Consider the following 56,975-nt stretch of genomic DNA (forward strand, 5'->3'; position numbering starts at 1 on the left):
ATGATCGAAGACGCTCATTTAAATACCGAAAATCGCACGCACTCCAAATTGCGCCATCCGTAGCACAAATAAAGCGACGATTGGGGAGATGTCGAGCATCCCGCCGATTGGTGGGATGATGCGACGAAACGGATTCAAAAACGGTTCGCAAAGATACGACAAGATTTGACCAAACTTTGATTCACGCGCATTTGGGAACCACGATAATAAAATATAGGCAATCAAGACCCAACTATAATATCCAAGTAATGTAACGATCGTGTTGCCTAACGCAGGTATAGCATTTTCCATTCAGTTACCACCCTTTACTATTGAGTTCGTCCTCCGAAATCAAGTTCGAGATCGACCCCGTCAACTCGATGTTGTTCGGAGTACATAGAATCGTGTTATGTCCAATCGACGTCATCGTCCCTTCTAACGCATAGACGACACCTGACAAGAAGTTGACGACTTGACGAGACTGCTCTTTCGACATCCGTTGAAGGTTGACGATGACGGCCCGGTTTTCTTTCAACTGGTCGCTGATGTCTTGGGCTTCGGCGAATACACGCGGCTCGGCCAAGACGACTTTTGAACGTTCTTTCTTCTTCGTGTTCAACGCGACGATATTGTTCGATGTTTTCGGACGGTCCTCAGTTTTGACGATTGCCTCCGTCATCGGTTGTGTCTTCGTTTCGGCGACAGCATACTCGTCTCCTTCGAACTGGTTGTTCGGATCTTCCTCGAGTCCAAAGAAGTCCTTCATTTTGTTTTTGATTGACATAACGGATTCCTCCTTAAAATATATTATTGCACAAGTACGGTTCCAATACGAACAAACGATGCGCCTTCTTCAATCGCCAACGTGTAGTCATTCGACATACCCATTGACAGTTCGGTACACGGTGCATGCGGATAAGCATGACGCGCGACGTCATCGCGCAATTGTCTCAAGTTTCGGAACGTCTCCCGAATCACCGTCTCGTCCTCTGTGAACGGGGCCATCGTCATCAAACCGATGATCCGCACGTGAGGATACTGTTTACAGTTCTCGATGAACGGGATGACTTCCTCTTTTTCGAGACCATGTTTTGACGCTTCGCCCGATACGTTCACTTGCACGAAACAATCGATCACGCCTTGGGCGCGTTTATCGATCTCTTCGGCGAGCGAGAGACGGTCGAGCGAATGAATCGCTGCCACATGGTCGATAATTTGTCTCACTTTACGTGTCTGCAGGCTGCCGATGAAATGAAACTTGGCATCAGGCGGCAACTGCTCGACTTTTTCAAGCAATCCTTCAGGACGATTTTCGCCGAAGTCGCGGATGCCTTCTGCATAGAGGGCGTTCGCCACGTCGGGACCGACCGATTTCGTGACCGCGATGAGCGTCACCGCTTGATCGGTCCGATGCGCGTCGATCGTCTGTCTGACTTGATTCACATTGTTGGCTATACTCACGATTTCTTCTCCTTGACGAGGACGGCCGCAAAGCGACGCTTGGCGTCTCCGTTCCGATACGAGAAAAAGGTTTGATCAGAAACGGTCGACAAGTTCGATTGGGTGACCTCGATATTTCGTTCCACAGCGAGCGTCTCATTCACTCGTTGCAGGGATAGACGGGCGTGGCCTGCTCGTTCGTCCATGACCGATGACGTATATGCAGCCGGTGAGACCGCTTCGACCGCATCCAGGACGCGGCGGTCGACCTCATAATGCTCGGCTGTGATGGCTGGCCCGACGAACATGTCAATCGCTTCGGCCGGAACACCGAGCGTGGCGAACGCATCCGTCATCGCGGCGACAATGTTCCCGACCGTCCCTTTCCAACCGGCATGCGCCACACCGATGACGCCGTGGTCCTCGGCACAGAAGAACAGCGGGACGCAGTCGGCAAAGACGAGGGCGAGTGGCAACGCGTCGGCCGTCGTGATGAGACCGTCTGTCGCCGGAATCGTCTCGTCATAGCGATATGCGCCTCTGCCGCGGTCGGCGTCGCCGACGACTTCAACGTTCGTCTGATGAACTTGGTCAGCCCAGACCGAATCCGCGAGGGCGAGACCCGCCGCGTCAAAGAAGTACTCCCGATTGGCGACGACCTGTTCTGCGTCATCGCCAACGTGGAGTCCGACGTTGCCTTCATTATGTCCGTCCGTCCGGGTCGTCACATAAGCCTGATAGCGATACGTCTCGGTTTCCCATGTATGTAACAGTCGCATATGATTCTCCTTTTTTAGAAAAAGGGGATGCCGAGAACCGGCACCCCCTGTTGTTTAGTTACGGCGTTGTCTTACGAACGCTGGGATGTTGATCGTCTCGTCTGGGACGTCCCCACCATAGACCGGTCTATGGAAGTTCCCTTCATCTTGTGGCGCAGCTTCTTGCGCTTTCGGTTGAGCCTCACGGTTCACTTCAGCTTCCGGTTGTTTCTTCGGTTGCTGAAGGAACGGGTTCGTCCCTTGCGCTTCTTCTGCGAATTCAGTTGCAATCACGGTAACGATAATCTCGTCGTTCAAGTTTTCATTGATGACCGAACCGAAAATCAAGTTCACTTCTTCATCAGCGGCACTTTGAACGATTTGGGCAGCTTCCGTGACTTCGTACAAGCTGAGGCTAAGTCCGCCTGTGATGTTCATCAAGACACCTTTCGCGCCTTCGATTGAAGACTCGAGAAGTGGAGATGAGATGGCTTTCTTCGCTGCTTCAACGGCACGGTTCTCGCCAGTGGCGACACCGACACCCATGAGCGCCGAACCTTTTTCAGTCATGATCGTCTTGACGTCAGCGAAGTCAAGGTTGATGAGACCAGGAATGGCGATCAAGTCCGTGATTCCTTGGACACCTTGGCGAAGGACGTTATCCGCTTCGCGGAATGCTTCGATCATCGGCGTGTTGCGCTCGACGATTTCAAGCAACTTGTCGTTTGGAATGACGATGAGTGTATCGACTTTTTCTTTGAACGCTTGAATCCCGTGTTGGGCGTGTTGCATGCGTTTGCGTCCTTCGAACATGAACGGTTTCGTGACGACACCGACCGTAAGCGCTCCGATTTCTTTTGAAATCTCGGCGATGACAGGTGCTGCCCCCGTTCCAGTTCCTCCGCCCATACCTGCTGTGACGAAGACCATATCCGCGCCATCGAGCGCTTCAATCAACTGCTCGCGGCTCTCTTCTGCCGCTTTTTTACCGATATCCGGATTCGCGCCGGCACCGAGGCCACGCGTCAATTTCGCGCCGAGTTGAAGCTTCACGTCTGCTTTCGACATGTTGAGTGCTTGCGCGTCCGTGTTGACGGCGATGAACTCGACACCTTGTACTCCGTGCTCGATCATGCGGTTGACAGCGTTTGAACCGCCGCCCCCGACTCCAATTACTTTAATTTTTGCTACGGCGTCAATCGCCTCATCAAAGTACATCATTTCAGGTATCCCCCTACGTAATTTCCAATTGTTAACACAACGTCAAATTTACACGCCAAATAATTTTTCCATTAATCGACCGAAACCGTTTTTCGTCTCGCGGTCATCCCTTACCACATCATCGTCGTGGTCTTGGACGTTCCCGGTTTGAGACGTGCCGTCTGGATTTGCGACGGCCACACGGTCATCCGGCTTTTCAAGTCGTGACTTCGAGACGTGGTGATCGCTCATAAGTACGTACTTGAGGACGCCGACCGCGGTCGCGTATTTCGGATGTCTGACGCCAATCGACGATGGCTGATACAGTCTCGTCTTTTGACCCATGACACGAGTCGCTAGTTCTTGGATGCCAGGTAAAGCAGCGGCCCCACCACAGAGGAGATAACCTCCGCTGAGCGTTGGAACGCCTACCTTTTGCACTCTATTCAACACAAGCGTGAACATTTCCTCTATTCTTGCCTCTAAAACGTAACTAATTTCTGATTGCGGTTCGAACGTGACTTCCCCGTTGATGTTCGTGAACGAGAACCCTTCTGAGGCGTCCGCCATCTCTTCGAGGGCAAGTCCGTATTCTTCTTTCGCCACTTTGGCGTCTTGGTATTTACAATTGAGCTTGTACACCAAGTCGCGCGTCATATGATCGCCTCCGACCGGAAGGATATATGAGTAGACGAGGTCGCCTCGATAAAAGACCGAGACGGTCGTTTTTTCATGACCGATATCGACCAAGCCGATACCTAAATCGATTTCATCGACCGAAGCCGCACTCATGCCGAGCGCCAAGTTGCCGAGGACGAAACCTTCTAGTTTCAATCCTGCCCGTTCGATGGAACGACGAATGCTATGTAAAATCGTCTTCGAACCGGTCACCATCTTACCGTGCATCTCTAAACGGTAACCGAGCATTCCGCGGGGATCGACGACACCTGTCTGTTGATCGACCGTGAAAGAAGAAGGAATCACATCGATGACGCTCATTTCATCCGGCAAGCGCATAACTTGCGCCGAATTGATGACTTCGATGACGTCTGTGTCCGTAATTTCTTGGTCTTCTCGTTTGACTGATGCAATTCCATGACATGGGGCGATTTGGATATGTTCCCCTTCGATGGCAACGTATACCGACCGAATTTGATCACCGAGCGCCGCTTCGGCATGTTCGACGGCTTGCTTGATGGCTTGAACCGTCTTATCGATGTCGACGACGGCGCCACGTTTTACTCCTGCAGACGGGGCACACCCCTCCGCCAAAATGTTAAGCGTTCCCCCGAGTAATTCACCCACGACGAGCTTAATTTCTGACGTTCCTATATCCAATGCGGCCACATAACCATTCGCTTCCAAAAGGGAAACACCTCCGCGCTTTAATTTCTGTGCTTGAATTCCGTTACATTGTTACAGATATCCAAAAATATTGTTAGGTCCGGCAAGATATCTCACGTCTAAGTTTACAACAAATAAGATAGTGAGAAAAGGTAGAATCCTACAAATTACGCGGTTTTGGGGTGTCAATTCGATTACAATCGATAAAAAAACAGCCCTTATGTGTCTAAGGGCTGTAAAAATTCAGATTATTCTTTCGGTTTTTCGTACGGAACGAAATAATATCCGCCATCCATGACGACGGTTCCCCGCTGTCCTTTTGGAATATTCTCATAGATTTCGCCGTACTTGGATACCGTTTGACTGAGCTTGAACGTCGGCGTCTGAATCGTGTTGCCGTCGTTCATATAAATCTCATATCGTGTCGGTTCGCCTTTCTGTTTCGAGAAGACAATCTCTGACATCCTGGCCCGCATCGCGTCGTCGACTTGCTCGAGTTCAGTCGCGATTTTCTCGAGTTCCGCCGCATCGGTGAATTCACGCAACAACGGACCGTCTTTTAGCTTCTCTGGATCCGTAATCGATCCAGTCGGGTGCAAAGAACCGTCAGCGAGGACGACGACTTCCTCTTCGTCCGTTCGTGAATAGGCGATCATTTTCTCTTCTTCGACGTCAATCGTCACGACGTTATACCAGGAGCGATCGACCGAGACGTCTTTCACGCCAGGCACTTTACGAAGTTCCCGTTCAATCCCGTTCGGCGACACTTGAACGATTTTCGTGGACGTGTCGATATCCGTTTCGGCGAGCACATACGCTTCTGTCAACCAGGACAGGCCGTTCACGTTCACCGCTTTCACGTCAGACACCGATGTCTGCATATATACGACGAGCGCAATCAACACCGCGAACAACAACAGGATCGTCGACAAACGTCGGTTCGCTTTCTTACGACGTTGATCTTTCATATACGGGATTCGGTCTTCCAAACTACGAACGGTATTCTGACGTGTCTCCATGGCTACTCTCCTTTCAAGCGCGGACTTCTTCGACGAGGTCGGCGAGCGACTCCGCGGCGTGCGGGAATCCTAACCGTTTCGAGGCTGCGGCCATCTCATCATGATGGGCCAATACGTGTCGGATCGAGCGAACGAGCGTCTCGCCCGACAAATCCCCTTCTTTAATCAGTTCGGCCGCGCCGCTTTCGACGAGCGCCGAGGCGTTTTTCGTCTGATGGTCGGCCGTCACGTACGGACTCGGAATCAAGATGCTCGGCAAACCGAGCGCCGTCAATTCCGAGATGGTCGAGGCACCGGCCCGCGACACGACGAGACTCGCACACGCGAGCAGTTCAGGCATGTCGTAAACGTATGGCAACACATGGACGTTATCGGCTTTTGGCGCCTTCGCCACGACGTTGTCATAATGGACGTTCCCTGTCACGTAGAGCACGTTCACCGGTTCGGTCGCAAGTTCCGGGATGGCCTCGATGACGGCCCGGTTGATGGCCTCGGCTCCGCGGCTGCCGCCGTAAATCAAGACGATTGGACGTTCATCGATACCATATTCGGCCCGGACGGACGTTTCGTTCACCGTCGTCTTCAACACTTCGCTCCCGCGCGGGTTACCGATGACGCGGACGTTCGCATCAGGGAACTGTGATTCCGAACCGGCGAACGACAAGGCGACCCGGTCGGCTTTCTTCGACAAGAACTTGTTCGTCAAGCCTGGGATGCTGTTCTGTTCATGCAGAATCGTCGGGATGCCGAGTTGTTGTGCGGTGAAGACGACCGGACCTGAGACGAATCCGCCCGTGCCGATGACGACGTCCGGACGGAACGTCTTCATCTCTTTACGCAACGTCAGGACAGATTGGACAAACCAATAGGCCGTCTTGACGTTATCTAGCGACAACGACCGTTTGAGCCCGGCGATTCGAATCGATTTGAACGGCACACCAGCGCGTGGGACGAGATCGGCCTCGAGACCGTTCTCAGTGCCGATGTAGAGCACCTCGAGGTTCGGATGGCGCTGTTTGAGCGTATCAAGGAGAGCGAGTGCCGGGTAGATATGACCACCCGTTCCTCCACCAGAAATCATGATTTTCATCGATTGGCCTCCTCATATGCATGGACGAGGCGGACGAAATGTTCGCCGCGCTCTTCAAACGTCTTATATTGGTCCCAGCTCGCACAGGCCGGTGACAATAAAATCACGTCGTCTGGGGCTGACTGTTCAAATGCGAGCGGGACGGCTGCGTCGAGCGTATCGACCGCGAACGATGGAATCTGCTCGGCTTCACCGAGTGCTTGGAAACGCCCTGCCGTCTCACCGTACGAGACGATGGCTTTGACGCGTCCGAGCGCCGGAATGAGTGAATCCAATTCGGCTCCACGTTCAAGTCCCCCGCACACCCAAACGATCGGAGCATCGAATCCGCTCAATGCCGCTTCGGCCGCCACGTTGTTCGTCGCTTTCGAGTCGTTATAAACCCGGCGTCCGAGCACTTGGCCAAGACTTTCCGTTCGGTGGGCCACGCCACCGAACGTGCGCAACACACGATCGATATGTTCGGCCGCGATATCGAACGGTTCAACGAGCAACAAGGCTGCCAACACGTTCTCCACGTTATGGGCCCCGCCGAGGGCGAGATCCTCGACCCGGATGACCCGCTTGCCGTGCAACGTAATCCAGCCGTCGGTGACATGCGCATCCCCGCTGTCGTAACCGAACGTCGAAGCATCGAGATCGGCCGGGACGCGTTTCATCACTTCGGTGTCACTGCCCTTGACGACGACACGGTCTGATGCCGTCATGTTCCGGAACAAGTTCCCTTTGGCGTCGGCATACGACTCGAAGTCACCATGATAATCCAAATGCGCCGGTGACAAGTTCAACAGTGCCGCCGCTTGCGGATGGAACTGTTCGACGCCCATCAGTTGGAAGCTCGATAGTTCGATGACGATGATGTCGCCCTGCTTCGCTTTCGATGCGACTTCGATTGCCGGGAAACCGATATTCCCTGCCACATGGACAGGACGACTTCCCCCTTTGAGCAATTCATGAACGAGCGTGGTCGTCGTCGTTTTTCCGTTCGAGCCGGTGATGGCGACGAACGTGGCATCGGTCGCCAAGTAGGCGAGTTCCACTTCTGTATAAATCGGGATGTTCCGCTCAAGCGCTGCTTGAAGGAGCGGGATGTGATACGGGATTCCCGGGTTTTTGACAATCATGTCCGTCGTGTCGAGCAATTCGAGCGGATGGGCACCGAAAACGCCGTTGATGCCGAGCGCTTCGATCTTCATCCGTTCTTCCGTTGACGGTTCGCTCCCGGTATTGAGGGTCACGTCCGCGCCGACATTTCTTAAGTAAGCGGCTGCGGCGATGCCGCTCCGTGCCGCGCCGAGTACGAGGACTCGTTTATCGTTCCACTGTTGTTGCATGTCTTCCACCATCCATTACATGAGTAGTAACGACAAGACTGCCGTGATCAAACTAATTCCACCGAACGTCAAGACGATGCGCCATTCTGACCAACCGACCATTTCGAAATGGTGATGGATCGGGCTCATCTTAAAGATTCGTTTGCCCGTCGTCTTGAACGAGAGCACTTGCAAGATGACGCTAAGCGTCTCGATGACAAAGATGATTCCGACGAAGACGAGCAACAGCTCGAGCTTGAGCATGAGAGCGAGGCCGGCGACCGCACCACCGAGGGCGAGCGATCCCGTGTCACCCATAAAGATTTTCGCCGGGTATTTATTGAAGACGAGGAAGCCGAGCAAGGCGCCGACCGCACTGAAGGCGAACCAAGCGATGCCCGCTTCGTCTTGTCCGAGCGCATAGATGCCGAAGAAGGCGAACGTCGGGATGGCCGAGAACGAGACGAGACCGTCGAGGCCGTCTGTCAAGTTGACCGCGTTCGAGAAGCCGACGAGCCAGAAGATGACGATGGCGACATACAACCAGCCCGTATCAAACGCAATCGAAGTGAACGGGATTTGAATCGTCGTATCGAGCGCCCCACCGAGTGAGAGGAACCAAACGAACAAGACTGAGACGACGATTTGACCAATCAATTTCTGAAGCGACGTCAAACCGAGGTTGCGTTTATTGACGACTTTAATGTAGTCGTCGAGGAAGCCGATTACTCCGAAGGCGAGGGTCACGAACAAGAGCGTGCCAAACCCAGCGACGGCTTCACCGAAGACGACTGAGACAAGGAATCCGATGATGAGGGCGAGCAAGATGACGATTCCGCCCATCGTCGGGGTTCCTGATTTCTTTTGGTGCCAACCTGGACCTTCGTCACGGATTTCTTGGCCAAACTTTAAGTTACGCAGTGCCGGGATGGCCCGCGGCATGACGACCAATACGGTCAATAATGAACTGATTAAGACGATTAAACTGATTAACATGTTCGTACCTCACTACTCTGTTTATTGAACTAGACGCTCGAGCGCCAGTCCTCGCGATGCTTTTAACAATATCACAGTCTGGGGGCGTTGATAACTGCCGAGGAGGACTTTCGCTTCCTCGACCGTCGGCACCATTGTCACGTTCACACGCGGGTCAGTGATGCCTGCCGCAATCCATTTTGCTTTCTCTCCGATGAGCACGCAATCGGTGACCGGGGCCGTGATGGCGTGACCGACTTGTTCGTGCTGGGCGATCTCGTCCGTCCCGAGTTCATACATGTCCCCTAGGACGAGGACGCGGCGTGAGAACCCTTCTAGCGTTTTAATCGTCTCGACGGCGGCAACCATCGAGGTCGGGCTCGCGTTATAGGCGTCATTGACCAAGTGGGCATCGCCGAACATCCGTTTCTCCATCCGCATCGACGTCAGCTGGACGCGGTCGAGGCCGCGTTGAATCGTATCATGCCCCAATCCGAACTTGAGACCGCAGGCAATCGCATAGGCGGCGTTACGGATTTGATGGGCCCCAAGCACTTTCAACTCATACAGTTCATTATTGTAGCGGAAAATCGAGGCGTCAAACGTCGCCTCTACGACTTCGAGCTTTCCGTCCGCGGTCGAATCGTATCCGACGCGGTACCCGCCTGCCTCACGGAGGAGCGGCTCGTCGGCATCGACGATTAAGACGCCATCCGGTTTCAACCCGGCTTTAATCTCGAGCTTCGCCTTGGCGATCCCCTCGCGCCCCCCGACTTGTTCGCCATGTGATTCGCCGATATTCGTGACGAAAGCGATGTCCGGTTTGGCGAGCTTCGAAAGCAACTCGATTTGCCCGAACCCGTTCATGCCCATCTCGAGGACAGCGACTTCGGTGTCGCGTGGCATCCGGAGCACGGTGAGCGGCAACCCGACGTCCGAGTTAAAGTTTCCGGCCGTCTTATGTGTCTTGAACGTCTCGCCGAGCACGACGGCAATCATGTCTTTCGTTGACGTCTTCCCGTTCGACCCGGTGATGGCGACGACTTTCGGATTGATTTCCGCCAAATAGCGGGCAGCCGCTTCTTGAAGTGCTGTTAACGGTGAGGCGACCGGGATGGCGATAATCCCTTCCGGCAACGGACGGTCTTGTTCCCAAAACGTCACGATCGCCCCTTGCTTGATGGCAGCCTCGATGTAATCATGGCCATCGACACGCGCCCCGATAATCGGGACGAACAAGCCGTCGACATTGTCGTCTCGCGAGTCGGTCGCGACGTGGCGGACCTCGCGCGAATCATTTATTTCCATCCCAAACCAAGATGCGAGTGTTTGAATCGTCAACTGTTCCATAACCATTTCCTCCTGTGACAAAGGAAAAGAGAGCCGAGGCCCTCTTCATCCCTTTGCGTTAGTTCGACGGTGACGCGAGCTTCACTTTCAGCGTCGCCCCCGTCTTGACGGGCTTGTCTTTCCCAATCGATTGGGACGTGACGAAGCCGGTGCCGTCTATTTCTAAATTCAATTGATAAAGCGTAGCCAACCGCTTCACGTCACGAAGTGACCAGCCCTTGAGCGTCGGCATCGCGAACGACTCCGCCGTCTTTAACAGCAACCGCTCACCGACGACGTACGGTTGGCCTTCGACCGGACTTTGCGCCGTGACCGTCTCACCGTTACCGAGTGCCACCGGTGTGAACGCGGCCGCTTTGGCTTCCTTCACAGCGTCGTCACGACCTTGGTCGACGAACGATGCCGTCGTTTTCGTCGAGGCGTCAATCGATTTCGCTTGCTTGTCTGGCTCGACGCTCCGATAGCGGAGCGCGACGTCCATCACATCTTTGAACAGCGGTGCCATGATGCGTGGTCCCGTCGTCGATGAGTCACCGTTCGGACGGTCGACGGCGATATACATGACAAGTTCCGGGTCGTCTTCCGGCGCCATGCCGACGAACGAATGGATGTATTGTCCACTCAAGTACTTCCCGTTCTCAGCGATTTGCGCCGTTCCGGTCTTACCGACGACGCGATAGTTGTCGAGAGCGTACAATTGCCCCGTCCCGACATCGCTGTTGACGACGCCATCGAGCGCTTCCCGCGTCTGTTTGGCCGCCTCGGCCGTGATCGGTTGACCGACGATTTTTGGGTTCGTCGTCCGAATCGTTTCACCGGTCTCACGGTTGACGACTTTCTTGATGACATGGGGTTGCTTCATCGTCCCATCGGTCGCGATGGCCGACGTCGCTTGTAATATCTGCATCGGCGTGACGGCCGTCGATTGGCCCCATGCCGTAATCAAGACGTTCAACGGGCTCTCGAAATCGAATTGGCTGTTGACCTCACCCGGTAAATCGACGCCCGTGCGTTGATCGAACTTGAAGGCGTTGAAATAATCCTCGTAGCGGCTCAAGCCGAGACGCTCGTTCGCGAGAATCGAGAACGCGACGTTCGACGAGTGCCAGACGCCTTCTACCATAGGAATCGTACCCCATCCGGTAATGTTGTAATCATTGAATACGGTCTTGCCATACTTGTACGATCCCGATTTATACAGTTCATTCGGATTATAAACGCCTTCGTTGATGGCGGCGGCCAACGTGAAGATTTTCATCGTCGATCCCGGCTCGAAGCGGGATGACACCGAGAAGTTGCTATACGAGCTGATTTCGCGTGTGTTCGGGTCGAACGAAGGGCGGTCCGACAAGGCGATGATTTCGCCGGTCTTCGGGTCCATGATAATCGCCGTCGCATTCTTCGGCTTGTATTCTTGATACAGCTCTTCCATTTTCGTATCGAGCAGCTGTTGAATCCGGTGGTCGAGCGTGAGTTGCACGTCGGCCCCGTCTTCTGGGTCGATCTTCAATTGCTCGTCGCTCGAGACGATTTGGCGTCCAGCCAAGTCTTTCTCGAACCGATACAACCCGTACGACTCACTTAAGACGTCGTTGAGTGATTTTTCGATGCCGAGCTCACCGACGAGTTCGATCCGTCCGTTCTGGTCGATTTTCTGGGCGTAGCCGACGACGCTTGAAGCGAATACTTTGTTCGGATAGTAGCGCTTCGGTTCTTCCACGAACGTGACCCCTGGAATCTCGAACGCTTCAATCTCTTCTTTTTGATCGACCGTCAAATCGCGCCCTGGAACACCGAACTCGATTTGACCGCGATCTTTGTTCTGCTCGAGCCGCTTTAAAATGTCGGCCTCGGCCATCGGTATGACGGTCGCGAGCTGCTTCGCAGCCTCGGCGAACTCATCGGGCATGAGCGTCTTGTCCTCGACCCGCTCGCCGCCGAGTTTCAACACGGCCACGATTCGGTACGAAGGGATATTGATGGCGATCGGTTGTCCGAACCGGTCATAAATCTCGCCCCGCTCCGCTTTTAGCGTACTGACCGCTTTCCAACGCTCTTCCTCGGCGAACGCGAGCATGTTCTCTCCTTTGTACGTCTGGAAGACGGACAAATAGAAGAACCAACCGACAAAAAATAAAAAGAGTGGTGTGAAGCAAACAATCGCCACCCACGCCACTCTTTTTTTACTCTGTTGTAGAGAATTCATCAGTCAATCACCTTGACGTTGTTCTCATTGAATTGCATTCCGAGCTTTTCAGCAATCGCATAGATTCTCTCAGGTGAGCTTAGTTGGGCGATCTCATACTTCAATTCTTCATTCTCTTTGGCGATCGTGTTCGTCTCTTGTGTGATCAGAGCCGTATCGCGCATGATGTTGTACGCTTCATTATGTTTCGATACCGTGATGCCACCGAACAGGACAACTGAACCAATCATGGTCGGGTACAGGATGGATTCGAACAAGGTCAACGTACGTCGTTTTGGAGCTGGTATTGGTCGTTCTTGCGGAATCGGATTTCGATTCGGCGTAACTTGAGGCTGCAGAGCCTTGCGAGCAGCTTCTGGCATCAGGTATCCCTCCTACGTACAGTCTATTTTTGTTTTTCTGCGACCCGGAGTTTGGCAGAACGGGCCCGGCGGTTGCCTTCGAGCTCGTCGTCCCCGGCTGTGATCGGCTTGCGTGTGATCAATTTCAGTTCGGGTTCAAACTCTTTCGGGATGACCGGCAATCCGGGTGGTAACGGCGGATGCTGGCTTTTCTCTTTAAATACTTGCTTACAAATTCGATCTTCTAACGAGTGGAACGTGATGACGCAAATGCGTCCGTTGATGGCGAGCATGTCGATCGCGTCTTGGACGGCACGGTCGAACACGTTCAACTCATCGTTGACGGCGATGCGAATGGCTTGGAACGTCCGCTTCGCAGGATGACCGCCTTTTCGTCGGGCCGGTGCCGGAATCGCGTCTTTAATCAATTCGACGAGTTCGAACGTCGTCTCAATCGGTTTGACGGCACGGGCCTGCTCAATCTTGCGCGCAATCTGTTTGGAGAATTTTTCTTCCCCGTATGTAAAGAAGATGCGGGCAAGATCTCCGAACGGCCATTCGTTGACGACGTGATACGCGGACAGCTCGCGGGAACGGTCCATCCGCATATCGAGCGGTGCATCGTAATTGTAGCTAAAGCCACGTTCGGCCTCATCGAGCTGCGGCGACGACACGCCAAGGTCGAACAATACCCCATCGACCTGAGTGATTCCCCGCGCCAACAGTTCGTCTTTCAAATGGACGAAGTTGCTTTTAATGAACGTAACCCGGTCCTCATATGGAGCCAGCCGCTCACTCGCGTGCTTGAGCGCGACGTCGTCTTGGTCGAAGGCGTATAGATGGCCTGTCGTCAAACGCTTGACGATTTCTTCGCTGTGACCGGCTCCTCCTAACGTACAATCGACATAAATCCCGTCTGGCTTAATATTTAATCCCTCAATGGACTCCATTTTTAATACCGTTTCATGCTCAAACATACAAAAACCCTCTCAACCTACATTTTTCAACTATTTTATTACGTTTACTTTATCATAAAAATGTCAAGCGCCGCATAGCTTTTTAGCGAAAAGAGGAAACAAAAAGGTAACAAACAAAAAATGGTTCCCACAAATTTCTGGGAACCATCTCCATCGAACTCATTTCGGTTACAATTTGACCAAACATCGCTCGAAATCAGCTTGTTCATAAGACCGGCGCAAGCGCTCGAATAAATCGAGACCGTGACGGTTCAACAACGGGACCATCGACCAAATCCGTTCTTGCGGGGCGTCCATCGGCAAGAGCCGTGTCGATAGATGAATCCGTCGACTGTTCAAGCGGTATTGGTCGCGTTTCGCTTCGGCTCGCATCTCGTCGCCGAGACGTTCAAGCACGTGACGTGCCTTCGCATCAAACCGGTGCCCGTGCTTGCCTGCCTCGCGTCCGATCGCTTCCGTGAGCGTCCGATACGCGTACAGGTTTTGGTCGAACGCTTCGTCGTCGAACGTATGGTCCGGTAACGGGTCCGCCAAATAGTCGACGAGCGTCACGCCTTCTTGGGCGAGCTTCTTCTCATCGTTCGTCGAGACGAGCACGGCCCCGAGCCGCGGAATCAACAGCGGCATCTTCCAATCGAGGACGTGGAACAAAGGCCGAAGTTGAAGCCAATAGGCGATTTCACCGGGGCCCGCAATATAGGCGAGTGTCGGGAACAAGTGGTCCTGCATGAGCGGGCGGGACACGACGTTGTTCGAGAACCGCTCCGGGTGCGTTTCCACTTGTTGGATTAGCTCGGCCTCCGTGAAGCGGTGTCCCCGCTTCGTCGTAAAGAGCCCGTCCTGCTTCGTCAACAGTTCGCGTGTCCCATCGTGATAGAACAAATGGGCCGCTTCGCGATTCAACTCGACGGTCGGCATCCCGTCCTCGAACGAATCGTGCAACGCCGCATGCAAGCGGTCGTGTTCCGTGATCAAGCGTTTGAACGCGTCGCGCTCGAGGGCCCGGACTTCCGGTTGGTGCGGGTCGAACAGGATGAAGTCTTTACCGACAAACCGTCGCATCATCTGACCGAAGAATTGGGCGAACGAGTGGCTCGCTTGAATCACATCGACGAGCTCATGATAGAGCGTCGTCGTGTAACGCGTCTCCGTCTCAGATAACAAGAGGCGTTGCAACATTTGCACGAGTTCGATTTTAAGGCGATCGAACTCCAATTCCCCGACCGACGCCTTTCCGGCGAGCGGGACGGTCGACAACGCTTCTTTGCGCAATTGACGCGACAGCGGCTGGCTCACGAAGACGTGGTTGATTTCTGCATAGTCGTGATCCTCCGTCGCCATCCAAAAAATCGGGAGGACCGGTTTATTCAATTTCGCTTCCGCCTGTTTGGCCTTCTTCAGCACGGTCAACAGTTTATACACCGCGAACAACGGACCGCCGAACACCCCGACTTGTTGCCCGGTCACCATCGTGAACGCCTCACCGGCGGCCAACGCTTCGAGTTTTGATTCGAGCTCGGGAGAAATCGGACCGTGGACTGTTTGTTGGTCTCGCAAAATGTCGACGAGCGCGGGCAAATGCGTGAAGGAACGGTTCATCAGTTCATCCGCCCTCACCTCGAGCTCATCCATCCCTGTATAGTCCAACCATTTCGAATAGCCCGTCTCCACTTGCATCATCGGAGACGACGGGGCGTACATGGCGTCTAGCGACTCTATCCTCACGTATAACGACTTCCTTTCAAACGATTAATACATCATCTCTCGTGCGATGCCGATCGTAAACAAGACGATGTGGGCCGGGACGAGCACTAAAAACAACAAACGCCACCCGTGCACGAACATCTTCGAATAGACGACATCCTCATGGCGAATCCGTTGCCAAATCGCGTTGGCCGGGAAGATGGCGGCACAGACCGCAAGCAACAGCCAGATCAAATCGATCCCGACAATCGCTTCGAGCAGAACCGCACATGCATAAAACCAAAGGATCACGCCGGCGTCACAGGCGAGTTTGAACGTATTAACCGATTTCGGCATAATTTTTCTAAGTATCATATACACCATAAACCAAATGACGAGTGGAAATGAAACGATATACACTAGCACGATACGCTCGCTCCTAAAATTAATTTTTGCATGACCGGAATGACGGTCAATGTGACGCCTCGTTCGTCGGCCCGTTTCAAGAGCGGCGTCAAGATGGCGTCGACCTCGGTCTGGCGCCCCGCCTCGATGTCACGTAGCATCGAAGAACGATTGTGTGCCGTCTTGTCGATAATCGTGTCGATATATGTATACGGGACGTGACGGTCGAACAACATCGTCAGTTCTTCGTAAATCGCCGTCGCGATATCGCGGCAAGGCGGTATGGCGACCGCACCGTTCTCGACACGGCAGAGCGCCGTAATCGGATTGATGATTGCGTTGGCGAATAGTTTCTCGGTGACGACTTGTTCGATATCCGTCTCCCAGACGACATCGAGTGGAGATGCGTTGAACGACATCTCTTCGAGCGAGCCGAGGCTGCCGATGCGGATGCGCCCGAGCCCGGTATGCTGGAGCCGATCGCCATCGCGGCTCACACCATGTTCGACCACACCGAGGTGGAATCCTTTCGTACGTGCATAGTCGAGATGCGCGATTCCGTTCGAACAGATGAATACGGGCACGTCGCCGGACAATCGTTCCGTCGCCGCCTCGACCTGATGCGCTTTCGTCGTCACAAAGAACACGTCCTGCTCCGTCTCAATGATTTTCGTCACCGGACAGAGGCGAACCTGAACCGTTCCCTGCGTGACGCCGGTACGTTCGATCGTCACAGTCGATGCCTCGTCGACACGGCCATAGAGCGTCACCGTATAGTCCGGTTCGAACAGCGAAGCCATCAACATGCCGACGGCGCCGTTCCCGATAATCCCAATTCGTTTAATCGGCTTCATTGGCCATCCCTCCACGTCTAGTCTGCACTGAAAAGTTTACCACAATCTGTTTCCACGACCCAAAAATAAAAAAAGAAGCGGCCTCCGAGGAGACCGCTTCTTTTCGCATTATTTGCTTGTTACTTCTTTACCGTTGTAGTGTCCGCAAGATTTGCATACACGGTGAGAAAGCTTCATTTCGCCACAGTTCGGGCACTCGTTCATACCAGGTACGTTGAGTTTGAAGTGAGTACGACGAAGACGTTTGCGAGTTTTCGACGTTCTACGGAATGGTACTGCCATCGTTGTCCACCTCCTTGAAAAGTTAGCCGTTCTCGTCCTCTTTTTTAGAGAACAAGTCAGCGAGCCCCGCGAGGCGCGGGTCAATTTTTGGTTGGTCGTCCGGCTGCTCGTCAATGACGGACCAGCCTTCCCCTTCAACCTGAGTTTTGTCTGTTTCGTTCCCAAAGATTTGCATTGGGACGTCTAACATGATGAGCTCTTTTACGATCGGTCGCAGATCAATCGTATTTCCTTCTGGCAAATTGACATCATCGAATTGCTCCGTATAACGCCCATTCTCCAAAAAGAAAGGCTCGAGCGATTCAATATCGAATTCACAAATGACATCATCCAACGTACGCGCATCTGGCAACGTCAGGTCACCTTGAATCTTCAGATTGAATGTAACTTGATTAGATGTGAACGACGCATTCCCGTGCACATGCACCGGACGAATCGAACGGATATCCGGATGGAGCTGAGTAAGCTCTGGTAGTTCGACCATCTCATCGATGGTAAAACTGTCACCCTGGTTTCGTAGCTTAAGTAGCTGTGCAATAGACCACTTCATCCGAATCACCTCAATTGCAACAATATGAATTATAGATAGGCCAACTTGTTTTGTCAATGTTTTTTCTTTACACTAAAATCAGTTGACGACGGCGCTTTGCCAAAGCGTACTTATCCATCTTACACCAATCCAATCGACAATGCAAAGGAGTAATTTTATGCGAAAAACGGCCATCATTGCCGAGTACAATCCGTTCCATAACGGGCACCTCCATCAGGCGGAACGAGCCCGGATCGAAACCGACGCTGACGCCGTCATCGCCGTCATGAGTGCCCAGTTCACCCAGCGCGGCGAGCCGGCAGCTTTCGACAAATGGAGCCGGGCCCGCGCCGCCGTCCAAACGGGCGCGATCGACCTCGTCATCGAACTCCCGACGCGTTTCGGCGTGCACCGGGCCGACCGGTTCGCGAGCGCCGCGGTCGCCATCGCCGAGCGCGTACGTTGTCAAACGCTGTCCTTCGGTAGCGAGAGCGGCGACATCAGCGCCGTGACCCAGGCCGCGGCGGCCAACATCGAAGCGACTCCAGCCTATCAGACGGCGTTCAAAGAAGCGTTGGACAATGGACGTTCTTCCGCCAAGGCGTCGAGCGAGGCGTTCGGGTCACTCTATCCCGACTTTGATTTGACGCTCCCGAACAACATCCTCGCCTATCACTACGCGAAAGCGGCGACGTCCATCGAACTGCACACGATTCGCCGTCTCGGGGCCGGATACCATGACCCGAGCGTCTCAGACGTCATGTCGGCCACGGGCGTGCGCGCCCACTACTTAGAGTCAGGTATGGTCCGGGCCGTCCCTGACGCCACGAGAACGCTGTTTCAGGACAATCCGATGGCGCATTGGTCACTTTATTGGCCCGTCCTTCAATATAAGCTGCGGACGACCCCGAAAGACGTACTTGAGCAACTCGTCGGTATCGACAGCTCGCTGTCGCCCCGCTTGATTCAAGCCGGGCTCGAGCCGACATTCGAACAGGCGCTCGCCCGCTTATTGACGAGACGTTATACCCGGACGTCCATCCAACGCGCGCTCGTCGCCATCCTCATCCATTGGCGACAGGACGAGTTGCCGGAACGGTTCGACGACGTACCGTATATCCGACCGCTCGCGTTCAACACAATCGGGCGCACTGTGTTAAAGGACATAAAAAAAGACGTACCGCTCCTCAGCAAGTACCATCCCGATCTTGCGTTCGAGGCTCGAGTGACCGAGGCGTATCGCCTTCCGCTCGGAAATCGGTCACTCGTCGAACATATGCAAACTCCTCAATTCATCGACTCTAAATAATCGATGGCTTCCTCGACCGTCTTGACGGGAACGACTTCAATGTCGCTCTCGAGTCGGTCGAGCGACTCCATCGCCTCGTCGTAGTTCGACCCGGCCGGCACGAAGAACACGGATGCCCCAGCCTCGTCCGCAGCTACGATTTTTTGCCATGCCCCGCCAATCGGCCCGACGTTCCCTAACTCATCGACCGTTCCCGTTCCGGCAATGACGGCACCGCCCGTCAAATCGCCCGGCGTCAACTGATCAAAAATCTCGAGCGTGAACATGAGGCCGGCCGACGGTCCGCCGACGTTCGTCAGTTCGAACGAGACGTCCGGGTCCGTGCGCACGTCCTGGACGGGCAGCGGCTCATAAATCCCAAGCCCGACCCGGTCCCCGCTCCGGTCAATCGGTTGAATCAGCGTATCGACCTCACGTTCGCGACCGTCACGTTCAAGCGTGACAGAGACTTCATCGCCGGCTTCAAATGAGGCGACGCGTTCGATAAAGTCAAGGCGCGATGCGAACGATTGGCCATCGAGCGCCGTGATGATGTCACCCGGCTTCAAGACGTTCGCGGCGAGCGACCCCGTGATTGGGGCCGAGACGTACATGCCGTCAAACGTCACCGTCACATCGGCGTCCGCCAACTCATAGGCGTATTGAATCGCCGCTTGTTGCGACGACGACATCAACAACTCTTGTCTGAGTTCGTAGTCCGCCTCGCTTTCCCCGTCATACAGATAGCGGCTGGCCGGGCTGGCCTCCGTGAACGGGGTGAACCAGCTGCCGACGAGCCAGAGCGGTGTCGCCCGGCGTTGCGAGATGGTCACCATCTTCAGTTCGCCCGGTTCTTTGTCCCCGCCCTCGACCGTCATGAACTCTTCGATCGTCGTCGCCTCGCCCGGATACGTGATGTAATACGGGAGTGGCACGAACAAGAAAATCAGGACGGCCACGAGCAGACCGAAACCGATTTTGAGCGACTTCATTGTCCGTGACTCACTTCATATTTTTGCCGCAACGCGAGTTCGACTTGCTCCGGGACGAGCTCGGCGACGGACGCCCCGTATTTGGCAACTTCTTTCACGATCGAGGAGCTGAGGAACGAGTACTGGCTGTTCGTCATCATGAACAACGTCTCCACGTTCTCATTCAACTTTTTATTGATCGATGCGATTTGAAGCTCATACTCGAAGTCCGAGACGGCACGCAGGCCACGGACGATGGTCGCTGCCTCACGCTTGGCAGCATATTCGACGAGCAAACCCCCAAACGCGTCGGCGGTGACGTTCGGTAAATGTGTCGTCACCTCACGAATGAGCGACAGACGCTCTTCCACGTTAAAGAGAGGTGCCTTACTCGAGTTTTCAAGCACGGCGACGATGACTTCGTCGAAGATGGCCGCCGCCCGCTCGATGATATCTAAATGGCCGTTCGTAATCGGGTCAAAGCTCCCCGGGCAAATCGCGATACGTTTTGACATGTTCTCACTCCTCGGTCGCTGCATACTCGTAAAAGCTGATCGTAATCACGTCCGAGTAGCGTTGCACCTTGATTTTTTCCAACTGGCCGACTCGGTCCGGCAACGTCACGTCGCTGCCATGCTCGCAGACGACGACGCCGTTGTCCGTCAACAGCCGGTTCGTTTCAATGATCTGTAAAAACGGCACATGTTCTTCCGCATGATACGGAGGGTCCATGAAAATCAGTTTGAACGGCTGACCTTTGAGGACGAGTTGGTCGAGAACCGAGCGGGCGTCTTGTTGGAGCACCGTCGCTTTCGACTCGTAACGTGTCGTCTGCAAATTGTCTGTGACCGTCTGGACCGCCTTCCGTTGCTTGTCGACGAACACGGCATGGTCACACCCCCGTGACAACGCCTCGATTCCTAGACCGCCGCTCCCGGCGTATAGGTCAAGCGCATCGCCCCCGGCGAAATAAGGACCGATGATGTTGAATAACGATTCTTTTACTTTATCTGTCGTTGGTCGTGTGGCCGACCCCGGGACCGCCTTGAGTCGGGTCCCTTTTCGTTCTCCTGAAATCACTCGCATATCCGTTCTCCTTCACCACAAAAGATGAAGGCGGTGCCGCCTTCATCTCTGTGTTATTTCTGCTTCGATTCATACGTCTCCGCGACGAACGGCCGCTCACTGCGGACGACCGCTTCGACGAACGGCAACGCGCTCACTTGTTCGAGAATCGCCTCATGTCCATCAAGGTCGGTATACAAGAAGGCGTACTTCTCCCGCTTTGACACGTAATACAGGTTCGCATAGCGACGCAACGCCTTCACTTGTTTCAACGATTGGACGTAGACGACGAACCCGATTCGACCATTCAACTCAAACGTCTCAGATGGCACATCCACAGCTTCCGCCTCCACAACTTCCTCCGCCTGAACATCCGCCTTCGTCGAAGAACGGGTTTCCGGTCGGGACTTTGATTTTTGGAGAAACCGAGAAGGCCAACAGCTCACTCACTTCCCCGAGCAGTTTATCTAAACTGCGTTCCGCTTTTTTAAATGCGGCCACTTCTGGCTGGACATCGAGACGCCGTTTGACGAGATGCATCTCTTTTTTAATGCGATCGTGGTCCGGGTGATGTTTCCCGAACCGTTGTACGTACTCGTAATCTTCTTTCATCCGCAAGAACTCACGTTCCACGATGCGCGCTTCCTCTGATTGGGCTCGCGCTTGTTTCGTGGCGATATATGTCTGGAACGACTCGCTCGCTTCAATCAAATCGGCTAACGATTCCGTTTGATCGAGCAGGGCGATCGTCTGTTCAGTAATAATCATGGCTTTCACCCTTTCTGCCATGATTTTAACACATTTGATTCCCTCTGTAAGCAATCGGCTTTATAATTGAACGTGACTGTCAAGCGTCCAACCAGAAAGGAAGTGAACAGGTGCGCACCTGCACCTCGCTATGAAAAAAGTCTCATTCAATATGATTCGCTCGGCCGGCATTAAAACCGACTATGCGAAACCTGAATATTATTACGACCAGCTCGATAAAGTAAGAGCAGCCGACCTCGTCTTGTTCCCTGAATATTGGATGGTCAACTCAATCATCTATGGACTCAACAAACCGATTTTCCCGTCCCCGGCCACGTATCATCTCGGACACGATAAGATCGAGATGACGCGCGCCTTCAAGGCGACGTTCCCGCACCGAATCCCGAAGACGCTCATCTACGGGAAAAACCCTTATACGATCGAGCGTGTTTTGGAAGAGTTCGAGTATCCGTTCGTCGCCAAGACGGCCAAGTCGTCGATGGGACAAGGCGTCTGGCTCATCAAGCATGAACAGGATTGGCTCGAGTACGTCGACAAGCACGAGACGTTCTACGTCCAGCAATACATCCCGAACGACCGCGACCTGCGGATCATCGTCATCGGTGAAGAAGTCGTCGGTTCGTATTGGCGTGTCAGCGAGGCGTTCTTGAACAACGTCGCCCAAGGCGCCCAGTTCTCGTATGACGATATCCCGGAAGACGTCGTCGCGGAAGTGCTCGACATCGCCAAGACGCTCCACATCAATCACGCGGCCTTCGACGTCATCGTCGCCGACGGTGAATTTTACATTTTAGAGTTCAACGTCTTCTTCGGCTCAGAGGGACTCATGCCGCTCGGGGTGAGGCTTTCGGACAAGATCGCCCAATACCTCGATCCCCGCGCTTGAGGCGTTCATCTTTTTTTCACAATTTGAACACACGTTATTCCAAGAACGTTTTCGAATATGATATGATGACATATGAGGTTTATTAGGGAAAAGGGGGATTATGATGAAATTTGAGCAGTTCCACATCGAGGGAAAAGAGATCCGCTTCGGTTTGCTCGAGACGATCATGGATCATCATCATTTCATCCGTGAAGGCGCTTGGGACTATGAGCGTGCAACGTATGACATGAAGTACGAGAAACAATCGACAGGCGAGACGTTCTACCTTCGCTTACCGGTATATGCAATCGAAGGCCAAATCGAGGACCGTCATGCGGTCGTCAAAATGTTGACACCGATTCTCGGAAAACATTACTACCCGCACGGCGTCGAGTACGACGAAGAGTTCCCAGAAGAAATCGTCCGTGATTGCGAGCGTCGTCTAGCCGCACTCGCTGAGACACTCGAAGTAAAACCCCTTGCATAAGCGAAGGGGTTTTTCTTATGGACACATATAACGAACCGAGGTAAGCATCGGCAGAGCAGATTACGCCGACAAGTCCTCTGATTGGATGATGGTGCAGCCCTTACCCTCGTAATACGCGATCATGTCGTCGATTTTCTTCAAGTCATAGCTCGTGATGCAATCCGACAGGACGCTGACCGTATAGTCGGATTTCCGTAGATTGTAACACGTTGACTTCACACAGGCGGTCGCATCGGCACCGGTGATATAGAACGTGTCGATGCCATGCTGTTCAATGAACGCCGCGAACGCCTCGCTCGTCAAGGCGTTGCCCTTGTATTTGGTGAATACGTGATCGGACACAATCTTCAAATCTGGCGCTAATTCTGCCCCGCGCGTCCCGGTTTTGAACGTTCTTGTCCCCGCGGATAAGTTCTCATGTCGGATATAGACGACGGGAATCCCCTTGTCGACCGCCCAATCAATCGATGTGTTGATGTTGTCGATGACCGCTTTGTAATTTTTCGTGATGTCATTCTGAATGTCGATGACGACCAATGCTTGCTGTTGCATCTGATTTCCCCCTCGATGAGTCGCGTATCGTGACTACTGCCTTCATCATACCAGAGTTCACCACTGGAAAATATAGACAACAATCATCATCAACAAACAAAAAAGGGAGGACCCGCCGAGGGCCTCCCTTTTGTCATGTCGCGATGACGTTGAGCGTCACATCGACTTGTCCGAGCAACAAGTCGAACTGGTCGCGCACGTACCGATATAAGCGTTCAGCCTCAACGAGTGAGACGGGTGCAACGATTTGATAATCGTATCGCTCTTTCGAGACGGACACGACCTTCACTTCACGCAATCCGAATTCGATTGCACTACAAGCAATCAAATCCTCAATCGCCCGCTCAGCGATCGTCACATCTCCATAGGAATAATCATTTCCGATGACAGCCATCGTATCATTCATCTTCTTCACTCCTTTTCTGCCGCGAGTACTAACACGTCCTCCATAATGGTTTCGATATCGACGGGTTTTTCTCCTGCCGTGGCCATTTGGGCGACCGCACGGACATCGTGCTGACGGTCGATGATATACATCGTCGTCGCATGCGTGACGAGTCCGCTGTTCGCTTTCGAATAATAGAATTGAAGCTGACGCGTGATGCGGTCGATATCGGCCTGGTCACCGGTCAACATCTTCCAGCCCGTTGGTTCGGCTTGAAACGCCTCCCCGTAATTCTCTAGGACCGGCACCGTATCGACTTCAGGGTCGACAGTGATGGCGACGAGCTCGACGTCCGTCCCGTACAAGTCGTTCGCTTTCAACTCTTGCTCGAGCTTCATGAAGTCACGCAACGTGAGCGGGCAGATGTCCGGACAGTTCGTATAGAAGAACGTGACGATTTTGACTTTGCCATTGTCCGAATTATACGACTGACCGTCGAGCGCATTCGTCAACGTGAACGGGGTCGGCTCTTGGATGACGGGCAGGTCCTCTTCTTTAAAGAATAAGAAGTACGAGGCCACACCGATCGCCACCAGAATGGCGACCGTCAAGCCGACCGTCATATAGCTGTTCCGTTTCATGCTCATCCCCCTCTCTCGATTCACCCACCGATAATGGCACGGAAGACGTTCGTCGTCTCACCCGGGTCATAGGCGACATAAAGGAGGACGTATACCGTCACGCCTGTAATCGCTGTGAAAAACCAGACGACTGAGGCTTTCGGTCCGATTTTACGGTGTTTCTCGACTTTATTTTTATAGCCGAGGTAAAGCGTGATCAATCCGAGGACCCCACCTGTCGTCGCGAGCAGGATATGGAAAATCATGAACGCCAAATAATAAGGCTTCACTGAATCCGGTCCCCCGAAGGCGGTATTGCCGACGAAAATCGTCCGTGAGACGTAGAGAATGAAGAATGTCGTCGCGGCGATCGCGGCGGCTGTCATGACTTTCTTATGTTTGTCGACGTTGCGGCGATCGCGCGCAATGATCGTCCATCCGATTGCGACTAAAATAGCACTGATGACAATGAATGTCACACTGATCAAGGCAAGATAGTTCATCGTAGTTTCCCCTTTGATTTAGTTCATTTTTTCTCTTTTGGTTCTTGCGGTGTGAACGACATGCCTTCGTCAAGCGCAAGCGATTTCGTCCGGCGCACCCAACCGAAGAACGTCCAGCCGAAGAAGAAACCGTATACGACTTCTTGACCGAGCTTCATCAATACCCCGCCGAAGCGTTGGTCTTCAAGAGCGCTGTTCGTCGCTCCCATGAGCGCATTCAAATCGAGACCCGACACATCGCCGTTCGGCATACAGTAGCCGAGCACCGTTGCGAACGTCTCCGCGTCCGTATAGGCGTCATACAAGATGCCTTGGCTGAAGATGATGAACGCACAGGCAGGTGTCAAGAGCACACCGTTCGCGATGATGTACACCATCCGCTTCAAATCTGACATCCCTTCCTCTTCTTCTGAGAGGAACGGTGCGATGACCGGATACCACATCGTCAAACTGAAGACGACGAGGGCGCCGTGGAAGATACGATGCACACCATAGTTTGTCAAGACGTAGTCAAAGATGAATGGCATGTGGTAAAACGTGAACAATGCATTAAACAAAACGAGTGCGATCAAAGGTTTTGTCATAAACTTGAGCGTCGGCCCAATCACCTTATAGCTAAATAATTTCTCGAACACCCAATACGGCATCCCGTACACGACGAGCGCCGGTGCGAGCACATAGACGAGCACCATCTGCAACATGTGCACCGAGAAGATGATGTGTGCAAGGACATCGACCGGACTTCCGAAGCCGATATAATACAATAAAATGGCGGATAACATGCTGAACTTTTGTAGTAACGTGGTCGACTCGTACCCTCGCTTCGCCATTTTCTCTGTGACGACCGCATAGAGGACGTACAACCCTACCATCAACAATCCGAACCATGGACTCCAAAGTGTCATCCAATCGAACTGTTTGAGTAGCTCTGATGTATTCCAGAGCATCCCTTCACCCCTTTTCTTTCTCTCCCAAACCGATGAAACCGTTCACTTCAAGATTACTATTCCTTTATTTTTGAAGTAAAGCAAAAAGGACTGAATCATCTGTGTTTCCACAGATGTTCAATCCTTTGTCACATTTACCAAATGAGCAAGCGAAGTGCAGCGACTGTAATGATGGCGACAAAGATGCCAAGCCACATCATTCCGACGATCCACGTGTTGCCACGGTTGTTCATATGCATGAAGATATACAGCTGCAAGAACACTTGGATGATGGCGAGGATGATTAAGAAACCACCTGCTGCCCACACCGGCATGAGTTCAGCGTATACGGCGCCGAACGCGACGAATGTGAGCAAGATCATCATCGCGAAGCTGATCAACTGGAGTTGATATTCGCGGCGTGACTCGGCTTTTACTTCGAGCTCTAACTGTTTGTGCGATTCGTTGATTGGTTGTTTTTCCATGTTAGCTCACCATCCCTAAGAGGTAGACGATTGAGAAGATGAAAACCCAGACGACGTCGATAAAGTGCCAGTATAGGCTCGACACGTAAAACTTCGGTGCGTTGTACACATCGATCGGACGGTTCCAGTTGCGAATTAACAACGTCGTGATCCAAAGTAGACCGAACGTGACGTGCGCGCCGTGGAAACCGACGAGCGTGTAGAACGCAGATCCGAACGCGCTCGACGTGAACGTGTGACCGATATGGTAGTAGTGGATGAACTCGTAAATCTCAGCTCCAAGGAAACCTGCCCCGAGGAGAAGCGTGATCACCAACCAAAACTTCATGCGGCCTGGATTGTTCGCTTTCATGTTCATCATGGCGAGAACACTTGTGAGCGAACTTGTGAGGAGGAGCATCGTCATTAAGAAGACGAGCCCCATCTCAAAGATATTGTACGAACGAAGTTCCTCTGGCGCACCAGAGTTGAGTAGACCGACATACGTTCCGAAGAGCGAGGCGAAGAGAACGGTCTCTCCACCGAGGAAGAACCAGAAGGCTACATATTTATTTTTCCCTTCCAGCGTGGCTTTCTCTGGATTGGCCGGAATTCCGGTCACCGGGTGTTTTTCGACTGCATGTGCCATTTATTGGTCTCCTTTCTCACGAATCGCTTTCAAATCCGCTTCGATCTTCGATTTTGGAATGTAGAAGCCATGATCGTCAATCCATGAACGGAGGAACATCGACACGAATGTGATGAGCAATCCGATCACGATGAGCGACCAACCGACAACCGCGTTATCCATTTGGAAAATCGCTCCGAGTCCGGCGATGAACAAGCCGAGTGACATGAAGAACGGGATAATCGAGTTGTTCGGCATATGGATGTCTGCTACTGGTTCAGCGACAGATACCCGTTTGTTGCCCGCCATCTTCTCGAGCCAGAACGTATCGAGACCTTTGACAAGCGGTGTTTGTGCAAAGTTGTACTCTGGAGTCGGTACAGGAAGCGTCCACTCCAATGTACGTCCATCTTCCCAATGGTCCGGCTTGACGCGTTGTTTCGACAAGAATGCTTTCACAACAGCGACGAGCAAGACGATCGTCGACACACCCATGAAGAAGGCTCCGATTGTCGACAGCAAGTTCATCGTCTCAAACCCTTGGTTCGGAAGGTATGTGAAGACGCGGCGTGGCATCCCGAACAATCCGAGGAAATGTTGCGGGAAGAACGTCAAGTGGAACCCGATGAAGAACAACCAGAACTGCCAGTAGCCAAGCTTCTCAGAGAGCGCTTTGCCGAACATGAGCGGGAACCAGTAGTAAAGTCCTGCAAATAGACCGTAGACAACTCCACCTACGATAACGTAGTGGAAGTGAGCGACAACGAAGTAACTATCGTGGTACTGATAGTCGGCCGGTGCGACCGAAAGCATGACCCCTGTCATTCCCCCGACGAGGAATGATGGAATGAATGCGACCGAGTAGAGCATCGCGACGTTGAACTTGATTTGTCCGCCCCATAGTGTGAACAACCAGTTGAAGATTTTGACCCCTGTCGGAACGGCGATGGCCATTGTTGCGACAGCGAAGATCGAGTTGGCGACCGGTCCAAGACCGACCGTGAACATGTGGTGGACCCAAACCATGAATCCGAGGAAACCGATGAGCATCGTTGCGAAGACCATCGTTGTATAACCGAATAGGCGTTTACGAGCGAATGTCGGAATAATTTCCGAGAAAATACCGAACGCCGGTAAAATCAAGATGTATACTTCCGGGTGTCCGAAGATCCAGAAGAGGTGTTCCCAGATGACTACGTTACCGCCGGCTGCCGGGTCGAAGTAAACGGCCCCGAACAAGCGTTCGAACATCAACATGAACAATCCGACTGTGAGCGGTGGGAACGCGAAGACGATCAACGCCGAAGCGACGAACGTCGTCCACGTGAAGAGCGGCATCCGCATGAGTTTCATACCTGGAGCACGCATGTTCAAAATCGTGACGAGGAAGTTAATCCCGGCCATGAGTGAACCGAAACCTGAAATTTGAAGACCAAGGGCGTAGAAGTCGACCCCTGATGCTTCCGGTTGTGTCGAGAGCGGCGCGTACGCCGTCCAGCCTGCGTTCGGCGCTGCGCCGAAGAACCAGCTAAGGTTCAACATGACACCACCGAAGAAGAACAACCAGAATCCGAGTGAGTTAATGAACGGGAACGCGACATCTCGTGCCCCGATTTGAAGTGGTACGACGGCGTTCATGAATCCGAATAACATCGGCATGGCCGCTAGGAAGATCATCGTCGTCCCGTGCATCGTAATCAATTGGTTGAACGTTTCGCCGCTGACGAAGTCGTTCATCGGACGAACGAGTTGCCACCGAATAAGTAATGCTTCAATTCCACCGAGAAGGAGGAAGAAGATTCCTGAGAACAAATACAAAATACCGATTTTTTTGTGGTCAACCGTCGTAACCCAATCCATGATGCCATTGTATTTACGCGGTTGCTGCAATGCAGTGGTCTGTGCCACGTGAAATCCCCCTTTTCCCGTTAGTCAATCTTCTGATCGTACAAGAAGTCAACGAGTGCATCTAACTCTTCATCACTGATTTGGCCTTCACCGAAGCCAGGCATGAGCGCGCCTTGTTTCAATTCTTGAGGATCACGAATCCATTCTTTCAATTTCTCTTCGTTGTTTTCAAGATAACCAGCTAACTTTTCACGATCGCCGAAGTTTGTCAGACTAGGCGCGACTTTCCCGCCGCCGTGACAGCTCAAGCAGCTCTCGACGTAAACGGCCTCACCTGTCGTCAAGTTTTGGTTATCGGCAACAAGTTTTTCTGTGTTCGCGTCTTGCTGTGCTTTCATGTCTTCGAGCCATTTGTCGTAATCTTCTTGTTCGAGTGCGATGACTTTGAAGTCCATGAGCGCGTGTGACGGTCCGCAAAGCTCGGCACATTTCCCGAAGAACGTACCTGGTTCATTTGCATGCAACCACATTTCGTTATCAAGGCCTGGGTTCGTGTCCGTTTTACCAGATAAAGCCGGTACCCAGAACGAGTGGATGACGTCTTTCGATGTCAAGTTGATGCCGACACGTTTGCCGACCGGGATGACAAGTTCTTGTCCCGTGACGACGCCTGCGTTCGGATATTCAAACTCCCACCAGTACAAGTTAGCCGTAACATTGATTTCTTCTTCTTTTTTCGCTTCTTTCGCTTTCGCGAGTTCGACAGTCGTCGTGATTGTCGGTACAGCGAGAATGATGAGCAAGATGATTGGCACGACTGTCCAAATCATCTCGAGCGTGCTGCTTCCTTCGACTTGCTTCGGAATCGAATCGTCTTTACGACGGAACTTCATGAGCACGTAAACGTAAATGATCGATACGATGACGAGTACGAAGAGCATAAGTACCAAACTGATGATAATGATCCGGAGCTGAATTTCAGCGCCTTCTCCCATCGGCTTCAATGCAGACAATCCCTCAACGCCACACCCTGATAATAGCAGTGCGAACATCATCATCGGGACGATACCAAACAGAAGCTTTTTAAATGATTTCACAACAATCCCCACTTTCTCCCAAAATGATGTGTAATGGTTTCTATATAGTGAGTGTGATTACGCTAGTGCTGCCGTCAAAATCAGCGCGACAATCCACACGACTAAATAAATTAATGAATAAAAGAACATTTTGTTTGCCCACTTGATTTCATCCTCGGCTTTAAAACCTTTCAACCCGAGATATAACCAGTAGCCCCCAAGACCGGCTGCAATGATTACGTAGACTAACCCGTAATGCATGAACAAGAGCGATGCTGGAATCAGCGTCGCAATCCACCAGATGATTTGACGCTTTGTAATCGCAAAGCCGTTGACGACCGGTAGCATCGGAATGCCGGCCGCTCGATACTCCTCGACACGCCGCATGGCGAGCGCGAGGAAGTGTGGCGGTTGCCACAAGAACATGACGAGGAACATGAGCCACGCGTCGATATGAAGCGCAGGATCGATGGCTGCCCAACCGATGAGCGGCGGTACCGCTCCGGAGATGCTGCCGACGACCGTGTTCAACGTGTGCGTCCGTTTAAGCCACATCGTATAAATGACGACATAAAAAAATGCCCCGATTAAACCGAAGACTGCTGCCACATACGAGACGATCAATAAGAGCAATGTCCCGATCGCAAGCTGCGTTAATCCAAGGAGCAAAATCCGTTCTCCTGAAATTTTACCGGTGACACTCGGCCGATTGTCTGTACGTCCCATCAAGTAATCGATATCACGGTCCACGAAGTTGTTTAGGTAACAACTCCCGGAGATGACGAGTGCGCTTCCTAACATCGTTAATAAGAGCTGCGGCCAAACCTCAAATAAATAAAAGACTGGCGTATCACTCTGATATGTTGCTGCTACAAAGAAACCGGCGAATACCAACAACAAGTTGGCGCGAACGATTCCCATTTTTGCCAGAGCAACATAGTCGCGGAACGAGGCGGATTCTGTATATTCTACTTCTGCCATTGTTCCTGGGTTGACTTTTGTCATACTGACCCCCCTACTAATCACGAAATCCACGTATTCTTTTCACAGAAAAAACACAATATGAACAAAGTTCACCTAACTCATAACAAAGATACCATATTTTCAAAAAGAATACGTCGTTTATGCTTGTAAAATAGCTAGTTTTTTGTGACAAACGTGTGATAATTGTCACAGTAAAAACGCCATGTTAATACTAGAATAACGATTTTGATAGCGATTGCAAGCTTTTCCGTTTCGTTTTTACGACGTAAAGCCGTATAATAAGTATGGCGAAAAAAATATAAACTTACAAGGCACAATTCTAGTGATTTTTCTCAAAAGCAGGTGGAAACGAATGCATAAAAAACTCGCACTATTTTCAGCGCTCGTCACGCTCGGGATGATGCTCGTCCTGATCATGGGTGGAACCGTGACAAAGACGGACTCCGGCGACGGGTGCGGAACGGATTGGCCGCTCTGCCACGGGAAACTGATCCCGACCAATCCGAGCGTCGAAACGATGATCGAGTACAGTCACCGTGTCGTCTCTGGCATCGAGGGACTGCTCATCATCGCCTTGACGATTTGGACGTTTGCGGTCGTCAAGAACCGGTATGATGTCAAAGTGTTCGCGTTCCTCGCGTTCATTTTCATGCTCATCCAATCGATTATCGGTGCCGGGGCCGTCATCTGGCAACAGTCGGACGCGATTCTCGCGCTCCACTTCGGCATCTCGCTCGTCTCGTTCGCATCGCTGCTCATCTTGACGATTCTCTTGTTCGAAGGGGAACGCGTGCATCGGGCCGTCTCCGAACGGTTGAAGGTTCATCTTTACGGCTTGACGATTTATACGATGGTCGTCGTCTATACGGGCGCTTACGTCCGTCACCTCGGCGCGACGTACGCCTGTGTCGGCTGGCCGATTTGTGACCAGAACGTGTGGACGTTCGAGTCATACGTCCAAATGGGGCACCGCATCATGGCCGGACTGCTCGTCTTCTATACGTTATACGTCCTCTACTTGGCACGTCGGGAGACGAACCGCCTCGTCGAGACCGGCATGTGGGCCTCGCTGTTCTTCATCCTGCTTCAAGTCGGCACGGGTGCGTGGATCGTCCTTGGGGGACACGCCACGTACGTCCCGCTTCTCCACGCATTCTTGATTACCTGCTATTTCGGGATTATCTCGTACTTGGCATATCATGCGTATCGGAGTCAGAAACAGACGACCGAGGCCGTACGACAACAATCCATTTAATCACGTACACAAAAAGGAGCGACGGCATCGCTCCTTTTTTTGATGCCTATTTACTGCGCGTCCTTGAACCGCTCGAGTGCCCGGGCACGCGCTTCCTTATGGTCGACGATTGGGTCGACGTATCCATCCCGCTCGGTCAAGTCAGGGAAATGAATCGCTTTTTTGTCGAGATTCGCGAGTTCGGGCACGTACTTCCGGATGAACGTCCCGTCCCCATCGAACTTCTCGGACTGCGTCGTCGGATTGAAGATACGGAAGTACGGCACCGCATCCGTCCCGACCGAAGCCGCCCATTGCCAACCCCCGATATTCGAGGCTGCTTCATAGTCGATCAGCTTCTGTTCGAAATAGCGTTCCCCTTTCCGCCAGTCGATCATCAGATGCTTCGACAAGAACGAGGCGACAATCATGCGAAGCCGGTTATGCATCCAGCCCGTCTCATTCAATTGCCGCATCGCCGCGTCGACGATCGGGTAGCCCGTCTTTCCGTCACACCACGCCTGGAAGTTCTCGTCATCGTTCTCCCAATCGAGATGCTTATACTTGTCGTTGAACGGACGGTCTTTCAGTCCCGGGAATTGGACCATGATCATATAGTAAAATTCGCGCCATAACAACTCATCGTAATACGTGTCGCGTCCGCTCGATTTCGGCGCCTTCAACACCGCTTCCGTCACGGTCCGGATGGAGAGCACCCCGGTCCGGAGATACGGAGACAGACGGCTCGTGCCGGCGATGGCCGGGATGTCGCGGTCTTCATCGTACGCATCGATCCGCTTCGCGACGAAGTCGCTCAAACGAAGTTTCGCGGCCGCTTCGCCGAGCGCTTTCCACGAACGCTCACAGCGGTCGAACTGACGCTTCAATGCTGCCGGGACTTCATGCCCCGTCGTCACATGACGCTTCAACGCATTCACGTCGACCTCATACGGCGCGGGCGGTGTCTCGGCATAGGCTGCTTTTTTAAATGGCGTGTATACCTTATACGGATCGCCGTCTTTTTTCGTGAACGCATTCGGGGCGAACAAATGGCGATCGAGCAGGCGGATGACTTTGACCGCTTCCCCGAGCGCCTGGATGACGGCGTCGTCCCGCTGTTTGAACGGTTCGACATACTCGGCGTTGAAGTAGAGCACATCGAGCTCACCGAGCGCTTCGACGAACTGTTCGGCCGTATCGGCCACGATGACCCGAAGTCCGAGCCCGCGTTCTTCCAACTCGTCCATGAATTGACGCATCGTCGCGAAAAAGTAATCGTGGCGCGTCTCGAACGGCTCGCAATAGTTAGGGTTGAGCCAAAAAACGAACTCCATCTCATCGTCGGAATCAGCGTCTTTCAAGGCCCGGTGTAACATATGATTATCTGTCAATCGAAAATCCGATCGAAACCAACATACTCGTCTCATCTCTCCCACTCCTATCTAAAAAAGAAGCATAGCGCGGCTATGCTTCTTTTCATTATACAAACTCAATCAATAAGTCGTCACTTTGGATTGTGTCGCCTTCTTTAATATGGACCGCTTTGACTTCTCCGTCTTGCGCGGCTTGGACCGTCGTCTCCATCTTCATCGCTTCCGTGACGAGGAGCTGTTCCCCGCGGTGGACACGGCTACCCGGTTCGACGAGCACTTTCAACACTGAACCTGGCATCGAAGCGCCGACTTGTTTCGGGTTCGCCCGGTCTACTTTCGGACGGCTCGTCGTCGCCGACTTCACGTTCACGTCTTTAATCTCGATTTCACGCGGGACGCCGTTCATCTCGTACGAGACGAGACGGATGCCGTCCTCGTTCGCCGCACTGATTTGAACGAGTTTGATGATGAGTGTCTTCCCGGTCTCGATTTCAACTTGAATCGTCTCACCGACGTTCAATCCGTAGAAGAACGTCAACGTGTCAAGCACCGATACATCCCCGTACGTCGTCGAATGCGTGACATAGTCTTCAAACACTTTCGGATACAATGCGTTCGAGAGCAATTCGAAATCTGTTACCGGACGATCGAGTTTCTCGAACAGTTTCGACTGGGCCGCTTCAAAATCATACGGCTCAATCAACTTACCTGGACGTACGTCAAGCGGCTTCTCACCTTTAAGAATCGCTTGCTGGACATCGGTCGGGAACCCTCCTGGAGGCGTCCCGAGTTCGCCGCGCATCATCTCGACGACCGAATCCGGGAAGTCGAGTTGGTGACCGCGGTCAATCACATCTTGTTCGCTCAAGTTATGCTGGACCATGAATAGCGCCATGTCGCCGACGACTTTCGACGACGGTGTCACTTTGACGATATCCCCGAACAACATGTTGACACGGGCATACATCGACTTCACTTCGCTCCAACGGTCACCCAATCCGACCGCTTTCGCTTGTTGCTGCAAGTTCGAGTACTGTCCGCCCGGCATCTCGTGCTCATATACCGACGGGTTCGAAGCGCGCATGTCGCTCTCGAACGGCTCGTAGTTATGACGCACGTCTTGCCAGTAATCGCTGATGACCTCGTAATTCTTCGCATCGATTTTCGGTTGACGCGCGTGATGGTCAAGCGCATAAATCAAGCTGCCGCCTGAAGGCTGTGACGTCATCCCCGACATCGAGCTCGCAGCCACGTCGACGATATCGACGCCCGCATCTGTCGCCCGGGCGTAAGTGAAGATTCCGTTGCCCGACGCGTCGTGCGTATGCAAGTGGATCGGCAAGTCGACGGCATCTTTCAATGCCGAGACGAGCGCGTACGCCGATTCCGGTTTGAGCAGGCCGGCCATGTCCTTGATGGCAAGGATGTGAGCCCCGCTCGCTTCAAGTTTCTTCGCCAAGTCGACGTAATACGGCAAGTGGTATTTCGGACGGCTACCGTCATACAAGTCACCCGTATAACAAACCGCTGCCTCGGCGACTTTGCCGGTCGGTAACGTCGCGTCAATCGCGAGTTGAATCGACTCGAGGTTGTTCAAACTGTCAAAGATCCGGAACACGTCGACGCCGGCATAGGCCGCTTCGTGGACGAACTTCTCGATGACGTTGTCGGCATAGTTCTTATACCCGACGGCGTTGGCACCGCGGAGCAACATTTGAATCAACACGTTCGGCATCTTCTCACGGAGACGCATGAGGCGTACCCAAGGGTCTTCTGAGAGGAAACGATAGGCGACGTCGAACGTGGCCCCGCCCCATGCCTCGACCGAGAACAGCTCCGGCATGAGCTTGCTCGTCGGTTCGGCGATATTGATGATGTCTTGCGTCCGCATCCGTGTCGCGAGCAGAGACTGGTGCGCGTCGCGCATCGTCGTATCCGTCAATAACAGTTCGGGCTGTCGCTTAATCCAGTCGGCGAGGCCATCCGGACCAAGTTCCGTCAAAATCTGTTTCGTGCCCGGTTTGGCTTCAGCCGGCAGGTCTTGCGGAATCCGGACCGAGCGGCTGATCGGCTTGTCTTTCAAACCGACGCCCGGGAATCCGTTCACCGTGACATCGCCGATATAGTTGAGCAATTTCGTCCCGCGGTCTTTCCGTTTCGGGAAGACGAACAGTTCCGGCGTCTCATCGATGAACGACGTGTTATAGTCGCCGCTGATGAAGTTCTGATGCTTCATCACGTTGATTAAGAACGGGATGTTCGTCTTGATGCCACGAATCCGGAACTCGTTCAAGTTACGGACCATCTTCGAAGCGGCCTGTTCGAACGTCATGCCATGTGTCGACAGCTTCACGAGGAGCGAATCGTAATATGGTGAAATCTCGGCACCGACGTAGGCGTTCCCACCGTCAAGTCGGACGCCGAAGCCGCCCGGAGAACGGTAGGCCATGATTTTACCGGTATCCGGCATGAAGTTGTTGGCCGGGTCTTCCGACGTGACACGCGATTGGATCGCGTAACCGAGCAATTTGATATCTTCTTGTTTCGGCATGTGGATGACGTCGCCGTGGAGCGACTCACCTTGTGCGATCATGAGTTGCGTCTGAACGATATCGAAGCCAGTCACCATCTCGGTGATCGTATGCTCGACTTGAATACGTGGGTTGACTTCGATGAAGTAGAACGACTCGTCTTCCGTGACGAGGAATTCGACCGTACCGGCATTGATGTAGCCGACGTGGCGCATCAGTTTCACGGCTGCGTCACAGATGGCTTGACGCGACGCATCCGATAACGTCACACAAGGTGCGACTTCGACGACTTTTTGGTGACGGCGCTGGACCGAGCAGTCGCGTTCGAACAAGTGAATGATGTTCCCGTGGTCATCCCCGAGGATTTGGACCTCGATGTGTTTCGGGCGTTCCACTAGTTTTTCTATGTACACTTCGTCTGAACCGAACGCTTGCTTCGCTTCTGACTTGGCACGTTCTATCAAATCTTTCATCTCGGCTTCCGTACGGATGACGCGCATCCCGCGGCCGCCTCCGCCCATCGCGGCTTTGACCATGAGCGGGAAGCCGTGCTCGTTCGCAAAGTCTAAAGCGTCCTCATAAGACGTGAGTGGTCCGTTCGAACCTGGAATGACCGGGAGTCCGGCTGCAATCGCACTTTGACGGGCCCGAACTTTATCCCCGAACGCATGAAGGTGCGATTCGTTCGGACCAACGAAGATGATGCCTTCTTCACGGCAACGACGTGCGAGTTCGATATTCTCAGACAAGAATCCGTAACCTGGATGAATCGCGTCAGCCCCCGACTGTTTCGCGATGCGGATCACGTCCTCGATATCGAGATAGGCGTCAATCGGTTTTTTATCGAGACCAATCAAATAAGCTTCATCCGCTTTAAAGCGGTGTAACGAGCCGCTGTCTTCTTGAGAATATACGGCGACCGTGCGCATCCCTAATTCAGTGGCGGCACGGAACACGCGAATGGCGATTTCACCACGGTTGGCTACGAGTAATTTGCTAATTGATTTCAACATAAATCCCCCCATTTAAGTAGTTCAATCCTTTTTACCTTACAACATGCAATGATGAACTTTGAACGTTTTCTGCGGATTTCTCCCGAATTTCTGCCCGTTTCGTTGCTTCCCGGTGCCGATTTCGCATCGAGATGCTACTGAGCACACCGAGAATCCCCATCGTCATGATGAGTGACGTCCCGCCGTAACTGACGAGCGGGAGCGTGACACCTGTACCCGGGAACCAACCGGACATGGCACCGATATTGATTCCGGTCTGGACCATGATTTGAGCGGCGATGCCGAACGAGACGAACATCGCGAAATGACTATCGCTATGGTTGGCGATATTGACGGCCCGGAAAGCGATGAAGAACAGCAAGGCGAGGACGACGACGACCCCGATAAAGCCGAGCTCTTCAGCGATGATGGACATGATATAGTCCGTCTCCGGTTCCGGCAAGTACCCATACTTCTGATAACTGTTCCCGAGACCGACGCCGGTCAAGCCCCCATGGACGATCGAGATGATCGACATGAGCAATTGGTGCCCGTAGCCTTCAGGGTCCATGAATGGATTGAAGACGACTTCGATCCGGCTGCGCTGGTTCTCCGAGAAGATTGTCGTGAACATCAGATAGACAAGTCCAAACCCGGCGAGCACAGCAGGCACGATGATCCGAAGCGGCGCCCCGACGGCAAGCCACATGAGGAACATGATGGCCCCGAGGACGAACAAGCCCCCCATATCCGGCTGTCCGTTGATGGCGATGGCGTATGGGAAAAAGAAGTAGATGACCGGTATCATGAAGAAGGCACCAAACTGAGCCCGGATTCCTTTTTTAGTGATAGCGGCTCGCCCTAGTCGACCAGGCAACCCTTTCAGCTCCCCATTCCACAACTGGTGATAATAGTTGGCGAGCAGTAGAATCAACACGAATTTGGCGATCTCGACCGGTTGAATCGTAAAGCTGCCGATGATGAGCCAGGCCCGCGCACCGTTGAGCGGTGGCATCGCCCACGTGATGAACAACAGTACGACCGATACGAAATAGAGGCCATACAAAATATTAGGTTTTCTAAAGTTCTCATAGCGGAACATCGTCGCAATGAAGTAGACGACAATCCCGATCCCTGCGTAGACGAGTTGGCGATAGAACAAGCCGCTGTTTGCGTAATCGCCGCGATTCCACACGCTCGCACTATAAATCATGATCGAACTGATTCCGACGAGCATGAGCACTGCAATGAACAACGAGAAATCAAAATACCGAAACCGAGTTTTCATGTTTTCACTTCCTTATGTACAACAATCACTGACCCATTATAAAAAAATACTCAAACAGCGCCGCTTGCACAGTTTGAGTATAAGGTTCATAAATCTGAAGCTTCCGCGAGGGCGGACAGCTTTTGTTCCAATGAATCGAGCAGTCCTTTACCTTCAATGTCTGAAATGAGTCCAAGACGGACCGCAAAATCAATTTGGCGTGATAGACCGAACATATGTGTATCAAGCACCTCTTCATAAAGCGGGCACTTCGGCATTTTTAGGTTTTCTAACTGCACTTCAATCAAACAACGGATTTTTTCTGCGTCTGCCTCTAATAGTTGAAGCGCTTGCTCCCGTTGGACTGCAGCCAAATTTGTCGCCACTACGACCCCTCCTCCGTACAATGACAGACTGTTTGTCATAACTCAACTGTACATTATATTTCATCATAATTCAATGAACAGTCTGGATTCGCGGCGAGTTTCTCGCAGTTTCCCTTTTTCTGAGAAAGAGCTGTATAATGTACAGTGTATTGTGAATAAAGGAGGCGTATCCATGATTTTTCCACTAGACGGAGCGGTTCGTCATGCGCTGACGATCGACCCGACCGTATGGATTTTTGATGACCGCAAGCGAAACGTCGAGGATCTCGACCGCGCGGTAGAAAGTGACAACGACGCATACTATGCCAAGATGGGGAAGGCATGGGATGACGGCTTGACGCAAGGGTCACGCGTCGACCATAACAAACCGATGTCTCGGGCTGATAAGGATGCGGCGCTGCGCGACTCGTTCGCGATGCCGTTCGCGCCATTCCTTCAAAATGCCGAACCGATCGCCACGGCGACGCACGTCAGTTTTTATGGGGAGACGGTGCTCACGTTGCCAATCGACGAGGCCAGAAACGTTTACTTACAGTTCTCTCGAGACGGAAAAGTACTCGCGGACGGTCCGGTGTACGTCTTGCACAATCAACAAGTATGGCGCGGTGTCCATCACATCGCCGTGCGAACAGAGGCATGATAGAGAAGGCACAGCGCCTTCTCTTTTTTTAGACTTTTTACTTCATAAAGTGTAACATATAGGGTATCGAAAAACTTCAATCTCGAAAGGTCGTGACGCTTACGTACCCTTTATGGAAGAAAAACTTAATCATCGTCTGGATCGGTAGCTTTTTGACGGCGGCCTCGATGAGTCTAGTCCTACCGTTCCTCCCCTTGTTCATCGAAGAACTCGGGGTCACCGATCCCGACCAAGTCGTTACGTGGTCCGCGGTCGCATTCGGCGCCACTTTTCTCGTGGCTGCCATCGTCTCCCCGCTGTGGGGACGGCTCGCCGACCAAAAAGGCCGCAAATTGATGCTCATCCGCGCTAGTCTCGGTATGGCCGTCGTCATGACGCTCATCAGTTTCGTCCAAGACGTGTATCAGCTCGTCGGTTTACGGCTCTTAATGGGTGCCGTATCCGGATTTATCTCGGCGGGGATCACCCTCGTCGCTTCACAAACGCCTAAAGAGAAAAGTGGCTGGGCGCTCGGCACACTGTCGACCGGTGGCATCACCGGCGGACTCCTCGGTCCCTTGATTGGAGGACTCCTCGCAGACTTGATTGGGCTTCGACCCGTTTTTCTCTTGACCGGCAGTGCCTTATTCATCACGTTCCTCATCACACTCGTGTTCGTCAAAGAGGACTTTGTGCCGGTGGCGCGCGAGCGGCTTGATTCGACGCGATCGATGATCGCCTCGCTCCGTAACCCGCAACTCATATTTAGTCTGTTTCTGACGACGTTCTTAATCACGTTCTCGGCCCAATCGATTGGCCCGCTGTTGACGCTGTATGTCCGGGAATTGAACCCGTATACGACGTCGCTCGCCTTTATCGCAGGGATCGTCGCGTCAGCTCCGGGTGTGGCCGCCCTCATTTCCGCACAACGTCTCGGTCGGCTCTCCGACCGCTACGGGGCCGAACGCATCCTGTTCTGGGCGCTCATCGTCTATAGCGCCTTCTTGATTCCACAGGCGTTCGTGACGTCGACGACACAACTCGTCATCATGCGATTCGGCCTCGGCTTCGCCACGGCGGCACTCATGCCGTCGGTACAGTCGTTACTCCGCCAACATACGCCGAGCCCGGCGACCGGCCGCATCTTCTCTTATAACCAATCGGCCCAGTTCATGGGCAACTTGCTCGGACCATTGTTCGGTTCGCAAGTCGTCGCCCACTTCGGATTCTCGGCACTGTTTATCGTGACCGGTCTGATTATGCTGATGAACGCCTTCCTGGAAAAATCGAACGTGCAAGTGGCACTCCATCCAAATACGAAATAAACGCCGAGCGGCCGCTCGGCGTTTTTCGTTATAGTAAATCGGCGGCCAACCGGGCGAGCGACGAGCGCTCCCCTTTGATGAGTTGGACGTGTCCGAATACGTTTTGACCTTTGAAGCGTTCGACGGCGTACGTGAGACCGTTCGAATACTCGTCCAAATACGGATGGTCGATTTGATACGGGTCCCCGACGAGGACGATTTTCGAGTTCTCGCCGACCCGGGTCAGAATCGTCTTAATCTCATGTTTCGTCAAGTTTTGGGCCTCGTCGATGATAATGAACTGATCCGGCATGCTGCGACCACGGATATACGTGAGCGCCTCGAGCTGAATCGATTTGATGCCGGCCAAGATGTTCCCGAGTTCGTCTTTCGAGTTGGCGTTGAACAAGAACTCCAAGTTATCATAAATCGGCTGCATCCATGGCCGGAGCTTCTCTTCCATCTCACCGGGCAAATAACCGATGTCGTTCCCCATCGGGACGACCGGCCGGGCCACGACGAGCTTGTTGAAGCGACGTTCGTCTTCGACGAGCGACAGGCCTGCCGCGAGCGCGAGCAACGTCTTCCCGGTACCGGCCTTCCCGAGCAGTGTCACGAACGGAATATCGTCCCGCAACAACAAGTCGAGCGCCATCCGTTGCTGGACGTTACGGGGATGGATGCCCCACACGTGTTCGACGTCTAGCGAGAGCGGACGGAGGATCGGTTGCAACCCATCGACGACCGCGAGTGCGCTCGCTTTCGAGACGTTACTCTTTAAGACGACGAATGAGTTCGGATATAGCTGATTTTTTGAAACGGCTTCTAGCGGAAGCTGTCGGACTTTATAAAATTCATCGATGATGGCTTGATCGACTTCGATTTCACGATAGCCGGCGTATAAATTCGTCGTATCGACGATATGGTCGGTCAAGTAATCCTCGGCTTCAATGCCGATGGCGTCCGCTTTGACACGGACGAGTATATCTTTCGAGACGACCACGACTTTACGGGTCCGGTCGTGCTCGTATTGTTTCATCAGTCCAAGTGCCACGGTCAGGATACGATTGTCGTTCGTCATGACGTCGAACGGGAAATCGACAGTATGCTCGTGACCGATCTCGACGAACAATCGTCCGCCGTTCTCGAGCGGGACCCCGTCGTGCAGTTTACCGGTCGTCCGCAATTGATCGAGCACGCGCGCCGTTTCTCGGGCGTTGCGGCCGACTTCATCCATATTACGTTTTTTACCGTCAAGCTCTTCTAAAACGATGGCGGGAATGACGACATCGTGCTCATCGAATTGGAACAAGGATAGTGGGTCGTGTAAGAGTACGTTCGTATCGAGCACATACGTTTTTTTCATAGACTTTGCCGCCCCTCGAAAATTGTTGGTGATCAAGAATTCAAACTCTCCTTGACTTCACGGTCCAACTTTTCTGCTGCTTCGACATCGTACGTCTTGACGATGTCCGGTTGTCCATAGGTTGCCCCGTAAAAGGAAATGTTACGGACCTCTTCGACTTTCCCTTCAAAAAAGCGAAGGTGTAACGCCGGCTTCACGCTCGGCTCGAATTCGTGTACGTGTGACAGGGCGATACTGTAGGCAAGTCCCCCTTCAAGAAAGATGAGACTCGCTGTCTTCTCATACGAGAGCAACGTGATCACATGCGAATTCTTCGTCAACGCCAAGCGAATCGTCCTCTCGTTCGGCGCTTGCACCCAGCTGATCGCATGGGTGATCGGCCACCGTTTCGGCTCATCAAACGTGACTAAGAACGTCAACGGCATCTCGTTCAATACGTCTTGTTGCGCCCTCGAAAGTTCGAACGCAGCTTTACTCGCCATAGACTCCCCTCCTCCCGAACGGGTATACGAAATGGATTCGCCCTTACAAACCTCTTTCCCTGCTTTTCTCTCCTGAAATCATGCTATAATCAACGAAGAGGAAGGTGAGACCATGCGCGTAAAGTGCTCTCTTTGTGACAAAATCGATACGATTGATTCGTGGTCGTTCGAAGCGAAACGACTTCGTAATAAACCTGCTAAAACGTATATGTGCCAGACGTGTCAAGAACGCATCACCGCGCGAACAGCGGAGCGTGCCGCGACCGGCCAATTCCACCTATATCCATCGTTCCGCCAAAAACGGAGATGGTAAGCAAAAATGGACGTTTCGCCCGAGGGCGAAGCGTCCATTTTTTAATGTGATTCGATGCCTTGTCGACGGTTCCACCAAAGGCGGCCCCGGTAGATTGCCAAGACGACAGCCATGACAAGGAGAACTTCTGGAATCGGCCATGTGAAGAAGACGAGCGCCATCGTGCCTGCCCCGAGTGCGAGCAGCATATAGACGACGAGTGATTTCCACCACGTCAATTGTTTCGCAAAACCTAATTTAAACACAAGGATCGTCAATAAGATGACCGTGATGATTAACGCGTTGAACCCGACCGAGAAGTCGTTCGCGTCACTGCCGACGCCAAGTAGCGAGGCAATCCACGGCACATCGATTTGTGTGATGTCCATCGTTTGAGAAGCTTTCAAGCTGATAATCCCCCTTTATTTCCTACACACCCATTCTACACTATCCAAAACAAAAGGGAACGCCTAGGCGCTCCCTTTTTTAAGACTTATTCTTTACCAAGTTTACGACGCTTGTCAGCTTTCTCGCGTTCGTTCTTGTTCAAGACTTTTTTACGGAGACGGATTGACTCCGGCGTGATTTCACAGTACTCGTCATCGTTCAAGAACGTGAGCGATTCTTCGAGTGAGAAGACGCGTGGACGTTTCAAGACTTGTGTCGAGTCTTTTGCTGAAGCACGCATGTTCGTCAACTGTTTTCCTTTGACGGCGTTGATTGCGAGGTCGACGTCACGGTTACATTCACCAATGATCATTCCCTCGTATACTTCTACACCTGGCTCGATGAAGATCGTTCCACGGTCTTCAAGGGCACCGATCGAGTAAGCCGTCGACTTACCAGGTTCGATACAAACCATGACACCACTGCGGCGTCCGCCGATGTCAGCAGCGATGAACGGACGATACTCTTCGAACGTGTGGTTCAAGATTCCATATCCGCGTGTCGCTGACAAGAACTCGTTACGATAGCCGATGAGACCACGTGAAGGAACGATGAATTCCATACGTGTTTGACCGTTGTCGTTCGTGTTCATGTTGGCAAGTTCACCTTTACGGAGACCGATTGATTCCATGACTGAACCTGTGTACTCTTCTGGAACATCAACGATGACGCGTTCGAACGGCTCAATTTTCGTACCATCTTCGTCTTCACGAATGATAACTTGTGGTTTCGAAACTTGAAGTTCGTAGCCTTCACGACGCATGTTCTCGATCAAGATCCCGAGGTGAAGCTCACCGCGGCCTGAAACGACCCATTGGTCAGGTGAATCAGTGTTCTCGACACGGAGTGAAACGTCCGTCTCGAGTTGTTTCATCAAACGCTCTTCGATTTTACGTGCCGTCACGAAATCGCCTTCGCGTCCTGCGAACGGTGAGTTGTTTGTCATGAAACGCATTTGAAGCGTCGGCTCATCGATGCGGAGAAGCGGAAGTGGCTCTTCTTTACCGACTGGCGTGACCGTCTCACCGACGTTGATGTCTTCCATCCCGGCGATGGCGATCAAGTCACCAGCTTTGGCTTCTTCGATTTCAACACGTTTGAGGCCGAAGTAACCGAACAATTTAGTGACGCGCAATTGTTTGATTGATCCGTCTGTTTTGCAAAGTGACACTGATTCGCCGACTTTGATTTTCCCACGGAAGACGCGACCGACACCAATTCGGCCGAGGTAGTTGTCGTAGTCGAGCATCGTGACTTGGAACTGAAGCGGCTCATCCGAGTTATCGATTGGTGCCGGTGTGTTCTCAAGAATCGTGTCGAGCACGTACGTGATTGTATCTTCTTGCTTCTCTGGATCAGGATCGAACGAACTTGAACCGCTGACAGCAGACGTATAGACGACAGGGAATTCAAGTTGATCTTCATCTGCTCCAAGGTCGATCAACAAGTCGACAACTTCGTCGACGACGTCGAGTGGGCGTACCATCGGCTTGTCGATTTTGTTAACGACAACGATTGGACGGAGACCTTGGTCGAGTGCTTTCTTCAATACGAAACGCGTTTGCGGCATGCAGCCTTCACGTGCATCGACAACGAGGATAACGCCGTCAACCATACGCATGATACGCTCTACTTCACCACCGAAATCGGCGTGACCTGGTGTATCAACGATGTTGATGCGTGTATCTTTATAATCGATTGCCGTGTTTTTCGCGAGAATCGTGATTCCGCGTTCACGTTCGATGTCGTTCGAGTCCATGGCGCGTTCTGCGACCATTTCGTTTGTCCGGAATGTACCAGACTGTTTCAATAATTCATCGACGAGCGTTGTTTTACCGTGGTCAACGTGGGCGATGATGGCTACGTTCCGAAGGTTAGTTCTTACATTCATGTAGTTAGTCCTCTCTTATTTAAAAAAGTTTCATCTTTTATTCAACTTTAAGAGTATAGCACACGTCCCACCACCTTTGTCGAGTGTTATCAACTGTTAACGTTTTCAAACGCATCATTTTTGACTACAATGAAGAAGACTAGCGAAAGAAGGGGGAATCTCCATGCAACTCATGTTCGTTTTAATCGCGACCGCGGTCGTCGCCGGCTTCGTCGGTATCGGCATCGGTGTCGCTGAAGGAAGTGCCGCCATCATCATCGGCAGTCTCGCCTTGAACGGCATCGCCACATTTTTTGGAATCAACTTGCGCCGCCGGGTCCTCTCGAACCGACGTCCATAACACAAGGCCCGGGCAAAACGCCCGGGCCTTCTTTATGATTTTGTCCTTTTTGCGCCCACGCTTATAGGTCGCGCGTCAGACAGATGCGGTCACGCAAGGCGAGCCCGTCCTCTTCGATTGGCGGATAACCGTGGTCCGGGAAGTAATCCCGCTCGACTGATTCAAAGCGGAAACCGGCTTGTTGATAGAAGCGCAACTGGACGATGCTCGAGTTGCCCGTACAGACGAGCATTTGCTTCGCCCCGCTGCTCTCGGCCCGACGAATCGCGTCTTGGAGCAGGCGTTGCCCGATCGTCTGGTTCTGTCGTTCCGGTTTGACGGCGATATTAACGAGCTCGATTAACGTCTCGCTGCGTTTGACGAGCATGTACGCCCCGACACGTTCCCCGCCGAGCGTGGCCTCATATGTCGTCCCGGCTTTGTATTGATCGCGGACCATCGTTTCATTCGGGTTGGCCAGGACGAGCAAGTCACGGACGCGGTCGTAAGATCCGTTGATTCCAATTTGCAAGTCCGGCTTCACTTCAGGGGTCGCGCCCTTGGCGATGACGTAATGCTTCACCACGTCCTTGACGAACGTCTCGCTCCCCGCGAGAACGGACGTCTTCCCGTCATAACGGACCGGCTCCCCATAAATCGAGACGACCCGTCCCCCGACTTCTTCGACGAGAAGTTTACCGGCAGCATAGTCCCACGGCATATTACGCATCGTGATATACCCGTCGACTCGTCCCGCTGCGAGCCAGGCGAGTTCGAGCGAGGCGGCCCCATGCGCCCGCGTGCCGACGGAATCGCGCACAATCGGCGCGAGCACTTCCGGTGCAATTTGCTGATTCGGCGTCACCCATGTCGCGTTCATACTGAGGAAAGCATCCCGGACGTGGTGCTCTTTGATGGTCGGGAGTTTCCGGCCGTTCAGCGTCGTCCCGACGCCACGGCGTGCGACGAACAGCTCATCCGCCATCACATCGTAAACGAAGCCGTACTCGACGACCCCATCGACCATGATGGCAATTGAGATGGCGAACATCCGCTTTTGATGGATGAAGTTCAATGTGCCGTCAATCGGGTCGACGAACCAGACCGTGCCCGACAAATCATCCGGTTCCGTCGAGATACCCTCTTCCCCGATAATATGATGCTCGGGATACGACTCGCGAATCCGGTCGACAATCAACTGTTCGACGGCCCGATCGATTTCCGTGACCAAATCACCTTTCCCCGTCTTGCGTTCGATTCGATAGCTCTCGTCAATCTGTAAGCGGATATACTCCCCTGCCTGTTTAATCAAGTCAATCGCGAACCATTCCAACATGTTTATCACCTCTATTATGTATTGTACCAAACAAAAACCAGTATCCGCATGGAATACTGGTTGAATGGGTGGTTGTGGGTCAGGCTTCGAGACGCAATAGTTCTTGGCGATATTTCTCTAACCGATGCTTGCTAGCCTGGACAGTGGCATCATCTTGTGACGCCATTGCATCGAAGAGCGTTGCCAATTCATAATCAATCTCTAAGCGCAGCACCGGAATCCGTTTTTCTGCGTCTTTTCTTTTGAATGCCTCGATCACTTGTTTCATGAGATGCCACACTCCTTTAGTTGGGCTACAAGTTACGGTTTAGTAAGTTGAATTGAGTATATCAGATGAGATTCAAAAAAGAAAGAGAATTGTCTGACTATTTTGAATTTTTTATCTTAGTGAGTATATTCCCATTTCAACTAAGCCTAAACCTGATTGGACTGTTAATGATATGTACCCTATTTATTAGAGAAATAACAAAAAAAGCATGAGAAAACGGTTATGTCCTCCCATGCTTTCAAGCAGTTACAACTTTATAATCTTTGCATTTGATTTTAGGGCCGCTTGGACCGTACGATAGGTAGAGTATCCGGTCTGCTCATCGTGAACGGCACTCAGCTGTTTCTCTTCTGACTTCGACGTCACGATTTGTTTGAACGACCGATACGCGTCCAAAAACGACTCCCGGTCGACACCGCCTTCATTGGCCAAGGCGACTTGGTTATAGAACTCGACGACTTCAATCAGTTCATCTGTCGTCCAGTCCGGATTAATCGGATAGTTGATTTGCATATTCTTCACCTCGACAACCATTGTATCAACAAAAAAAACTATTGCAAGTTGGGATAGAAATCACTATAGTTTTTTTGTTGCATTGTTTTTGAATCGAAATGTTCAGATTGCCCAAAGCTTGAAACCAAACCGACAACCCATATACACACTGTTATCAAGGAGGACTTACTATTGAAACTTAAAGGTGCTACACAGCTCGAGACACCGCTCTTTGACACGTTGCTCACGCACGTGGATACGAACCCGATCGCGTTCCATATCCCTGGCCATAAAGGCGGAAAAGGGATGGACCCTCAATTCCGTGACTTCATCGGCGAAAACGCCTTGAAGATCGATTTGATCAACATCGCCCCGCTCGATGATCTCCATCATCCGAAAGCATCGATTGCCGAGGCCGAGCGCCTCGCTGCCGAGGCGTTCCGTGCCGACGAGACGTTCTTCTCGGTCCAAGGGACGTCGAGTGCCATCATGGCGATGATTATGGGCGTCGTCGGTCCGAACGAGAAAATCATCGTTCCCCGGAACGTGCATAAATCCGTCATGTCCGCCCTCATCTTGACCGGGGCCCACCCGGTCTTCATCCATCCGGAATATGATGAGACGTACGGGATTGCCCACGGGATCACAGCAAGCGCCGTCGAACGCGCCCTCGAGATGCACCCGGACACGAAAGCAGTCCTCGTCATCAACCCGACCTACTTCGGCATCGCCGGTGACTTAGAGCGCATCGTCGCCGTCGCCCATGCGCAAGACGTACCGGTCCTCGTTGATGAGGCACACGGTGTCCACTTGCCGTTCCACGACGAGCTCCCGCTCTCGGCGATGCAAGCCGGAGCGGACGTCGCGGCCACGAGCGTACACAAGCTCGGCGGCTCGATGACGGGAAGTTCGATTTTGAACGTCCGTCGCGGTCTCGTCTCCCCGGAACGGATTCACGCGATGTTGTCGATGATTACGACGACGTCGACGTCTTACCTCCTCCTCGCGTCGCTCGACGCGGCCCGTCGTCAATTGGCGACGAAAGGAGAAGCGATGAACGAACGTGCCCTCACGCTCGCACGTACGGCTCGTACGGCCATCGACAATATGCCGCACTTATCGGTATACGGTCACGCCGAACTCCATTCAGAGTCGACGTACGCGCTCGACGAGACGAAAATCCTCGTCTCTGTCCGTGAGCTCGGGATCACCGGCTTTGAAGTCGAGAAGTATTTGCGTGAGACGCATCGCATCGAAGTCGAGATGTCAGATTTGTTGAACGTACTGTTCATCGTGACGAGCGCCGACGACGAGTCGACGATTCAAGCGTTGATTGACGGTATGCGTGACGTCGTATCGGTTTACGATCAGTCAGGAAACGATTCACTATCGATCATGCTCCCTGAGATTCCACCGCTTGCACTCAGCCCGCGTGACGCGTTCTACGAGGAGACGGAGACGATTCCGCTCGAGAACGCCGTCGGACGCATCTCGGCCGAGTTCATCATGGTGTATCCACCAGGAATCCCGATCATCATCCCGGGAGAACTGATCACGACTTCGACGCTCGACTATATCATGGCGAACATCGAGGCCGGTCTTCCCGTCCAAGGACTTGAAGATGAATCGCTTCAAATGATTAAAGTCATCCAACAGACAAAAGCCATCCGTTAAGACGAAAGCGAGCCGGTCCATAAGGACCGGCTCGCTTTGTGTCATCAAAAGAAAAGGTAGCTTATGATGATCGAATTGCTTCCCCTACGTACCATTATAAGAAAACGCTTACATTTTTTCAAGGGTAGAATTTGGCGATTGTTCTTGTTCTTGCCCACTTTCGTCCAGACAGAGTCGTAAAAACTCGGCGACGTGATCTGTATCACGCAACGCGATCCCGAGCATCGGATACAGTTGTCTCGGTTCTTCGAGCGCATGGATGTCAAGAAGGGCAGACTGCCCGGTCTGCATACAGACGACGAGCACTTTTCCCATGAATTGATGCGTATACACAAAGCCGAAATCATAACGTGACGTCTCGGTCTCGATTCCCGTGAAGCGGACACGGCTCGTCTCAGAGACGGTATATAACAATTCTTCATCGAACGCCATCATCGGTCCCTCCTTTCTCACTTCATTCCTTATTTTCCTTTATACTGAACGTATGAAACCTAAGGAGGGTCCCAATGAACATACGAAAAGCTAATGAGCGCGATGGTATCGACTTGGTTCGGCTCATGCGGCAGCTATGGCCCGATGCGCCCGAAGACGAATTGACGTTGGAGGTCCGCCTCGGCATCCGCTCCGGCAAGATGCACTATTTTATCGCGGAGACGGATGAGGCGGTCGGCTTTTGCCAGCTCAGCTTCCGTCATGACTACGTCCCCGGAACGACCTCTTCCCCGACCGCCTTTTTAGAAGGAATTTACGTCGTTGCATCCGTGCGACAGCAAGACGTGGCGACACGGCTCGTCGAAGCCGCCTCCGCCTACGCCCGGTCGAAAGGATGTGACGAGCTCGCCTCCGATACGGAAATCGAGAACGACGGCAGCCAACGGTTCCATGAACGCATCGGCTTCCGAGAAGTCGAACGGACCGTCCATTACGTAAAAAAGCTCTCTCGCGAGTAAGCGAGAGAGCTTTTGACTTATTTAACGACGTGGATTGGCATACCCATTGCGATTTCTGCCGCTTCCATTGCCATCTCACCGAGTGATGGGTGAGCATGGATTGTAAGCGCGATATCTTCTGCAGTCATACCTGCTTCGATGGCGAGACCAAGCTCGGCAATCATATCTGAAGCGCCAGTTCCCGCGATTTGAGCACCGATCAAGAGACCGTCCTCTTTACGCGTGATGAGCTTCATGAAGCCGTCTGGCTCGTCAAGAGCGAGGGCGCGGCCGTTCGCTGCGAATGGGAATTTCGATACAGTGATCTCAAGTCCTTCTTCTTTTGCGAGTGGCTCTGTGTAACCGACTGTTGCAAGTTCAGGGTCAGTGAAGACGACCGCTGGGATTGCTGAGTAGTCGAGGTAAGCTGGCTTACCGGCAGCTGCCTCCGCTGCGACTTTCGCTTCGTAAGAAGCTTTGTGCGCGAGCGGTGGTCCTGGTACGATGTCGCCGATTGCGTAGATGTTTTCGTTCGACGTTTTGCACTGGTCGTCGATTTCGATGATGCCGCGGTCGCTGATTTTAACTTCCGCGTTTTCGAGACCGATGTCGCCAGTGTTTGGACGACGGCCGACTGTGACGAGGACGTAGTCCGCTTCAACAGACTGCTCTTCGCCGTTCACTTCAAACTTAACTGTTACGCCGTCTTCTGTTTCCTCGACGCCTTTTGCAAGAGCGTTCGTGTGAATCGTGACGTTGCCTTTTTGTTTGAGTTTCTTTTTGACGATTTGCGTCATTTGTGGCTCGAAGCCAGACAAGATGTCGCTTGCGCCTTCAACGACCACGACTTCTGTATCGAAGTTCGCGTACGCTGTGCCGAGCTCCATACCGATGTATCCGCCGCCGATGACGACGAGTTTCTTCGGTACTTCAGGAAGAGCCAATGCGCCAGTTGAAGAAAGGACGCGTTTTGACCATTTGAACGATGGAATCTCGATAGGTGTTGAACCAGTCGCGATGATCGCTTTTTTGAACTTGTAAGGAGTCGAGCTATCTTCTGTGATGACACGTACTGTGTCTTCAGATGCGAAGAAAGCTTCACCTTGAACGATTTCAATCTTGTTACCTTTCAAAAGACCTTTGACGCCGCCAGTCAATTTATTGACGACCGACTGTTTCCAGTCTTGGACTTTTGTGAAGTCGACTGACACGTTGTCAGACGTGATCCCCATTGAAGAGTGACCTTTAGCGTGCTGGAAGTTGTGACCAGCAGTGATCAATGCTTTCGATGGGATACAACCGACGTTCAAGCAGACGCCACCAAAGTTTCCTTTTTCGACGATCGTGACTTTAAGGCCGAGTTGTGCGCCACGGATGGCTGCGACGTATCCACCAGGACCGGCGCCGATGACAAGCAAATCAGTTTCTTGTGCGAATTCTCCTACTACCATGTTCTTATCCCTCCATCATTAGAAGTGCTGGATCTTGAAGCAAGCGTTTCACCATGTTGAGTGCGTTTTGAGCTGTTGCACCGTCGATGAGGCGGTGGTCAAAGCTGAATGAAAGCGCGAGGACTGGAGCCGCGACGATTTCACCGTCTTTAACGACAGCTTTTTCAGCGATGCGACCGATACCGAGAATTGCAACTTCTGGGTGGTTGATGACAGGTGTGAACCATTGTCCACCAGCTGAACCGATGTTTGTGATTGTGATCGATCCGCCTTTCATGTCGTCCCCAGCAAGTTTGCCTTCACGTGCTTTACCGGCAAGCTCATTGATGTTTGTAGCGAGTGCATAGATTGATTTACGGTCCGCTTCTTTGACGACAGGAACAACGAGACCGTTGTCCGTATCAGCAGCGATACCGATGTTGTAGTAGTTTTTGTAGACGATTTCTTCGTTCACATCGTCGATTGACGCGTTGATCGCTGGGTAAGCTTTCGCTGCAGCAGTCAATGCTTTAACGACGAACGGCAAGTACGTGAGTTTCACGCCTTGGTCAGCAGCCACTTGTTTGAACTCTTTACGGAGTGCGACGAGTTTCGTGACGTCGACTTCGTCCATGAGTGTAACGTGTGGAGCTGTGTGCTTCGAGTTAACCATTGCTTTCGAGATCGCTTTACGGATACCACGGATTTTCTCACGCGTTTCGAGTTCAGGCGTTGCTGACTCGTAAGGTTTGATTTCCGTTTTCGCAGCCGCTGCTGGAGCTACAGATTCTGTTTTCTCTGTTGTAGCTTCTGCTGTTGGTGCTTCTCCGTTTGCGAATGCATCGATGTCTTCTTTCAAGACGCGGCCGTTGTCGCCAGAACCCTGGACTTCACGGATGTCGACGCCTTTTTCACGAGCGTACTTGCGGATTGAAGGCATTGCGATGACGCGCTCCGATTTGTGAAGTTGAACTTCACGCGGGCCGTCTTCTTTCACGTCTTCTTTCACATCTTCAGTCTTCTCTTCAGCTTTAGGCTGTTCAGGAGCTGCTTCTTCTTCACCGGCTGGTGCGTCACCTTCGATATCGAACGTGATGAGGACGTCGCCGACGACCGCAACTGTACCTTCAGAGACTTTGACTTCTTTAACTGTTCCATCAACTGGAGCAGGAATCTCAACGACGGCTTTGTCGTTTTGTACTTCAAGAAGAATGTCATCTTCTTTTACTGTATCCCCTGCTTTTACGAACCACTTGACGATTTCACCTTCGTGAATTCCTTCACCGATGTCTGGTAATTTAAATTCAAATACTGCCACTGGTTTTTCCTCCCATCAATTAATCATGTAAACACAATGAGGGAGACAATTCTCCCTCATCGTTAAATGAACACGATCAGAAGTTGATAACTTCCTTAACTTTTGCAACGACATCTTTATGGTCAGGTAACCATGCGTCTTCACCTTGTGCGAAAGCGAAGACTGTGTCTGGTGCAGTTACACGAAGCACTGGTGCCTCGAGGTGAAGAATTGCGCGTTCTTGAATTTCAGTTACGACGTTAGCCGCAATACCTGCTTGACGTTGTGCTTCTTGAACGACGATCGCACGGCCAGTCTTTTTAACAGACTCGACGATTGTATCGATATCAAGTGGGCTCACTGTCATGAGGTCGATGACTTCGACGTTGATGTTTTCTTTTTCGAGCTCTTCTGCCGCTTTAAGTGACGTGTGGACCATTGCACCGTAAGTGATAATTGAAACGTCAGTTCCTTCGCGTTTCACGTCTGCTTTTCCAAGCTCGATCGTGTATTCGCCTTCTGGAACTTCGCCACGGAATGAACGGTAAAGTTTCATGTGCTCGAGGAATACGACTGGGTCGTTGTCACGGATTGCTGAGATCAAAAGACCTTTTGCATCGTATGGCGTTGACGGGATGACGACTTTAAGACCAGGTGTCTGAGCCATCAAGCCTTCAAGGCTATCCGCGTGAAGTTCTGGTGTTTTAACACCGCCACCGAATGGTGAACGGATTGTGATTGGCTGGCTGTAAGCGCCGCCTGAACGGTAACGCATACGCGCCATTTGAGCTGCGATCGAGTCGAACACTTCGAATACGAATCCGAAGAATTGAACTTCCATGATCGGACGGAAGCCTGTAAGACCGAGACCGATGGCAAGACCACCGATACCAGACTCAGCAAGCGGCGTGTCGAAGACACGGTCTTCGCCGAGCTCGTCTTGGAGACCTTCCGTTGCACGGAAAACCCCACCGTTTTTACCAACGTCTTCTCCGAAAAGAAGTACTTTCTCGTCGCGCTTCATTTCAACGCGCATCGCATCAGTAATCGCTTGGATCATTGTCATTTGAGCCATAACTTACTTCGACTCCTTTGCTGTATATTCTTCAAGCTGCTCTTTCAAGTTTGAAGGAAGTGTTTCGAACATGTTGTTGATGAAGTCCGAAACTTTTTGTTTTGGTTCTTTGTCAGCGAGGCTGATCGCTTCTTTCACGTCTGCTTTCGCTTGTTCGATGACTTCATTCTCCATGTCTTCGCTCCAAAGCTTCTTGCCTTCGAGGAAGAGGCGGAAACGAACGAGTGGATCTTTCTCTTGGTACTCTGTATCGAGTTCTTTTGTACGGTAACGCGTTGGGTCATCCCCTGCGAGCGTATGTGGTCCGTAACGGTATGTGAGTGCTTCGATGAGCGTCGGAGTTCCGTCAAGTGCGTCTTTACGCGCTTGTTGTGTTGCGGCGAGGACAGCAAGAACGTCCATTCCGTCAACTTGGATTCCGTTGATTCCCGCTGCGACAGCTTTTTGCGCGATCGTTTTAGCTGCAGTTTGCTTCTCAACAGGTGTCGAGATGGCAAAGCGGTTGTTTTGAACGACGAAGATGGCTGGTGATTTGAATGCACCTGCGAAGTTCAATCCTTCGTAGAAGTCACCTTGTGATGAACCACCGTCACCCGTGTAAGTAATGGCGACGTTTGTGTTGCCGTTGCGTTTGAGGCCCATTGCCACACCCGCAGTTTGAATGATTTGTGCCCCGATGATGATTTGCGGCATCAAGACGTTAACGTCTTCAGGAATACGGTTACCTGCGACGTGACCACGTGAGAACAAGAACGCTTGATAAAGCGGAAGTCCGTGGAATACGAGTTGCGGGATATCACGGTAGCCTGGAAGAATCCAGTCTTGTTTGTCGAGCGCATATTGCGTCCCGATCATCGTTGCTTCTTGACCAGCCACTGGCGCGTAGAAACCTAGGCGTCCTTGACGGTTGAGCGAGATGGCACGTTGGTCCCAGATTCGTGTATAGACCATGCGGCGCATAAGCTCCTGAAGTTGCTCGTCCGTTACATCTGGCATTGCGTCTTGGTTGACGACCTCGCCCTTCTCGTCGAGAATACGGAACGTTTGGAAGTTTTCTTCCACGTTTTGAAGTACCTGAACGTTGTTCATTCGTTTCACCTCATCCTTTCAACTATGAGACAATTGTCTTTTTTGTGATCAAACACTACCTCAAATCTTAAGTGTATCTGTCCAAAAAAGCAATCTGTATTAACGTGATTCAGGAAAGTTACACTTATCCTGCCGTTTCCTAGTCAGTATAAAACGGGTTGTTATAATAACGCAAAAAATATGCTCACTCTATAAAAACGCTTACATCAACACATCTTTTCCCTTATTTCGCCTCTGTATCATTTTCATTTCACCTTCTGTACCATCTAAGCGAAATGACTAATAAATATGATATAATTGGTCATATCGCAATGGGAAAGGAAGTTTTGCATGTTAACGATGAAAGATGTGATTCGTGAAGGAGACGAGCGGCTCCGCGCCCGCTCAATCGAAGTGCCGGTCCCACCGACGGCAGAAGACCTCGCGCTACTCGACGAGATGGAGACGTTCCTCGTCAACAGCCAAGATCCAGAGATGAGCGCGAAGTATGAACTTCGGGGCGGTGTCGGCATCGCCGCACCACAACTCGGCGTCAATCGCCGATTTTTCACGGTCCTGCTCCACGAAGAAGAAGAGACGTTCAAACTATCCATCTTCAATCCGAAGATTACGAGCCACTCGGTCGAACAGACGTACTTGAATGGCGGTGAAGGCTGTCTATCTGTCGACCGTGTCGTCAAAGGCAACGTGCCCCGATACCGACGCATCACGATTGAAGGGTTCGACCGTGACGGCGCCCCGATTAAATTGCGGCTCCGCGGTATGCGCGCCATCGTCTGTCAACATGAGCTCGACCATTTAGATGGGGTGCTCTTCTACGACCGCATCAACACGACCAACCCGTTAGAGACCTACGGTGAGCCGATTTGAGGTGACGAGCTTGAAGAAAAAGGCACTGTTGTTAGTATTCCCATTTCTGTTTCTTTTAATCGGGGGATGTGTCCGAATCGAATATGATGCGACCGTCCACTACGACCAATCGGTCACGTTAGAGACGACGTATGCTTTCCGCGACCATCCGGTCATGAAGCTGCTCAATTTGCGGCTCGATTGGGATACATGGAAACAACAGGCGAATGAGAACGGGTATGCGACACGTGACTACTCGAGTCAAGACGACTATGAAGGCATGGTGCTCAAGAAAACGTTCGACAACGTCGATGACCTCCAAAACATTAAAGAGGAGTGGAAGACCGGTCCGGCCGGTATCCTCGTCCCACCTGATATGAAGTTTGATGTCGACAAAGAAGATGGGATTTGGTTTGACTCATACGTCATGAACACGAACCTCGACCTGCGGCTCGACCGCGTCGATTTGCCAGGTCTGAATTTAAGCGGCTCCCCGAAACAACTGGCCGAACGTTACGTTCGTCAAGCCGATATCCGGTTCAATCTGACCGTGCCGACCGGGGTGTTCGTCGAAGACGGTACTGGACTCGATGTACGGTCGATGAAACATGTCGAGTGGCAAGTGTACGGTGGCCGTCAAAATAATATGACGCTCGTCGCCCACGTGCCGAAGGTCAAGGCGTGGATTATCACAGGCGTCATCATCGTCGTCCTTGGCCTAGTCGCTTTCTTTGTTTGGCGGAAATATCGTCAAAACGTCGGTAATCCGGACAAGACGTCGATTCGTTCTCGCATCTTCGGCGGCTTCATCCTCGTCTTGACCCTCGCGTTGATGATCGTGACGATTCGAGAAGAGTT

63 protein-coding genes (2 of these 63 only partly in view) are annotated in these 56,975 nt (G+C 52.4%); 12 read left to right on the plus strand and 51 right to left on the minus strand.

The window, feature by feature from the left end:
- The 20 genes from KNP95_RS07220 to KNP95_RS07315 form a co-directional block, all read right to left on the minus strand.
- Positions 1-18, minus strand: partial view of a YlmH family RNA-binding protein gene (locus KNP95_RS07220; protein ID WP_021067052.1) — the 5' portion only. 753 nt of this gene lie to the left of the window's left edge; only the first 18 of its 771 coding nucleotides appear in the window; the start codon lies at positions 16-18; its stop codon lies off the left edge, out of view.
- On the minus strand, positions 19-291 hold the full coding sequence (locus tag KNP95_RS07225) for a YggT family protein (protein WP_021067051.1): 273 nt from the start codon (positions 289-291) through the stop codon (positions 19-21).
- 4 nt (positions 292-295) lie between these two features.
- On the minus strand, positions 296-763 hold the full coding sequence (locus KNP95_RS07230; RefSeq protein ID WP_029595732.1) for a cell division protein SepF: 468 nt from the start codon (positions 761-763) through the stop codon (positions 296-298).
- A 23-nt stretch (positions 764-786) separates the two neighbouring features.
- Positions 787-1,440 carry a YggS family pyridoxal phosphate-dependent enzyme gene (locus KNP95_RS07235; RefSeq protein WP_021067049.1) on the minus strand — a complete coding sequence of 218 codons (654 nt, stop codon included), beginning with the start codon at positions 1,438-1,440 and terminating at the stop codon, positions 787-789.
- Positions 1,437-2,198, minus strand: a complete 762-nt coding sequence (gene pgeF, locus KNP95_RS07240; protein WP_021067048.1) for a peptidoglycan editing factor PgeF — start codon at positions 2,196-2,198, stop codon at positions 1,437-1,439. Before pgeF ends, KNP95_RS07235 begins: the two co-directional genes overlap by 4 nt.
- Positions 2,199-2,252: 54 nt before the next feature.
- Complete coding sequence (ftsZ, locus tag KNP95_RS07245) at positions 2,253-3,398, minus strand: cell division protein FtsZ (protein WP_021067047.1); 1,146 nt, start codon at positions 3,396-3,398, stop codon at positions 2,253-2,255.
- Between the two features lie 48 nt (positions 3,399-3,446).
- Positions 3,447-4,742 (minus strand): cell division protein FtsA, encoded by a 1,296-nt coding sequence (gene ftsA / locus KNP95_RS07250; protein WP_021067046.1) that lies wholly within the window; start codon positions 4,740-4,742, stop codon positions 3,447-3,449.
- A gap of 227 nt (positions 4,743-4,969) precedes the next feature.
- Positions 4,970-5,740: a cell division protein FtsQ/DivIB gene (locus KNP95_RS07255; protein WP_029595734.1), complete on the minus strand. Its 771-nt coding sequence runs from the start codon at positions 5,738-5,740 to the stop codon at positions 4,970-4,972.
- A gap of 13 nt (positions 5,741-5,753) precedes the next feature.
- The gene (gene murG, locus KNP95_RS07260; RefSeq protein ID WP_029595735.1) at positions 5,754-6,830 is read right to left on the minus strand and encodes an undecaprenyldiphospho-muramoylpentapeptide beta-N-acetylglucosaminyltransferase; all 1,077 of its coding nucleotides are present in this window, start codon (positions 6,828-6,830) and stop codon (positions 5,754-5,756) included.
- Positions 6,827-8,164 carry a UDP-N-acetylmuramoyl-L-alanine--D-glutamate ligase gene (gene murD / locus KNP95_RS07265; RefSeq protein ID WP_251138506.1) on the minus strand — a complete coding sequence of 446 codons (1,338 nt, stop codon included), beginning with the start codon at positions 8,162-8,164 and terminating at the stop codon, positions 6,827-6,829. The genes murG and murD overlap by 4 nt, the downstream gene beginning before the upstream one ends.
- 15 nt (positions 8,165-8,179) lie before the next feature.
- On the minus strand, positions 8,180-9,139 hold the full coding sequence (gene mraY, locus KNP95_RS07270) for a phospho-N-acetylmuramoyl-pentapeptide-transferase (protein ID WP_058763324.1): 960 nt from the start codon (positions 9,137-9,139) through the stop codon (positions 8,180-8,182).
- Positions 9,140-9,160: 21 nt separating this feature from the next.
- Positions 9,161-10,468, minus strand: a complete 1,308-nt coding sequence (locus KNP95_RS07275; protein WP_251136177.1) for a UDP-N-acetylmuramoyl-tripeptide--D-alanyl-D-alanine ligase — start codon at positions 10,466-10,468, stop codon at positions 9,161-9,163.
- Positions 10,469-10,526: 58 nt separating this feature from the next.
- Positions 10,527-12,635, minus strand: coding sequence for a penicillin-binding protein (locus KNP95_RS07280; protein WP_353048984.1), 2,109 nt, complete (start codon positions 12,633-12,635; stop codon positions 10,527-10,529).
- A gap of 38 nt (positions 12,636-12,673) precedes the next feature.
- Complete coding sequence (gene ftsL, locus KNP95_RS07285; RefSeq protein ID WP_021067039.1) at positions 12,674-13,036, minus strand: cell division protein FtsL; 363 nt, start codon at positions 13,034-13,036, stop codon at positions 12,674-12,676.
- 23 nt (positions 13,037-13,059) lie between these two features.
- Positions 13,060-13,992, minus strand: coding sequence for a 16S rRNA (cytosine(1402)-N(4))-methyltransferase RsmH (gene rsmH, locus KNP95_RS07290; protein ID WP_021067038.1), 933 nt, complete (start codon positions 13,990-13,992; stop codon positions 13,060-13,062).
- A gap of 168 nt (positions 13,993-14,160) precedes the next feature.
- Complete coding sequence (gene bshC / locus KNP95_RS07295) at positions 14,161-15,717, minus strand: bacillithiol biosynthesis cysteine-adding enzyme BshC (protein ID WP_029595739.1); 1,557 nt, start codon at positions 15,715-15,717, stop codon at positions 14,161-14,163.
- Between the two features lie 24 nt (positions 15,718-15,741).
- Positions 15,742-16,101 (minus strand): DUF3397 domain-containing protein, encoded by a 360-nt coding sequence (locus KNP95_RS07300; protein ID WP_021067036.1) that lies wholly within the window; start codon positions 16,099-16,101, stop codon positions 15,742-15,744.
- The gene (locus tag KNP95_RS07305; protein WP_214800910.1) at positions 16,095-16,934 is read right to left on the minus strand and encodes a 2-dehydropantoate 2-reductase; all 840 of its coding nucleotides are present in this window, start codon (positions 16,932-16,934) and stop codon (positions 16,095-16,097) included. The genes KNP95_RS07300 and KNP95_RS07305 overlap by 7 nt, the downstream gene beginning before the upstream one ends.
- Positions 16,935-17,042: 108 nt before the next feature.
- Positions 17,043-17,216 (minus strand): 50S ribosomal protein L32, encoded by a 174-nt coding sequence (gene rpmF, locus KNP95_RS07310; RefSeq protein WP_015881300.1) that lies wholly within the window; start codon positions 17,214-17,216, stop codon positions 17,043-17,045.
- A 22-nt stretch (positions 17,217-17,238) separates the two neighbouring features.
- A complete protein-coding gene (locus KNP95_RS07315; RefSeq protein ID WP_214836354.1) occupies positions 17,239-17,766 on the minus strand; it encodes a YceD family protein in 528 nt (175 codons plus the stop codon).
- A gap of 157 nt (positions 17,767-17,923) precedes the next feature.
- Here KNP95_RS07315 and KNP95_RS07320 point away from each other — a divergent pair, with 157 nt between their 5' ends.
- Positions 17,924-19,054: a tRNA(Met) cytidine acetate ligase gene (locus KNP95_RS07320; protein ID WP_165569408.1), complete on the plus strand. Its 1,131-nt coding sequence runs from the start codon at positions 17,924-17,926 to the stop codon at positions 19,052-19,054.
- Here the strand turns inward: KNP95_RS07320 and KNP95_RS07325 are convergent.
- From KNP95_RS07325 to KNP95_RS07345, 5 genes are read right to left on the minus strand one after another with little or no spacing between them, the layout of a single operon-like run.
- Entirely contained in the window at positions 19,033-20,025 is a 993-nt protein-coding gene (locus tag KNP95_RS07325) for a SepM family pheromone-processing serine protease (protein ID WP_214836357.1), read from the minus strand. The two genes, KNP95_RS07320 and KNP95_RS07325, sit on opposite strands and share 22 nt — an antisense overlap.
- Positions 20,022-20,519, minus strand: coding sequence for a pantetheine-phosphate adenylyltransferase (coaD, locus tag KNP95_RS07330; RefSeq protein ID WP_029595744.1), 498 nt, complete (start codon positions 20,517-20,519; stop codon positions 20,022-20,024). The genes KNP95_RS07325 and coaD overlap by 4 nt, the downstream gene beginning before the upstream one ends.
- Before the next feature lie 4 nt (positions 20,520-20,523).
- Entirely contained in the window at positions 20,524-21,090 is a 567-nt protein-coding gene (gene rsmD / locus KNP95_RS07335; RefSeq protein WP_029595745.1) for a 16S rRNA (guanine(966)-N(2))-methyltransferase RsmD, read from the minus strand.
- A gap of 53 nt (positions 21,091-21,143) precedes the next feature.
- Positions 21,144-21,407, minus strand: coding sequence for a DUF2129 domain-containing protein (locus KNP95_RS07340; protein WP_021067029.1), 264 nt, complete (start codon positions 21,405-21,407; stop codon positions 21,144-21,146).
- A complete protein-coding gene (locus KNP95_RS07345; RefSeq protein ID WP_021067028.1) occupies positions 21,391-21,837 on the minus strand; it encodes a YlbF/YmcA family competence regulator in 447 nt (148 codons plus the stop codon). The genes KNP95_RS07340 and KNP95_RS07345 overlap by 17 nt, the downstream gene beginning before the upstream one ends.
- Positions 21,838-21,967: 130 nt before the next feature.
- Between KNP95_RS07345 and KNP95_RS07350 the strand changes: the two genes are divergently transcribed.
- The gene (locus KNP95_RS07350) at positions 21,968-22,723 is read left to right on the plus strand and encodes an ATP-grasp domain-containing protein (protein WP_021067027.1); all 756 of its coding nucleotides are present in this window, start codon (positions 21,968-21,970) and stop codon (positions 22,721-22,723) included.
- A gap of 103 nt (positions 22,724-22,826) precedes the next feature.
- Complete coding sequence (locus KNP95_RS07355) at positions 22,827-23,189, plus strand: YugN family protein (protein WP_021067026.1); 363 nt, start codon at positions 22,827-22,829, stop codon at positions 23,187-23,189.
- 60 nt (positions 23,190-23,249) lie between these two features.
- Here the strand turns inward: KNP95_RS07355 and KNP95_RS07360 are convergent, their stop codons facing one another.
- The 10 genes from KNP95_RS07360 to cyoE all read right to left on the minus strand — a co-directional run bounded on the left by KNP95_RS07360 (position 23,250) and on the right by cyoE (position 31,196).
- Positions 23,250-23,741 carry a cysteine hydrolase family protein gene (locus KNP95_RS07360; RefSeq protein ID WP_021067025.1) on the minus strand — a complete coding sequence of 164 codons (492 nt, stop codon included), beginning with the start codon at positions 23,739-23,741 and terminating at the stop codon, positions 23,250-23,252.
- Positions 23,742-23,874: 133 nt separating this feature from the next.
- On the minus strand, positions 23,875-24,147 hold the full coding sequence (locus KNP95_RS07365; protein ID WP_021067024.1) for a hypothetical protein: 273 nt from the start codon (positions 24,145-24,147) through the stop codon (positions 23,875-23,877).
- 5 nt (positions 24,148-24,152) lie between these two features.
- Positions 24,153-24,767, minus strand: a complete 615-nt coding sequence (locus KNP95_RS07370; RefSeq protein ID WP_021067023.1) for an SCO family protein — start codon at positions 24,765-24,767, stop codon at positions 24,153-24,155.
- 20 nt (positions 24,768-24,787) lie between these two features.
- Positions 24,788-25,249, minus strand: a complete 462-nt coding sequence (locus KNP95_RS07375; RefSeq protein WP_034777049.1) for a DUF420 domain-containing protein — start codon at positions 25,247-25,249, stop codon at positions 24,788-24,790.
- A gap of 23 nt (positions 25,250-25,272) precedes the next feature.
- Positions 25,273-26,196 carry a cytochrome c oxidase assembly protein gene (locus KNP95_RS07380; protein WP_021067021.1) on the minus strand — a complete coding sequence of 308 codons (924 nt, stop codon included), beginning with the start codon at positions 26,194-26,196 and terminating at the stop codon, positions 25,273-25,275.
- Positions 26,197-26,330: 134 nt separating this feature from the next.
- A complete protein-coding gene (locus KNP95_RS07385; RefSeq protein ID WP_021067020.1) occupies positions 26,331-26,660 on the minus strand; it encodes a cytochrome C oxidase subunit IV family protein in 330 nt (109 codons plus the stop codon).
- A 1-nt stretch (position 26,661) separates the two neighbouring features.
- Positions 26,662-27,288: a cytochrome (ubi)quinol oxidase subunit III gene (locus tag KNP95_RS07390; RefSeq protein ID WP_021067019.1), complete on the minus strand. Its 627-nt coding sequence runs from the start codon at positions 27,286-27,288 to the stop codon at positions 26,662-26,664.
- Complete coding sequence (gene ctaD, locus KNP95_RS07395) at positions 27,289-29,127, minus strand: cytochrome c oxidase subunit I (RefSeq protein ID WP_051627797.1); 1,839 nt, start codon at positions 29,125-29,127, stop codon at positions 27,289-27,291. It abuts the gene before it with no gap.
- 68 nt (positions 29,128-29,195) lie between these two features.
- Complete coding sequence (gene coxB, locus KNP95_RS07400) at positions 29,196-30,212, minus strand: cytochrome c oxidase subunit II (RefSeq protein WP_021067017.1); 1,017 nt, start codon at positions 30,210-30,212, stop codon at positions 29,196-29,198.
- 57 nt (positions 30,213-30,269) lie between these two features.
- Positions 30,270-31,196: a heme o synthase gene (cyoE, locus tag KNP95_RS07405; protein ID WP_021067016.1), complete on the minus strand. Its 927-nt coding sequence runs from the start codon at positions 31,194-31,196 to the stop codon at positions 30,270-30,272.
- Between the two features lie 331 nt (positions 31,197-31,527).
- On the opposite strand from cyoE, the gene KNP95_RS07410 reads away from it, so the two are divergent.
- Positions 31,528-32,430, plus strand: coding sequence for a COX15/CtaA family protein (locus KNP95_RS07410; protein ID WP_214836359.1), 903 nt, complete (start codon positions 31,528-31,530; stop codon positions 32,428-32,430).
- Positions 32,431-32,480: 50 nt separating this feature from the next.
- On the opposite strand, the gene KNP95_RS07415 is transcribed toward KNP95_RS07410, so the two are convergent.
- The 4 genes from KNP95_RS07415 to KNP95_RS07430 all read right to left on the minus strand — a co-directional run bounded on the left by KNP95_RS07415 (position 32,481) and on the right by KNP95_RS07430 (position 38,958).
- Positions 32,481-33,836, minus strand: a complete 1,356-nt coding sequence (locus KNP95_RS07415) for a cryptochrome/photolyase family protein (RefSeq protein ID WP_214836362.1) — start codon at positions 33,834-33,836, stop codon at positions 32,481-32,483.
- Between the two features lie 52 nt (positions 33,837-33,888).
- Complete coding sequence (locus KNP95_RS07420; protein WP_214836364.1) at positions 33,889-37,326, minus strand: pyruvate carboxylase; 3,438 nt, start codon at positions 37,324-37,326, stop codon at positions 33,889-33,891.
- Between the two features lie 31 nt (positions 37,327-37,357).
- Positions 37,358-38,593, minus strand: coding sequence for an FtsW/RodA/SpoVE family cell cycle protein (locus KNP95_RS07425; protein ID WP_021067012.1), 1,236 nt, complete (start codon positions 38,591-38,593; stop codon positions 37,358-37,360).
- Between the two features lie 86 nt (positions 38,594-38,679).
- Positions 38,680-38,958, minus strand: a complete 279-nt coding sequence (locus KNP95_RS07430; RefSeq protein ID WP_021067011.1) for an Fpa/YlaN family protein — start codon at positions 38,956-38,958, stop codon at positions 38,680-38,682.
- 172 nt (positions 38,959-39,130) lie between these two features.
- On the opposite strand from KNP95_RS07430, the gene KNP95_RS07435 reads away from it, so the two are divergent.
- Complete coding sequence (locus KNP95_RS07435; protein ID WP_214836367.1) at positions 39,131-39,598, plus strand: hypothetical protein; 468 nt, start codon at positions 39,131-39,133, stop codon at positions 39,596-39,598.
- Between the two features lie 92 nt (positions 39,599-39,690).
- Positions 39,691-40,902 carry a multidrug efflux MFS transporter gene (locus tag KNP95_RS07440; protein ID WP_353048985.1) on the plus strand — a complete coding sequence of 404 codons (1,212 nt, stop codon included), beginning with the start codon at positions 39,691-39,693 and terminating at the stop codon, positions 40,900-40,902.
- 28 nt (positions 40,903-40,930) lie between these two features.
- Here KNP95_RS07440 and KNP95_RS07445 read toward each other — a convergent pair whose 3' ends face one another.
- Together KNP95_RS07445 and KNP95_RS07450 are read right to left on the minus strand one after the other, a co-directional pair.
- Positions 40,931-42,247, minus strand: a complete 1,317-nt coding sequence (locus KNP95_RS07445; protein WP_021067008.1) for a PhoH family protein — start codon at positions 42,245-42,247, stop codon at positions 40,931-40,933.
- A gap of 32 nt (positions 42,248-42,279) precedes the next feature.
- A complete protein-coding gene (locus KNP95_RS07450; protein ID WP_021067007.1) occupies positions 42,280-42,729 on the minus strand; it encodes a PNPOx family protein in 450 nt (149 codons plus the stop codon).
- A gap of 112 nt (positions 42,730-42,841) precedes the next feature.
- Here KNP95_RS07450 and KNP95_RS07455 point away from each other — a divergent pair, with 112 nt between their 5' ends.
- On the plus strand, positions 42,842-43,042 hold the full coding sequence (locus KNP95_RS07455; protein ID WP_021067006.1) for a YlaI family protein: 201 nt from the start codon (positions 42,842-42,844) through the stop codon (positions 43,040-43,042).
- A 41-nt stretch (positions 43,043-43,083) separates the two neighbouring features.
- On the opposite strand, the gene KNP95_RS07460 is transcribed toward KNP95_RS07455, so the two are convergent.
- Positions 43,084-43,428, minus strand: a complete 345-nt coding sequence (locus KNP95_RS07460; protein WP_235045181.1) for a YlaH-like family protein — start codon at positions 43,426-43,428, stop codon at positions 43,084-43,086.
- An 86-nt stretch (positions 43,429-43,514) separates the two neighbouring features.
- On the minus strand, positions 43,515-45,359 hold the full coding sequence (typA, locus tag KNP95_RS07465; RefSeq protein ID WP_021067004.1) for a translational GTPase TypA: 1,845 nt from the start codon (positions 45,357-45,359) through the stop codon (positions 43,515-43,517).
- A gap of 163 nt (positions 45,360-45,522) precedes the next feature.
- Between typA and KNP95_RS07470 the strand changes: the two genes are divergently transcribed.
- Positions 45,523-45,699, plus strand: coding sequence for a hypothetical protein (locus KNP95_RS07470; RefSeq protein WP_214836373.1), 177 nt, complete (start codon positions 45,523-45,525; stop codon positions 45,697-45,699).
- 61 nt (positions 45,700-45,760) lie between these two features.
- Here the strand turns inward: KNP95_RS07470 and KNP95_RS07475 are convergent, their stop codons facing one another.
- The 3 genes from KNP95_RS07475 to KNP95_RS07485 form a co-directional block, all read right to left on the minus strand.
- A complete protein-coding gene (locus tag KNP95_RS07475) occupies positions 45,761-47,014 on the minus strand; it encodes an inositol monophosphatase family protein (RefSeq protein WP_058763305.1) in 1,254 nt (417 codons plus the stop codon).
- 79 nt (positions 47,015-47,093) lie between these two features.
- Positions 47,094-47,282, minus strand: coding sequence for a hypothetical protein (locus KNP95_RS07480; protein ID WP_015881266.1), 189 nt, complete (start codon positions 47,280-47,282; stop codon positions 47,094-47,096).
- A gap of 246 nt (positions 47,283-47,528) precedes the next feature.
- A complete protein-coding gene (locus tag KNP95_RS07485; RefSeq protein ID WP_021067001.1) occupies positions 47,529-47,795 on the minus strand; it encodes a UPF0223 family protein in 267 nt (88 codons plus the stop codon).
- Positions 47,796-47,966: 171 nt separating this feature from the next.
- On the opposite strand from KNP95_RS07485, the gene KNP95_RS07490 reads away from it, so the two are divergent.
- Positions 47,967-49,448, plus strand: coding sequence for an aminotransferase class I/II-fold pyridoxal phosphate-dependent enzyme (locus KNP95_RS07490; protein ID WP_029595757.1), 1,482 nt, complete (start codon positions 47,967-47,969; stop codon positions 49,446-49,448).
- Between the two features lie 108 nt (positions 49,449-49,556).
- On the opposite strand, the gene KNP95_RS07495 is transcribed toward KNP95_RS07490, so the two are convergent.
- Positions 49,557-49,880 carry a DUF3055 domain-containing protein gene (locus KNP95_RS07495; protein ID WP_021066999.1) on the minus strand — a complete coding sequence of 108 codons (324 nt, stop codon included), beginning with the start codon at positions 49,878-49,880 and terminating at the stop codon, positions 49,557-49,559.
- A 74-nt stretch (positions 49,881-49,954) separates the two neighbouring features.
- Between KNP95_RS07495 and aac(6') the strand changes: the two genes are divergently transcribed.
- Entirely contained in the window at positions 49,955-50,398 is a 444-nt protein-coding gene (aac(6'), locus tag KNP95_RS07500) for an aminoglycoside 6'-N-acetyltransferase (protein ID WP_214836376.1), read from the plus strand.
- A gap of 17 nt (positions 50,399-50,415) precedes the next feature.
- On the opposite strand, the gene lpdA is transcribed toward aac(6'), so the two are convergent.
- The 4 genes from lpdA to pdhA all read right to left on the minus strand — a co-directional run bounded on the left by lpdA (position 50,416) and on the right by pdhA (position 55,268).
- Positions 50,416-51,828 carry a dihydrolipoyl dehydrogenase gene (lpdA, locus tag KNP95_RS07505; protein WP_021066997.1) on the minus strand — a complete coding sequence of 471 codons (1,413 nt, stop codon included), beginning with the start codon at positions 51,826-51,828 and terminating at the stop codon, positions 50,416-50,418.
- A 4-nt stretch (positions 51,829-51,832) separates the two neighbouring features.
- Positions 51,833-53,125 (minus strand): dihydrolipoamide acetyltransferase family protein, encoded by a 1,293-nt coding sequence (locus tag KNP95_RS07510; protein ID WP_021066996.1) that lies wholly within the window; start codon positions 53,123-53,125, stop codon positions 51,833-51,835.
- Positions 53,126-53,201: 76 nt separating this feature from the next.
- Positions 53,202-54,179 (minus strand): alpha-ketoacid dehydrogenase subunit beta, encoded by a 978-nt coding sequence (locus tag KNP95_RS07515; RefSeq protein ID WP_021066995.1) that lies wholly within the window; start codon positions 54,177-54,179, stop codon positions 53,202-53,204.
- Between the two features lie 3 nt (positions 54,180-54,182).
- A complete protein-coding gene (gene pdhA, locus KNP95_RS07520; RefSeq protein ID WP_021066994.1) occupies positions 54,183-55,268 on the minus strand; it encodes a pyruvate dehydrogenase (acetyl-transferring) E1 component subunit alpha in 1,086 nt (361 codons plus the stop codon).
- Positions 55,269-55,598: 330 nt separating this feature from the next.
- On the opposite strand from pdhA, the gene def reads away from it, so the two are divergent.
- Positions 55,599-56,138 (plus strand): peptide deformylase, encoded by a 540-nt coding sequence (gene def / locus KNP95_RS07525; protein ID WP_021066993.1) that lies wholly within the window; start codon positions 55,599-55,601, stop codon positions 56,136-56,138.
- 1 nt (position 56,139) lies between these two features.
- Positions 56,140-56,975: the 5' portion of an alpha/beta hydrolase gene (locus KNP95_RS07530; RefSeq protein ID WP_214836458.1), read on the plus strand. 790 nt of this gene lie beyond the right edge of the window; only the first 836 of its 1,626 coding nucleotides appear in the window; it begins with the start codon at positions 56,140-56,142; its stop codon lies off the right edge, out of view.

Source organism: Exiguobacterium sp. s36, assembly GCF_018618345.1.
Lineage (GTDB): Bacteria > Bacillota > Bacilli > Exiguobacteriales > Exiguobacteriaceae > Exiguobacterium > Exiguobacterium chiriqhucha.

What these genes read in the sequence shown, in the direction of transcription:
- KNP95_RS07420 (WP_214836364.1), bottom strand. Translation starts at nt 37,326, where the DNA reads ATGTTGAAATCAATTAGCAAATTACTCGTAGCCAACCGTGGTGAAATC.
- ftsZ (WP_021067047.1), bottom strand. Translation starts at nt 3,398, where the DNA reads ATGATGTACTTTGATGAGGCGATTGACGCCGTAGCAAAAATTAAAGTA.
- KNP95_RS07350 (WP_021067027.1), top strand. Translation starts at nt 21,968, where the DNA reads ATGAAAAAAGTCTCATTCAATATGATTCGCTCGGCCGGCATTAAAACC.
- KNP95_RS07370 (WP_021067023.1), bottom strand. Translation starts at nt 24,767, where the DNA reads ATGAAACGGAACAGCTATATGACGGTCGGCTTGACGGTCGCCATTCTG.
- KNP95_RS07365 (WP_021067024.1), bottom strand. Translation starts at nt 24,147, where the DNA reads ATGAATGATACGATGGCTGTCATCGGAAATGATTATTCCTATGGAGAT.
- rsmH (WP_021067038.1), bottom strand. Translation starts at nt 13,992, where the DNA reads ATGTTTGAGCATGAAACGGTATTAAAAATGGAGTCCATTGAGGGATTA.
- KNP95_RS07380 (WP_021067021.1), bottom strand. Translation starts at nt 26,196, where the DNA reads ATGCTCTGGAATACATCAGAGCTACTCAAACAGTTCGATTGGATGACA.
- KNP95_RS07375 (WP_034777049.1), bottom strand. Translation starts at nt 25,249, where the DNA reads ATGAACTATCTTGCCTTGATCAGTGTGACATTCATTGTCATCAGTGCT.
- def (WP_021066993.1), top strand. Translation starts at nt 55,599, where the DNA reads ATGTTAACGATGAAAGATGTGATTCGTGAAGGAGACGAGCGGCTCCGC.
- KNP95_RS07315 (WP_214836354.1), bottom strand. Translation starts at nt 17,766, where the DNA reads ATGAAGTGGTCTATTGCACAGCTACTTAAGCTACGAAACCAGGGTGAC.
- KNP95_RS07480 (WP_015881266.1), bottom strand. Translation starts at nt 47,282, where the DNA reads ATGAAACAAGTGATCGAGGCATTCAAAAGAAAAGACGCAGAAAAACGG.
- KNP95_RS07425 (WP_021067012.1), bottom strand. Translation starts at nt 38,593, where the DNA reads ATGAAAACTCGGTTTCGGTATTTTGATTTCTCGTTGTTCATTGCAGTG.
- lpdA (WP_021066997.1), bottom strand. Translation starts at nt 51,828, where the DNA reads ATGGTAGTAGGAGAATTCGCACAAGAAACTGATTTGCTTGTCATCGGC.
- ctaD (WP_051627797.1), bottom strand. Translation starts at nt 29,127, where the DNA reads ATGGATTGGGTTACGACGGTTGACCACAAAAAAATCGGTATTTTGTAT.
- KNP95_RS07320 (WP_165569408.1), top strand. Translation starts at nt 17,924, where the DNA reads ATGCGAAAAACGGCCATCATTGCCGAGTACAATCCGTTCCATAACGGG.
- KNP95_RS07470 (WP_214836373.1), top strand. Translation starts at nt 45,523, where the DNA reads ATGCAACTCATGTTCGTTTTAATCGCGACCGCGGTCGTCGCCGGCTTC.
- KNP95_RS07275 (WP_251136177.1), bottom strand. Translation starts at nt 10,468, where the DNA reads ATGGAACAGTTGACGATTCAAACACTCGCATCTTGGTTTGGGATGGAA.
- KNP95_RS07445 (WP_021067008.1), bottom strand. Translation starts at nt 42,247, where the DNA reads ATGAAAAAAACGTATGTGCTCGATACGAACGTACTCTTACACGACCCA.
- rsmD (WP_029595745.1), bottom strand. Translation starts at nt 21,090, where the DNA reads ATGCGAGTGATTTCAGGAGAACGAAAAGGGACCCGACTCAAGGCGGTC.
- KNP95_RS07385 (WP_021067020.1), bottom strand. Translation starts at nt 26,660, where the DNA reads ATGGAAAAACAACCAATCAACGAATCGCACAAACAGTTAGAGCTCGAA.
- KNP95_RS07360 (WP_021067025.1), bottom strand. Translation starts at nt 23,741, where the DNA reads ATGCAACAGCAAGCATTGGTCGTCATCGACATTCAGAATGACATCACG.
- KNP95_RS07415 (WP_214836362.1), bottom strand. Translation starts at nt 33,836, where the DNA reads ATGAGACGAGTATGTTGGTTTCGATCGGATTTTCGATTGACAGATAAT.
- KNP95_RS07475 (WP_058763305.1), bottom strand. Translation starts at nt 47,014, where the DNA reads ATGTTGGAATGGTTCGCGATTGACTTGATTAAACAGGCAGGGGAGTAT.
- KNP95_RS07435 (WP_214836367.1), top strand. Translation starts at nt 39,131, where the DNA reads ATGATTTTTCCACTAGACGGAGCGGTTCGTCATGCGCTGACGATCGAC.
- mraY (WP_058763324.1), bottom strand. Translation starts at nt 9,139, where the DNA reads ATGTTAATCAGTTTAATCGTCTTAATCAGTTCATTATTGACCGTATTG.
- KNP95_RS07230 (WP_029595732.1), bottom strand. Translation starts at nt 763, where the DNA reads ATGTCAATCAAAAACAAAATGAAGGACTTCTTTGGACTCGAGGAAGAT.
- KNP95_RS07495 (WP_021066999.1), bottom strand. Translation starts at nt 49,880, where the DNA reads ATGGCGTTCGATGAAGAATTGTTATATACCGTCTCTGAGACGAGCCGT.
- rpmF (WP_015881300.1), bottom strand. Translation starts at nt 17,216, where the DNA reads ATGGCAGTACCATTCCGTAGAACGTCGAAAACTCGCAAACGTCTTCGT.
- KNP95_RS07450 (WP_021067007.1), bottom strand. Translation starts at nt 42,729, where the DNA reads ATGGCGAGTAAAGCTGCGTTCGAACTTTCGAGGGCGCAACAAGACGTA.
- coaD (WP_029595744.1), bottom strand. Translation starts at nt 20,519, where the DNA reads ATGTCAAAACGTATCGCGATTTGCCCGGGGAGCTTTGACCCGATTACG.
- KNP95_RS07515 (WP_021066995.1), bottom strand. Translation starts at nt 54,179, where the DNA reads ATGGCTCAAATGACAATGATCCAAGCGATTACTGATGCGATGCGCGTT.
- KNP95_RS07345 (WP_021067028.1), bottom strand. Translation starts at nt 21,837, where the DNA reads ATGATTATTACTGAACAGACGATCGCCCTGCTCGATCAAACGGAATCG.
- KNP95_RS07325 (WP_214836357.1), bottom strand. Translation starts at nt 20,025, where the DNA reads ATGAAGTCGCTCAAAATCGGTTTCGGTCTGCTCGTGGCCGTCCTGATT.
- pdhA (WP_021066994.1), bottom strand. Translation starts at nt 55,268, where the DNA reads ATGAACAACGTTCAGGTACTTCAAAACGTGGAAGAAAACTTCCAAACG.
- pgeF (WP_021067048.1), bottom strand. Translation starts at nt 2,198, where the DNA reads ATGCGACTGTTACATACATGGGAAACCGAGACGTATCGCTATCAGGCT.
- KNP95_RS07355 (WP_021067026.1), top strand. Translation starts at nt 22,827, where the DNA reads ATGAAATTTGAGCAGTTCCACATCGAGGGAAAAGAGATCCGCTTCGGT.
- KNP95_RS07225 (WP_021067051.1), bottom strand. Translation starts at nt 291, where the DNA reads ATGGAAAATGCTATACCTGCGTTAGGCAACACGATCGTTACATTACTT.
- cyoE (WP_021067016.1), bottom strand. Translation starts at nt 31,196, where the DNA reads ATGACAAAAGTCAACCCAGGAACAATGGCAGAAGTAGAATATACAGAA.
- murD (WP_251138506.1), bottom strand. Translation starts at nt 8,164, where the DNA reads ATGCAACAACAGTGGAACGATAAACGAGTCCTCGTACTCGGCGCGGCA.
- KNP95_RS07305 (WP_214800910.1), bottom strand. Translation starts at nt 16,934, where the DNA reads ATGAAGCCGATTAAACGAATTGGGATTATCGGGAACGGCGCCGTCGGC.
- KNP95_RS07455 (WP_021067006.1), top strand. Translation starts at nt 42,842, where the DNA reads ATGCGCGTAAAGTGCTCTCTTTGTGACAAAATCGATACGATTGATTCG.
- murG (WP_029595735.1), bottom strand. Translation starts at nt 6,830, where the DNA reads ATGAAAATCATGATTTCTGGTGGAGGAACGGGTGGTCATATCTACCCG.
- ftsL (WP_021067039.1), bottom strand. Translation starts at nt 13,036, where the DNA reads ATGCCAGAAGCTGCTCGCAAGGCTCTGCAGCCTCAAGTTACGCCGAAT.
- KNP95_RS07255 (WP_029595734.1), bottom strand. Translation starts at nt 5,740, where the DNA reads ATGGAGACACGTCAGAATACCGTTCGTAGTTTGGAAGACCGAATCCCG.
- typA (WP_021067004.1), bottom strand. Translation starts at nt 45,359, where the DNA reads ATGAATGTAAGAACTAACCTTCGGAACGTAGCCATCATCGCCCACGTT.
- KNP95_RS07485 (WP_021067001.1), bottom strand. Translation starts at nt 47,795, where the DNA reads ATGCAAATCAACTATCCGATTAATCCGGACTGGACGACAGATGAACTG.
- KNP95_RS07390 (WP_021067019.1), bottom strand. Translation starts at nt 27,288, where the DNA reads ATGGCACATGCAGTCGAAAAACACCCGGTGACCGGAATTCCGGCCAAT.
- KNP95_RS07410 (WP_214836359.1), top strand. Translation starts at nt 31,528, where the DNA reads ATGCATAAAAAACTCGCACTATTTTCAGCGCTCGTCACGCTCGGGATG.